Below are 57,671 nucleotides of genomic sequence, written 5' to 3'. Positions count from 1 at the left end.
AGCACGTTCAATAGCGTTTTGAAGTTCCCTTACGTTGCCCGGAAACCGGTAACGGTAAAGTTGCTCAAGCGCTGCCGGAGAGATACTACGGACGGTTTTATCACTGTTTTTCTGCAACTGCTGTAAAAAATAGTTCGCTAATCGCTCTATGTCCTCGCCACGCTCACGCAAAGGTGGCACTCGTAAACTAAAGGTCTCGAGACGATAAAATAAATCCTGCCGGAAGCGTCCGTCTTCAACGTGCTTTTCTAAGTCCTGGTGAGTAGCCGCCAGTATCCTGACATTAACCGTTTCTTCCTCGTCACTGCCAACAGCCCGGATAGTCCCTTCCTGCAATACACGTAAGAGCTTCGCCTGCAAAGCCATTGGCATCTCACCAATTTCATCCAGCAATAAAGTACCGCCGTCTGCCTGCTTCAGCAAACCCTGACGCTTTTTCTGTGCGCCGGTAAACGCGCCTGCGGCGTGTCCAAAGAATTCACTTTCCATTAAGTCGGCCGGAATTCCGGCGCAATTTACCGCCTGGAAACTATGCTCGGCGCGATCACTTAACTGATGCAATGCCTTAGCCACCAATTCTTTGCCGGTGCCACTTTCACCCGTAATTAAGACGCTGCCGTCAGCTGGCGCAATACGTTCTATCTGGTCATAAAGCTTGCGCATTGCCGGGCTCTGTCCAACCAGCCCTCCCGGCCCTTTTTGTTGCTGCTGGTAACGTTTTAGCTCCCGCTGCAGTGAGCGATGCTCAAGAATACGTTGGACACTCAGCAATAAGTGCTCGACATCCAGAGGTTTAGTTAAAAAGTCATCGGCCCCCTGTTTTAAGGCATCAACGGCCTGATCAACGGTACCGAAAGCGGTTATCAACAGCAGCGCTGGCGCAGTATCGTCATTTTTCAGGCTATCTAAGAGTGACAACCCGGACTGTCCCGGTAATCGGATATCGCTGATGACCAAATCGAGTGGCGCTGCTGCTTTTTTAAAATCCTCGACACAGCCCCAGGCGGTTACCTTGTAACCCTCGGCTTCCAGTTCTTCAACCAGTAACTCCTGCAGAGCCGGGTCGTCTTCAATAACGCCTATTATGGCTTTCGCTGCTGTCATTCGTTACCTCCATTGGTGACCACTTGCCGAATGCATTGCGCGGGCAAACTTAAGGTGACTCGACAGCCACCACCCGGGTTATTGGTCAAAGACAATTCTCCGTTATGATCATTCAATACGTGTTTGACTATCGTTAAACCGAGGCCAGTACCTTTACCCTGCGGTTTATTCGTTTCAAATGGCTGCAATGCCTTGTCCTTCATGACTTCGTGCAGCCCCTCACCGTCGTCGTCAATGGTAATAACCAAGCCGCTGTCAACCAATTCAGCTGCCACTAACACCTCTGATTTAGCGGCCTGCAACCCATTACGCAACACATTAACTAACGCCAGCTCCAGTCGCTTAATGTCTACTTTTAGAATCACATCGACCAGTTCTTTCACCGCAACTTTGGCCGAGCCTTTATCTTGTTCGAACTCGATACTGGTCATTGCCGTTGCCACTAAATCACGCAACGAAATGGCTTCACGCTGCTGTACCGGCGTTCGGGAAAAAGCGAGCAACTGATTCACCAGCCCGGTCAATCGCTGCACCTGACCTCTCACGGCTTTTAACTGGCGTTGGCTGTCGTCGTCCTTATGATTACGCAGTAACCGGCTGGCGCGTCCGTCAATAACGGTAAGCGGGGCTCCCAGCTCGTGTGCCACACCGCTGGCCACGCTACCAATAGCCGCCATTTTCTCCTGTTCTCGCAAGGCTTGTTGTAGCGAAGCCTCATGCTCACGTCGCTGCTCCAGCTCTCGCTCGGCTTCAGTAATACTATCCAACATGCGGTTAAAGCCCTGGGCGACCTCCTGCAGTTCGGACGGTCCGGCAGGTGTTACACGAGTGCTGCGGTTACCTTCTGCCACCTGCAGCATGGCATCCTTTAATGCCACCACATGTCGGCCCACTCCGCGATAGTGGCCGAAGACCAATACAGCAATCGTAATCAACCCAAATGCCGCCCAACTCAACCAGGCGTATTGGCTCAGCGTTTCAAAAGATTCGTCAAAGTCACTGGCTCGCCGGTTTATTTGCAGCAAACCAATAATGCGCCCCCCGCGATCAACAATAGGAAGAAACTGAGAGAAAACATCACGACCTTCAACGCGCCGATAGTCATCCTGCTTGATTCCGGTTTGAACGGTTTGTAACGCAAGCTGACTGTTACTGAGGTCAGTTTCGGTAATACCCGCTTCAGCCACTTGCTGACCATATACGTTATAGACCGACGCCCCATAAACCCGGCCAATGTTGAACACCGAATCCAGGTTTGCCTGAACGGTTCGCAAATCGTTATTAAGCAACGCATCGCTTATGGGTAAGCTGATAGCTCGTCCGAGTAACTCTAAGTCACTCTTTAAGCGCTCATTCGCTTCATCGGACGCCACTTGCAATCCAACACTTATCGCTACGCCGGAAATCAGCAGCATAGGAACAACAACATAAATAAGGAGCCGTCGTTGCAAGCTGGATAATGGCCAACTGTATCTTTTTGTCACACTACCTCCTTTGACTGTGTACTAAGGATACACATTTTTAGGCGGGTTTTCTGGCCTCAAACTTCCCGAAATCAAAAATCGATATAAATCAATAACTTGAAAAGTTGGCACAGTCTTCGCTTTAGTTAGAGTGTTATTAAAACAGATAAATTCATTTAGGAGATTATCATGCAAAAGACAATTATCGCATTAGCAACAGTATTCGCACTGGGCAGCACCGCAGCAATGGCTCAACAGCAACAAGCTCAGGATCCAATGGCACAGCAGCAACAGCAGCAGACTAAGGAAATTTCTGAAGGTATGCTGGTTAAGTTTGTGACCGCTATGGAAGACGTACAGAGTGTGACTGAAAAATACCGCGATCAGTTCCAGGAAGCAGAAAACCAGGAAGAAGCTCGTGAAATTCAACAGTCTGCTCAGGAAGAAATGATTGCAGCCGTTGAAGATGCTGGCCTGACTCCACAAGAGTACAACATGATCATTCAGCAAGCGCAGAATGATGAAGAACTTCGCGCTCGTTTAGAAGAAATGACGGGCGAAGAAAACTCTTAATTCGTAGTTAGTTTAAAACGAAAGCCCGCCGCTCTGTCTGAGTCGCGGGCTTTTTTTGTGTCAAGACTGTAAAATCCGTAATCAGTTGGCTCTGGTTACGGATTTTTTTGATCATCTCTCCTATGCTTTACGTAGGCTTAACTAGAAGAATATTCTTTAACGCAAGGAGAAAGCGAAGTGAAAGCATCCGATTTATTCGTAAAAGCACTTGAAAACGAGGGTGTGAAGTACATTTTCGGCATTCCCGGCGAAGAAAACCTAGACTTACTTGAGTCCCTGTCAAAATCTGATATCGAACTCATTTTAACCCGCCATGAACAGGGCGCGGGTTTCATGGCTGCCACTTATGGCCGCCTGACCGGAAAACCGGGCGTGTGTCTGTCGACCTTAGGTCCGGGCGCAACCAACTTGGTTACCCCCGTCGCCTATGCGCAACTTGGCGCAATGCCAATGGTTGTAATTACCGGACAAAAACCGATAAAGGAGCGTCATCAGGGTCAGTTTCAGATCATTGATGTGGTCGACATGATGACCCCCATTACCAAATACACACAGGCAATTATTAGCGCCAGCAGCATTCCGGCGCACATACGTGAGGCTTTCCGTCGGGCCGAAGATGAACGCCCTGGCGCCTCTCATCTGGAACTCTCTGATGACATCAGCCGCGAAGAGGTCAACAGCCTGCCGATAGAAGCCAGCCATTCGCGCCGTCCCATTACTGAACATAAATCGGTTCGCCATGTACTGGAGTTACTGCGCGAAGCAAAACACCCCGTTCTGCTGATAGGTGCTGCTGCCAACCGTAAAATTACGGCCAAAATGTTACGTGCCTTTGTCGATAAAACCGGCATTCCTTTTATTACTACGCAAATGGGTAAAGGCGTTATCAACGAAGATCATCCTCGCTGGCTGGGTAATGCAGCCGTTTCCGATGGTGACTATCCGCACCGGGCGATAGAAAAAGCCGATTTAATCCTTAATGTGGGCCACGACGTGGTAGAAAAGCCCCCATTTATGATGAAAACCGGCGACAACGACAAGCGTAAAGTCGTACACATTAACTTCCAGGGTGCAGAAATAGACTCGGTTTACTTCCCGCATGCCAGCATGATTGGTGATATCGGCAACAGTATCTGGCAATTAAAAGAGGGCACTGAACCGCAAGACCACTGGGACTTCGACTTTATGTTGAAGGTTCGAGACCATATGCGTGACCATACCGATGAAGGAGCCCATGACGGTAGCTTTCCGGTTTTACCACAACGGCTGGTAGAAGATGTCCGTGAAGTGATGCCAGATGACGGTGTTATCGCGCTGGATAACGGCATTTACAAAATTTGGTTTGCGCGTAATTATCCCGCACGTCAACCGAATACGGTATTACTCGATAATGCCTTAGCGTCAATGGGAGCCGGCTTACCTTCGGCAATGGCGGCTAAGCTCGTCAACCCGGAAAAGAAAGTCATGGCGATATGCGGTGACGGCGGCTTCATGATGAACTCTCAGGAGCTTGAAACCGCGGTTCGTATGGGGCTGGATATTGTTGTCGTTATCTTAAACGACAGTGGCTATGGCATGATCAAGTGGAAACAGCAGCACATGAAACTCAGCGACTATGGCTTAGATTTCAATAACCCGGATTTTGTGAAGTATGCAGAGTCTTATGGCGCTAATGGGTACCGTTTAGATAAAACAGAGAACCTGATACCGCTGCTAAAAGACTGCCTTAGCAAACCCGGTGTGCACCTTATTGATGTGCCCGTAGATTATTCACAAAACGACCGGCTGCTGAACGAAGAAATTCCCGAACGCAGCCGAGCCATTAAGGCCAATTAAGAACGAGTCGGATCGGTATCCGCGAAGTAAGGGTAGTCGTTTAACTTATCGACAAAGGCCTGGAGTCGCGGATACTTATCCAAATTAAAGCGCTCACGGAATAGCCCCCAACTTAAGAAACAACCCAGTCTTACTTCGCCGTCACTAAAAGGGTGCGGCCCTTCGTAGGCGCCCGCGTGCTCTTTCTCTTCCATCAGTTGAAGTATGTCTTCAACTCGTTGTTGCTGACGTTTAAGGTACTTCACGCTGTCTGGCGTTACCCCTTCTTTTTCCAGTAAGAACAAGTTAATCGCCGAATCCATTGCGGTGTTGACCAGACAATATTGATCAAAATCTTTGGCATCAGCGAAGAACCGTTCATCTGCCTTGTCACGAATGTATTTCAGAATGCTGGTGGAGTCATGTAGACGCAAATCATTGTGATGCAGAAAAGGAACTTTTTTAGCCGGACTTAATTTAGCGCTGGTTTCGAAGTCCGTTTCGGTAAATGAAAATTTTGTTTTCGTCTCCAGTAAAGCAATACGGCAATGTCTTACATAAGGTGAGGTATAGCTTCCGAACAATTCCATGATCTTCTCCGGTTAATGATCTCGACAAGCTTCGTCTGGGTACTCTAGCTCAATCGTTGTATGAGCCAACTCAAACACAGCCAACTGTTCCGATATTTGTTGTTTTAAAAGCGCTCTCTCTGCGCATTCCAGTTCTTTTGATACCACAATATGTGCCGTTAAGACATGACGTTCGCCATCCAACGACCAAAAATGTAAATGATGAGCATCGTTAACGAGTTTTAACGATGTCAGTTGCTCTCGTATTTGTCGATAAACTTCCGGATCCGGGGACGCCTGCACAAACAGCTTAATCGTCGAGCCCAGGTGGCGAATAACGTTGACTAAAATAAATAGAGTGAAGGCAATGGATAGCAAAGGATCCAGAATAGGCCAGTCAGCGAACATCAAAATGATAGACACAATTAACACCGCGACCCAACCCAGCACATCTTCAAGCAGATGCCAGTTGAGCACACGCTCGTTTAACGACTTGCCGTGAGAAAGTTTAAACGCCGCATAGCCATTTACAATAACGCCGAACACAGCCAGTAATGCCATACCTTCGGCCATGGGCATTACCGGGTCCCATAACCGTGGAATAGCTTCAAATAAAATCCAGATAGAGCCTGCGGTCAGTACAACCGCATTGATAAACGCGCCAACCAGAGATAAGCGTTGGTAACCGTAGGTAAAAGTGTGAGTCGCGTCTTTTCGGCTGAACTTATCCAGCAACCAGGCCATACCAATTGAGATGCTGTCACCCAAGTCATGAACCGCATCAGCTAAAATGGCCGTACTGTTGGTCAGCACCCCACCAATAAACTCAATAATGGTAAAACACAGGTTGAGAAAAAACGCCCAACCGATGCGCTCCGATGAGCTTTCGTGGTGATGATGGTGGTGCATAAATCTCCTTAATTACCAATTTCAGTAAGTTTTCATCTTAATACTAAGCGAGCCAGAATTCGACATCAGAGATTAATTGTTATATTATAACATTATGTTTAGGTCGTTCGTATCGACTACTCAGTTATAAGGAGAAAGAAATGAGTGATCGACTCGGTATATTTTTCTCTGGCCTGTGTTTTGTCCATTGTCTGGCAACGCCAATACTGCTTATTTTTCTGGGAACCAACTCGTTAGTAAGCACTCTGGAAACGCCTTTTTTTCACCAGCTACTATTGCTTCCAGTGTTAACCATGGCGATATTTCAGGGGTATTATGCCTGGAAAAACCCGCAGGCTAAGCTCAGTCGGGTATTACTACCGCTTGGTTGTTTAGCGGTCGTTATTGCCCAGTTTTTTCATGGCCCAATTGAAATTTTACTCACTGTTATTGGCTCGCTTACCTTAATTAGTGGTCACTTTTTTCATTTAAAGCACGAGCATTGCGCCGGTCAGAGCTAACCGGCGCTACTTGTAAGATAAAAGCCCATTCCGCCTAATAACCAGAGGACACTGATACCGCACAGTCCATTCATGACCTTGTCGCTCAACGAAGAAGAGCCGCCATGGTCATGATGATGGTGGTGTTCGTGTTCTTTTTGCTTCTGTCGCCAAAGTACAACCATAGCCACGCTCAGCAGTAAGAAAATAAGGTTTAAAACAAAACCATAATCCAGCTTAAAGTGCTGTTGTTCTGCCGGAGAGGACCACTGCGACGCATCCGGCAGTAGATCAAACGCCAGTAAACCATAATGCATGGCTAAAGAAGTCGCGACCAGACAGGTAAAGAGCATTAAGGCTATGTACAGAGCCATTTTCCAGCCATAATACCGCGCATTGATTTTGAGCACCGGTAGTACAATTAAGTCGGAAAAAATAAATGCCATAACACCGGCAAAGGCCACACCTTCACCAAACAAAACGGCAGCCAATGGAATGTTCCCCATAGAGCCAATAAAGGTGAAAAATGCTGCCACAGGGCCGACTACCGCTTGCTGCAGTAAAGACCAGAAACCCGGATCACCCTCTGTACCCACACCAATAAACAACCATTCAAAAAACGCACTGGGCACAAAGGCAGAAATGACGCCGGCAACAGTGAAACCAATAAGTACGTCCTTCCAGACCATCTGCCATTCCATTACGTATTTTTGGCCGACCTTTTGCCAGGTATCCTGACTGAAAAGATCCGATAATGTGCTCTCGTGTTGATTTTCCTCGTCCTCTTCGTCTTCTTTTCGCGCATTCTTAATCAGGTTTTGAGGGTTAGTTAACGTAATAAAGAGCCAGACGAATAGAATCAGCAACAACCCGCCAACGTATTCACCCACCACAAACTGCCAACCAAGGAAAATAGAAATAACAAAACCCAGTTCAATGACCAGGTTCGTGGAGGCCAGCATAAAGGCCATTGAAGCACTGAACGCCGCGCCCTTGTTAAACAAAGCCCGGGTGGTTGATAACGCAGCAAAACTGCAGGAACTGGAGATAAAACCGAAAAAGGTACCCAACGAAACAGACTTAAGGTCATTACCCCCCATCGCCTTGCGCATTCGTCGCTTGGTGATAAGCACTTGGATTAAGCTACTAATTAAATAACCTAATACAAACGCCCATAACGCCATCCAGAAAAAACCCAGGCTGGTGTAAGCCGATTCGCCCCATAGCGATAGAAAATTCTCCATGATAGCTCCTTACAAACTGTCAGTTTCACTATATACCAACAAGGAAGATCCGGCCATTGCCCTCCAGTTAACCATCCCATATAGTAGGGAAATTAATTAACATTTTACTAAAACTAAACTACGAAGAAATTTTATGTTAAAGAAGAGAAACGCGTTACTGCTTTTTACATTACCTTTTCTTGTCACCCTGATTTTTTACAATTTTGGGTTTAAATTTATCAATCAGATTATCGGAAATAAGGAAGTTGGAATTTTAGTTACCTTATTGATAACGATATATTTTCTGGTTGTCGCTTTGCTGTCTTTTAAGCTTGGAAAAGCAACTGTGGCGCTACTTACAATAGCGATATTGGCTTTGATGTTCTTACCTGTAAGGCAAAATATCTCAGTTGTAAGCACTTTGAAGGTAGATTCTGAAATTTTTTGGGTAGAGCGCCATAGAGGAGCTTTGATGGCTTATAGCGCTAACAATAAAGTTCTCATAAAACCAGAAAGACTTTACCTAACAGATGACACAATTTATGAAGCACACCTTGAAAACAAAGACGGAGAAGTTTACTTAGTCTACAAGAAAGATAAAGATGACCCTTATCTATCGAAAAAAATCTAAAAACTGATGATTACCCTATTGGCAAAGAGAAATGATTTGAATAAGAACGATAACGATATTCTACTCCCCTTAGCAGGCGTACTTTGGACGATTGTCATGTTAGGAGAGGGGGCTCTTGGCTCGCCGGAGCTCCTGAGTTTCGGCTTTGTCTATGTTTTTATTTATATCTCGAGCCGGTCTAGTACCTCTAAAGAAGTTCATTTTGTCAAAAGGTGGCTTTCATACATCAGCATTACAGGTACTGCTTTTTGGATGATATCAAGTGGAGGAATAACTGCTGGGTCGCCTCTGGCCGCCGTTTACTTTTACTCACTTCCGGTTACGGCCTTATTCTTCAGTATTGTTATTAATATGCTGTTGAATAGAGAAAAATGAGCTCTCTAATAATTATTTCAAGTATTGAGGATACAACAGTACCTAAAAGTAATGGCGCAGAAAAATAAAGATATCTTCAGTATTAAATTTAAGATACGACAAAATGTAGTCGTACATTAAAGTTTTTAAATTTTCTCATCTCTATTAATAGAGTTAGATTTGCGATTACAACACTTCTAACATTAAAGATCTTAATTTAAAAAGAGCAACTTTACTCTTATGACATTAAAGCTTTAAAAAAATTAAAGGGCTTACTGTTCGTGAGCCCGGCCAACCACCTGGTTCAAACGATGGCGCCCTTTCAACCGTTGGTAACACTTATAGGTATAATGGTTCTATTCTAGGGAGGGAGGAGAGGTCACACATTACAGTTGGAAAAATACTCTAGGATTCTTAACCTAATTTTGTGTTATGCTTAGGCTTTATGGGATTAGGTTTGAATTTCATTGTATACGGTAACGCTGTATACGGTCCTGTTTTGAAATGAAAGTATGTAAATGATTACTTTTTTCGGTCGCCGCAGGCGATGAACTTAACCGTTTTGATAGGGCCAGTCTTAACATACTGTTTTTTAAGGCATTAAAAGCATTGAATGTCAGAGGCAAAGTTGATATTTTGAGCAAAACTTGTCGGAGACTATGTAAGTAGTTAAGGTGATTACATGTTTTTTATCGATGAAGACTTCGTTTGATGTGAAAAGGAGATGCTAGGCATCTCCTTTTTATTTTATTAGCATTAAATTCTCTCAAACCGCAACTACGAGCATTTCTTGCTCTCTCTTTTTCAGCTCACAGTCTATCTCGCTTTTTAAACCATCGAGATCATCATCTTTCAAGAAATGCTCACGAGCCCCTGCAAATTGCGCCAACTCAACATAGCAATCAACGACCTTTCCAAGATCGTCCTTATTGCGAAACTGAGTATAAGTAAATGCTTTAGCGCAACCGTAGTTATGTATACGGTCTCTGAAGTTGTACCTGTTATTTATGTAAGCCAGTTCGAAACAGTCGGCAGCACCGCGTTTATCGCCCTCATTATACTTTATAACTCCTTTTACAGAACAACAATAGGATAGATTCTCCGTAAGCTCATCCAAAAATTCTGTCTTATCCTCACTTGAATCTTGCTTCTCCCATAAGCTTTTCATATCTTTGTAACCATGAATTAGAGAGCCCGATAGATTATTCAAGTGCCTTTTTTTCTGCTCTACATCAAGATTATTCTTTCCCTTACCCTCTATGTATTGCCGATAAGCGTCTTTCAAGTCTATTAATTTATGTAGCAGCCTTATCTCTTCCTTTAAAAGGTTTAGCCGGTTAACCTCGGAGATAACTCTGCTACTGATATCATGAGTTTCCTCTACCGTTTTACGAGCTTTATAAATAAAGTAGGCGATCACACCAATTATCAGACCAATAAAACCAAGAACAATTTGAACAAAGCTTACGAAAGACTCTAAAGACTCTCGGGAGCTAGAAGCAGATGAAGCAGCACTGTTCACCGCTTGGTCACTCGAGTGAGTCAAAACACGTAAGTTCTCTGAGTGGATATTCTTTACATGCCCAATTAGAGTTGCCATTCGGTTACTGAGCTCATCTAATTCATTATCGACTATCTCACGCGTTTCCTCTTCCGAAATATAGCCTCCGTTAGCTAGTAACTCACTCTTTATACTAGAAACTTCCTGACTAACTGTCTGAAGCTGACTCTCGACGGTGTCCAAAGACTTTTCTATCTGACTTTGGTTTGTCACCTTGCCTGTATCGGGTTCATTTACTGTATTACTAGCATGTTTTAAAGCTTTGTCGTACAAAACAGTTTCGGTTACTTCTGCTTCCGAAAAACATGAAAAGATTATAAACAACGATAAAAACGTAAGTTTTTTCTTATTCATATAGCTAACCATCTTAACTATAGTTTAATAATTAAATTTGTTAGACTTTCAGAAAAATTGACACCTAGTCTGAAAGAAAGTAACAGCGTTTGCTAATTAGTTTTACATCAATAGGATCGCCCCCCTTAATTCTTTACTTTTTCTTCCTATTTTCATGGGGGTCTAATCTAATTTTTCTGAGTTAGCATTTATTAAAACTAACGTGAATACTACCTAAAAACTTGTGGGTTTATGTTTGCTCTAGGGATATAGTCTCTTTCTTTCTCCATTTTCGAGCTGATATTAATTCATCAACGGCTTAACTTTCTGCTGACATATAGTCTATTACAAAGCGATACTCTACAATTTTTCCTACCAAATCATGCAGTTGGCAAACCTGCGTTTTTAAGGCAGAGTTTTCCAATTAATCATACAACTCCGGCTTCAACCAAATCATGCTTTCGTCTAAGCTAGCCTGCCCGCCTTGTTGAGGGCTAGTCCTCAACTTACGTAATACTTTATTTTCATGTACTACAAAGCCAGCTTGTTGAGCAAGCTCGCACAGAAGAGTCGTCACGGGAATCCGTATTGATTTATATGCACTATCTCCAACAACAATAACTATATTGCCATTTTCGGATATTTTTCCTCTCATCGTTGTGAGTAGTTGAAAAAGGTCATCAAAATACGCTAAAACCATCTCGGGAATATCTTTATTCCAAAGTTCATTTCTTATATTTTTTAGTCCTGTAATCACTTTATCCAAAGCCTTTGGTATATCAAAGTTTACTTCATAGCTACGATTTACTTGAACGTGCGACCTAAGCGTCTTTGCTCTTAGTTCTTTGCAGCTATCATTTGATTTAAAGTAGCCAAGCATCCAAAGCTCAACATTATAAACATCCGTATAATCAAAGCTATTAGGGTAAGGAGGTGAGAAAATAGATAGCTCGAAACCATCAATGTTTTTAGCGTGATCTAAACAGCTTCCTCTTAATATCTCATACTGCTCAAGTTTAGTAGAATGCTTTTGAACATCGGATATTGCTTGTTGTGCTTTCTCGTTAAACGCTTGCTCTACGTCAATCGCTGATTTCTGTCGCGAGTTCCAATTTTGGCGGTATTTTCGACCCTTCCCGCTTATGAAAATATTACTAATCGGGACCAAAATTGAGCCCAAAATTATTGTAAAGAACCGCCTATACTTTTCATCACAAATACGCTCTATAGCTTCTCTATATTGAAGTATTCGTTTAAATGAAGATTTATTATAGAGCCACTTACCAGAGCGACCTGGTTCACAAAACGTTTTAGGAAATGAATCAACTTTTAGTGAAGGTTCTATATCAGCTAAAGTTTCGTATTGAATCTTTGAAAGATATTTTTTTAGTTTTTCTACGTGGTAGCTGCATAACTTTGATTCAGTCAAATCAGCTAAAAACGGGTTAACCTCGACGACTGTCGAAGGGATACCTAAAAACTGAGAGGTTATGGCACTTGTTCCACAGCCTCCGAAAGGATCAAATACGTGGGAAGGTAATTCATCCAATTGATCAACAACATCGAGTACAAGTTTCGGAGAGTACGCTTCTTTAAAACGGAACCAACGTTGAAATGGCACATTTACACTGGGTTGGTTAGAAGAAATAGGCGCTTCTAAATCTAAGCTACCCAACCAGTCTAGAATATTTTTTCTATCTACAGCTGCTTCTACAGGCCCAGTCATTATCAGATCCTTTTAAATTTTCCTATAGTATAACCTATATAAGTAACTGCCGGAAGAGCTCCACAATTAAACTCTCCGAGACACGGAGTTGCATCTCGAAAAAATCGTTCAAACCACTAACTACACAGTGAGTTTTGGCTCCATATAAAACCTAACGGGCCTAGAAAAATCGTGCCTAACCTTATCGTACTCCACTTTATAACTAATATTCGTTCTCCTATAGAAGAAAAGATCATCTTTAGTCGGGTTACGACTACTTTTTAACCCTTTCCTACGAGCATCAAAAACCACTAAAACTCCGATTATTTCTTGCTTGGGGTTGTAGTCGTTAGTATCCTCCAAATAGTTATTTAATTGTCTCGCGCCTTCGTTTGCTCTAGCGTCTCTATAGTTAGTTGTAGATTTACCATCATCGTTTACAGAGTCGCCTAACCACTTAACTTCAATAATAGCTAATCTATTAGATCCCCGATAATCAATATTTAGGTCAACAGGGTGTGAGTCGTCGGTGTTTCGTTCCGGAGTTACATCTGCATATTTACCTAAAGTATTTCTTAGAAATTGGAGTAGCGAGTCCCTCATATATTCCTCAGGCTGTGCCCGAAGATAAAATCGTTTCTCGTCATACCAACACCGTTCCAAAATTTTACAGGTAGACCGCCTAGCGTTATGGTTATGATATTCGTTTAAAAGTTCTTCAAGTCGCTTAAAATCAAAGCGCGTAAAAAAAGAACCGTAACCGGGCGGCGGAGATAACAAAAGACGCTTACTTCCAAAGCAAATGTACTCTTTATTTTCTTTTGTCATTTCATAATAAAGTATTGCACTGGAGACTACGGATTCCGCATCACAATCATATAAAAAGTATTCACTAGAATTTTTTATGTCAGAAACTAATACTGCTTCTTTATCCCTATCGCACACCGGATACTCTCGTAATAGATCAGTATACGATTGAATGTGAACAAAAGAATCACCAAGACTAGTACAGTCGTCGACTAAACCAATCTTGACGCCTCCTTTTAAAGACTCATATGAAACATGGCTGAAGAATCCCTTTATAGACCTTACTAAACTAACCAGTTCGGAAGTCGTCACCTGCTCACTCTTAGGAATCCTAACAAAGAAGGCCTCGCGCAAGTATTCAATTATATCTTGGCTACTATCCTGCATGATGAAACTCATCTAACTTTTTATTGTTATATGTAATCCACGAGAGAGTTGCTATGAGTTTATCATCTTCATCTAATCCAACCCTCGCACAGATGTTTAGTAAACTTCTATATATTCTCTTTCGCGCAGAGCTCCCTAATACTGCTCTCGCACTGCTTTTAGTAGTAGAGTTTTCCAACTCAGGGTTGCCGTAGATTCCCCTTAATATAAATTCAATAGGGGAAAATAGTGTGGTATCGGATGAGTAACTCAAATACTGAGTTCTCATATGGTATTTAGCATTACCAGTTATGAGCCCCAAGAATCTTCTGCCATTATCTGTTAATGACAGGTTCCTGGAACGTTCATTTGTGCCTTCTATCAATCCCCGCCTACGGAGATAATTAACAGCATCAAGTATCGACGTTGACGTGACTTCTCCGTCAGCGAGGTAAAATTCATAGCCCCAGTTTGAGTATGGTGTCTTATCGACCACACCCACGAGGCAGCTTAAATATAGAAAGGCGCACAGCTCTTCAATTGTAAGTTCACTGGAAAAATTTTTTTCAGAGCACTGCAAAAGATAAAGAACATCAAAGACAGCTTCATCTATTACTTGGCTCATAGCTCAGCCGCTCCTGTTAAAAGATCTTCAATCTCTTGGTATGCCTTATCAAACTTAGACTCTGCTTTCTTTTGAACTGAAGACAAATCTGACCAACTTAACATCCTCTCTAACTGCATGTTTTCTTCTGTACACTTTGCAGCCAATTCTTTTAGGATCTCCGAACTATTTATATTGGCAGTGAAGAACAAGCTCTTACCACTACTGACAAAGTTATAAAACATTTCGCCTACCATTTCTTCATATGCTATATCTAATGACCCCTCCGGAGTATCGAGAAGCATTGTCACACTCTCATCCGGCTTGGTTGAAAACTTAAGTAAGCTCATCTTCAATGCTATATCTATAAAAAAACGCTGACTTTCTGAAAAGTGGTAACCCTGTCCGCGGGACACTCCATCAAGAGATATCGACAAAATTGACTTTTTAGCAGAAGGCGCATTTTTTTTATTAAAGTTAATATTTATTGGTATTCCCAAAAACTGTTCAGCTAACTCTTTGAAAAGAGGTAAAAATGAACTTTCTATTTCAAAATATTTGTCTTCCAATAAACTAAAACAGTTTTTATATTCTTTTTCGCATGCCTTTCTTCTTTCCACTAGTTTTTCTTTATTTTCATGCAGCGTTGCTATCTGGCTATTGTATTCCTCTAGGTTCTCCTTAACTTCCTCAGTACGAAAGTTTGGTCTACCGTTAGGAAAGTCAGATTTTATTTTTCCTTCTAAATCCTTTTTTCTCTCTCTTAGCTCCGTAAGTTCCTTCTCTGACTGGCTCAACCGTATTTCTGATTTTTTTACATTATCATTTTTCTTTTGTAGCTCTTCGTCTATTTTCTTTAGCTCTTCATCTAACCCCAGATCATTTGAAGTTCTTTCACTAAGCTCTGCATTACAAACAGGACAACCCTTTGACTCCAGCTTTTTCTTCAGTTCATCTAAAGATTCATCTGTATCACTACCACAATTAAAGCAGCTTCCTCGCTCTATTGACTTTTGTAGCTCTCGAGAGATATGAGAATGGGTAAAGCCCGATGCCAGTTGATCAAACTTTTCTCGATAATTGTTTTCTAGTTTAAGAGCCTTGTGATATTGCTGCGCTATAAGAGCCTTTTCTTCACTAACATTTGCTTCTAAAACTTCAATATCACTCTGTATCTCCTCTAAAGAGTCAAATAATTCCTCCGCAGACTCTATATCTACACCTTCCACAGAGTTTATTTGCCCCAGCGCCTTTTTCTTTAAATCTACAACTTGCTTTATCGCAAACTGTGTATTCCTCTCTTGAGAGGATAATTGTGCTACTCTATGCCTTAAGGTTTTTGCCTTATCCGAGAGCTTTGAATCCAATCCTATGCATGTAAAAAGCGCGTCTTCCAAAGCTTCTGAATCCCAAAACAGCAGATGATGATTTTCATCAAATGAGGATATGTACTGGATTGCAAAGGCAAACCTTTCAAAACTTCCCAAATTAGAGTGCTTTGAAACGAAATTCTCATAATCTTTTGTTTTTAAAGCGTTTTCTTTTCCGTCGCTTTCGTAAATTAATGAGTTAGACTTTAAGTCTCGAATGACTAACTCTTCGAGTTCAAAAGGCTTTTCAAATAACCTTCTTATTCTGTACTCAAAACCACCTAAAGTGAACAATAGCTCAATAGAGGAAGATGATGATGATTCGTTCTTTAATCTGCCCGGAAAATACTTAGCCGTATACCTCTTAGCATCGGCGAGGCGGTTTTCGCTTTTTACACTCGCAGAACTTTGTCGCCGTAAGTAGCCACAGAGCCCAAATATTATTGAAGAAAGAAGTGTGGACTTCCCTAGCCCATTAGCTCCGGCTAAGCAATAGGCATTTCGGTTTATTTTTAGCTTTACGTTGCCGTTCACCTTCTGATATATACCGAAACCTTCGAGGCCTATAGAACGAAGATGGGGTAACGATATTAATTCTCTTTCGCTACTTTTCAGTTGCCCGCCCATAAGAAATACCAATTTTTAATCTAGTTAGTACACTAGGCTATTACAATTAGTAGGTTTTAGTCTAGTAATCTTAGTAAGTCATTATATTTGGATAACAGGCCTAGCATTAGTAGCTGAAGTTTATAGGGGCTCAGGTAAAGGGCTAACCCAACACTTATTTTACCTGTTGAAGTTTGAGAAACTAACTTAACCTTCTCCTTACTATGATGCCCTTAGTCATTAATTTAAAAGTTGAATGGCACTCTCGCTTATACTACTAAATCGCTAATAGAAAGTTACTAGCCCAACGCTCTAAACTTTCCAGAGGAATATTTCCCCCGCCAGATCCACCATGTCTCGGATGATGAATGCTAGTTACGTTTCCATCGAGAACCTCCCTTTCAATTACCGCCGACGGCCAGCTTAATGTTTTCTCAGTGATCCCTTTTACTAACGTAGGCCGAACATCATTCCACTTTGATGGAGTAGTTCGAAATAATTTCGAAGATAGTTTGCTAACCCCATCAGAAGTATCAACCTCCAAGATATACGCATGTCGTCCCTCATAACCCACCTCAACGCAACAAATGACCCGAGGGTCACCATTCTTCAACAAATGCTTTTGACCTCGTCCTGACTGCGGCAGAGCCGTTATTTCTTTTGATAGCAACGTGACTCCATTTTTCTGAAGTAGCTCCAGCATGTGATGAAAAGCTTCGAAGCGGCTTTCACACATTCGGGTTAAATCTGTCTCGTCATTAGGTCCCGTAAAATCAGCGGCGGGAAGTTTCCCTCCTTCCGTAGGTTCGTCAGTGCTGACCTCTTCGCTGGCGACTTCATTGGGTTCAGGGTTAGAAGCCACTGTATCACTCTCGACTACCTCATTCACTTTGGCGGTTTGGGTATGCCCAAGGAAGTTAATGGTGTGAGTGTCATTTATTAAAATTACCGGTTCGTTATTATTAGATGCGGTTTCATCATCATTGATTTCATGTTCATCGGGGCGCTGTGTCCACGGAGAACCGTTTGGCGTGCCTCCAGTTTGTTTATTTTCATAGCGTTTAAAGGAGTCATGCTGGAAAAGAACTTTATCCGGCAAGCTTCCGTGAAAGGTTAAATCCGTAACTTCTTCCACAAAGAACTTATTGTTGGTTTCATCCTGCCGACCATGGAAAACAAACGACCAACCAAGCATTTGAGGCGGTTCAAATGAAAACGTCCACATTTCCCAACCATTATTCACTCTGGAGAACTGCTTATAGTGCCTAAAAATACTTTCAAATGATTTACGAGCGTTACGGTCTATCAAAAGCCAGGCCAACATCCGTCGAGTACCTGCATCATCAAATGCATTTTTTGGAAAGGCGGATAGCTTTAAAACATTAACAATCACCTTTCCCTCATTTAAACGCTCTATGACGTCAAACTCATGCGTTAACGTTTCAGAGGTAAGTGCCGCACGGCACAAATAGCCGGAATGTAAAAACAAAACCCGGGCGAGCTCTAGCTGCGGAATGACAAAACTTGGCTTCCCGGGCGTTTCAATCAGGAATCCTTGTTGACGCGCTTCTACTTTCGCTAGTGACGCATAGGCAAACTCCGGAAACTCGTTCAAATTGCACTCACTAATTATTGAATCCCGGGTGATTGAACATGAAGCTCTGTCACGTTTTGGCTTTTCACCTATGGCATTTAACATCCGCCCCCGGGCAAGCATGGGTAAGTTAGAGAAGGCGGCATGACGCTTATTCTGTATTGGACTCAACCAGGCATTAATACGCCAGTATTTTGCTGTCGTGCTTCGGAAGAGATCGCCTAGATGAAGCAGCTTCGAATTGTTCTCAATGCCTTTAAATCTGTCCGCCACGAAGAATTACCTCTCTTAAAAACTCATCGGATCCATCAGTAATCCGCTCGATACTCAACCCGGCCAATCGTAACAAACGCCAATGAGACAACTCTTCATGCTGAAATAGCAGTTGGTAAGCCGCGTAAGTCAGTCTTCTTATTTGATAATCCGTTATGGATTCCGAGTAGGTATCGAGGCAGTGATTCAGTATTGGAAGCTTGGTAAGATTTTTAGCGCATGAGCGGCCATGAGGGAGGTGATTAATCAACCAAAGCTTCGATAACCGGGGAGCGCTTAAATCAGAGTCCTTTTCAGTTATAAGCTCTAAGCATCTTCGCGTTAGTGTTAAGTCGCGATAATGCCAGTTTATTGACTTGTGCCCGTTACGTTTCCGTCTCCTGCCTGCATTAAAGTCTATTAACCATTTCCTATCATGCCGATAAAGCCATGCGTAAACGCCTCCTTCAGCACGCCTAGCCTCCTTTATTTCTAATCGTCGCAGTAGTGATTGCCACTTCGTTCGATAGATATCGGCTTGCCCTTTGGTCTTTTGCTTAACAAGACGGCGAATAGGTACGGCCCGCTTTTTCTTTACTTCATGGATCGTTTCCGCGACCGTCGCCTTCAATTTTAATGTTTGCCATACAATTAAGTGCTGCAAGGCACTGAATGACTTGCGGTGCTTACGGAAAATCGTTCTCAGCCAATTCGCGTCATTTTTGACGTCAAAGTCTAAATTAAGCTCTTGAAGAGCAGAGCTCGGAAAGCAGGACAGCAATGCTTCTGCTATCTGCTCATGGTCTGCATAACGCCCTCTGGTCATTGCGTTGTCAGCCGCTAATGCCTGATAAAAAGACGTCCATTGATCAAATGACGCCGACTCCATTGCCGGTAGCGATAAGACCTCGTTTGCTGATGAGCACAGCTTAAGCAAGCCCGGGTGAATCTTACCAGTTACTTCAGACTCATTTTTTATAGTGGTGGGACACAAAACGTAGGCGTGTCGATGCTCTTGCCAACTTTCCGGTAAGTTCTTCAGGCATGCGGAACATACGCAGGTATTGAGTCCAGGAATAAACCACCGTCTATCCCAGAAGGTTTCTCCGTAATCCCTTATTTGATTTTCCATACAAGAAGGGCAAAGACGAAAGTAACTTACCGCTTTTACTCTTGATGCAGCGACACCGAGCATCATATGAACCGCACCATTGCTGAACCCTGACATTAGTTTTATCGCACGCTGTCTAATAGACTCGGGTACGAACGGTGCATAAAAAGGGAATAGGGTATGTTGGTAAATCAGTTTTTCAGCAGAATATTGACCTGTTCTTGCCAGATGTTGACTGATCTTCTCAATATGGCTGGGTAAATCTAACGTTGATATCACCTTACGGTTGCCAAAGACTTCATCGAGCAACTGCTTAGGGCTGGAAATGGCTTCATTAACGCCTGTCCTCGCTATGACACTGTAAATCAGCTCATTAGGATAGGGGACAGGAACATTCGTCATTTCAGCCGACCTTATCCATCCATTTGTTCATCGGAAATATGAGGCCGGACGATTTAAGCGTTTCATAAGCTTCGTCTTTAGAACTGCTTTGAGAAGATAAAAACCTCAGGTCTTCTGTCGCTAGTGTATGCCACTCATCTTTTTTCAAGCGCTTAGTCTTTTGCTTTTTAGGCGCCGCTTTTACGTCATCATGCTTTGGAGAGGATAGCCACGACGATACAATGGGCAATAGTTCCTGAAGCGATGCGTCAGGATGCTCTTTGAAAGCGCGTTTAACCGTTTCAAGAAGCAGAGAGCTATCATCGTATCCAAACTGACTGAGCATCATATACAGCCGTTTTTCATCGTCCGACACCAACTCATCCATTTCATCCGAGGCAATCGACGCTTCATCAACCTGGGACTGCAATTCAAGTAGGCGTTTATCCGTATCCTTTAACCGTAGGTCTGAATACTCCGCTATTTTTTCTGCGTCGTTCGAGCGAAGTGCTGCCAGCATAGGATGCACCGGGCCCAATTCATCCTGATAGACTTGTCGCAATAAGCCCGAGGTTATGCGCTCTACTCCTGTCGCAATGGCTCTTAACTGAGCTAAGACAAATAACTTAACAACAATATCCAGTACGCCCTGGCTTAAATCGTACCAAGTGTTTCTGATGTCATCCGTTAACAGCTCATCGCGATGTTTGAGCCATTGAAGCTTCCAAAGTTTGTTAGTGAATGCATGCCATTCGCCCGGGCGACCATTGGACTGATATTGTTTCATTGGTTCCCAGAAAATCGCGCCGAATCCCGCACTACGCCTTGCTGAACGCAAGTCGACTTCAAATATCTCTTTTGCTTTGGGCGTGCCAACAAGCACAACCGGTAAACCAATGGTATTTACCAGAGTGACAAAGAAATTCAGCATTTTCTCAGAGCCACCTGACTTTGATCGGCTCAAATGCTGGATCTCATCAATAATAAGAACACCCAGGGCATGCGAATTGGAAATTTGCGCCATAATAGCCAGCATGTTCTCTACACTATGTCGCTTCATACCGTAGCGTTGTTCATAGTGCGTATTAAGAACCCGATCTAACGCTCTGAAAAAGTTCTGACAAATACCTTTAAGAGAGCCATCAAACGAACAGTCAACTTTGAGATAAACGACCTGCTCTAAGTTATAGTCAGGATGGTAAATGACTTGGGGATAACCAGAGAGTACCCGGCCGATGGTCGTCGTTTTGCCACTGCCGGAGCAACCAATAATCGACATACTTTGAGCGGTTGATTTCACCTCATCAAAGCGAAAGGCCGATAGGTCGCCCGTTAATAATCGCTCGTAACCGTTCTGAAGGTGCTTTTGTCTTGATCCATTTTTTGGATTGCGGCCAACATAACCACCACGGATCATAATGGACAGCTTCTCTTCCAGTTGTAGGTGTGTTGATAGCGGTTGAAAGAACTCATCTGTGAGACGGCTAATTGAGTGGACTCTGACGTGTCCCGAAGCAAGTAAGTCTTCCGGTCGACAATGAGCATCAATTTTCAAAGACTCAGCAATATTTTTTACCGACTTTATCGGTGGTAAAGCCTCAATCAGAGGGTTGCCACGGTAACTTTCCACACCGGTATCATGATAACCGGCGGTTATTGATTCAATACCACCAAATGTCATGAGTTCGGCTCCGAGTCATCACCAAACAGCTCTGACAGATAATCAGGGTAATCGTAAGTCTCGTCATTTGAGTGCTTAATAGGAACCACTTTTGCCGGTTCTTTTTTATTATCCCGTTCAGGGCGAACTGCCGTATCCCGACGTTCTTGCTCTCTGGCTTCCGCTTTATTTTTCTTTATGTTGCGAATACGCTCAGCATCACTGCTTTTTGATCCACTGCTACCCTTGGTTGCTTTTTTAACCTTATCTTCAATAAGCTGATCAAGTTCCCGGGCTTTAGGCGCGTATCCTTGTTCAGCTTTTGCATGAGCACCTTTAATGATTTGCTGCCTCTCCCAAACTTGCTTCCAGGTAAGATCTCGAAACTCACGGCTTCGAGTCGATAAATCACAAGTCCAGAACAGTTTCTTACCCACTTCCGGAAACAAGTAAATATGGTTAGCGCTTCCCGGGTCGTAAGCAGCCATAAGGCCTTTCGGCCTTTTAACGGATGAATCCCGATGCATCCATCCGGCTTCAATCAGCTCTCGGCCGGTATATGTCAGGCCCCAAAGTTTTACACCTTGCTCAGAAACGGTAACTTTCTTCCTGGGTAATAAAACAACCCGGGCAAGGTCCACGTCGACATTCCGAAGTTTTCCAACACGGTTCTGAATGCCCCAGTTCCATAGGTGAATAGGAACTGATGGAACTTCTTCCGGAATATCCACTGCGCGGTCATATTTCTTCATCGGTTTATGCAGATTGTGATTAATAATGGCGTTAAGCATTATTTCAGTGAAGTCGTTCATTGAGATTTTAGCTTCCGCACGATAATCACTCTCACCATGTTTTTTGATCCGATTGCCTTCAACAACACCCGGTAAATATGGCTTGAAGGTGCCCTGAATAGTCTTAAAAAAGCGCTCCACTATCCCTTTAGCATCACCACGGCGGGGCGGAGCACTCTCCAGTCGAACGCCTAACCCTTCAATCAAGTATTGAGCCTGATGGCTCATTAACTCACCTCTGTCGGCAAGAACAACATCCGGCAAACCAACTGACGGCCAATCCTCCGGTGAAAGATCTATGCCGTACTTCTTACACACTTCAGTTTTATCGCCAAAACTGGACGTTAAAGCCTTCATGGCAACCACGTAAGACGGGTTATCTACGCCTATGTAAAATCCCGTTACCATTCGACTAAATACATCAATCACCATGTATATCGTTGGTCGCCCAATGACCTTATCTGGCTCGTCATCATCAACCAGGTAGATGTCAGCAATTGTCGCATCAATCTCGTAACGGCTCCCCGGTCCTAACGCTTGCTCGGTTGCTGTGCCGTATAACGGCCTAACATCTTTGCGATAGTTGGTCACAGGTGTTTGCGCTATAAGCTTGTCGGTTTTTTCGTATTCACGAAGATAAAAATGCTGAAACTGTCGATAGGTTGGTATCTGCTCTTCACTGGCATCTGGGTTTGCGAACTTATAAGCTGAAGCAAACTTACGGTACGCGTAGCTGACAGACATATTCTTGTCGTTAAGTAGCACCGTTTCTATAGTACGTCGAAATAGTCGACGTATATCATCGTTTAACGGCACTGTAGTTCCCGGGTTGTGTATTCGACGTTGCCCGGGTGTTTTGTCTTTGAAACTTCGAGGCTTACCGGGCGCACCAGAATTCTTGAAGTCGGGCAGTAGTGCATTTTTAAGCTGACCTCGTTGCCAGTACCTTCTCAGATACTTGTAGAGCGTAGGAACACTGACTTTCGATTTGTCAGCGACATTTTTCAGCAGTGCAGCACGCTCTTTTTTAAAATACATTTTCTCATCTACGATGATGTCTTTAATCGCCTGATAAGCTTTTTCGCGACGTTTGTAGTCAGAACTACCTTCCTCCGGCGTAAGTATCTGTAGCTCAGCAAAAGGGTCTTCAACGCGCGTAAGCTGACCCGCAGCAACTAAGTCCTCGAGCACATCGATATACTCTGAGGTGGGTGTTCCTTTATTCTCATCAATGCACAACCAAATAAGCCGGGTGCTCTCCACGAACAAGATGCGGTACCGCTTGTTGTCATATTCAACAACATCATTAACTCGCCACATTCACCGCACCTCCCAAGCTCTCTAACTCGTGACACGTAAAATCCCTTCCGCTCAGTTTTCTGAATGGTTTTCTGACATCAAACGTAATAACACGGGATGCGCATAGCACTCTTAAATCATAAAGTGACTCACCCAACTCAAGGTCGTAAGCCCGGTCAATGGCCTTACACAACTCAATAATATTGAGCCCCGGGTTATCCGCGACTGCCGCTTTAAACATCGCAAGACTCGACGCAGTTAGAACCTTGTCGCCCGATTCCAGCTCTCCTTTAACAACATACAGCCAGTCAATATTTGCCTTGGCTACTGGATCAATTTCACGCTCAGTAACGAGATACCAGGGAAGCTCTTTTTGCTTCCAGTAACGCCGTTCAATTTCTAACTTCTCAACAATGCGAGCATCATCAAGGCTATCTGTGTACTTGGCTTGTAGCACAAATTTAGGCTCTGATTTGTCAGTAGAATCCACTAAAAAGTCTGACGACATGACCATATCGACGCCATTGTTGGCAGGATGAAGCAAGTCATTTTCCCGGGCGATATCTCGCGTGTCATCACGAATCAGAGGAAATTGTTCACGTATGTCAGTAACGGAAGGGTTGTTATCAAGCAGCAGGAAAACAGCAAATTCGAGATCGGAAAGTAAGTGGTGAATGCGTTTGGTGAGATGAGAATAGACCTGTCGGGATCGGCCTAAAGATGGAACTTCATCGACCCGCACCCAAGGGCTGTAATCCGTACCGGAGCCAGATCCGCGGCCGTCCTTTATTCTTTTCGTAATCTGCGTCTCGCTCAGCGAGTATTTTGATTTTGCCATGTCATCAACTCGATCTGCTTTGTTTCAGCATAACCGAGTTACTCGGTTTATCAAACTAAGTCGTTGATGTTGCTAAATCAGCTATCTTTCTCATTTCATGTAGCCATATATCTACTGCAAGAGCTCGTTTAGCAGGATTAAATTTCCAAGCTACTTCAGTAGGCCTGCTTATAGCGGCACCAGAATAGTGTCGATTTAAAAGCTTAACATCTAGAAAAGTCTCTTGGTTTTTATGGGCACAGGCATTTCTGATGATTTGAAGCTGTTTGATATTATGAAAGCTACCATAAGCTGTTGATAGCTGCTGCTCATTACTTGGTTGGACTCTAGAGATAATTCGAAGAAATACATCAAGATCTCCCCAAGTAGGTTCCTTTCTCATCAAGAAGTTCAAATGACCTTGGGGAGTTGTATTGTTACCAAAAGCACTTTGCTTAGCCTCATAGCAAAGCCTTTGCCAAGACTTCCCTGCCGCAATCCCTGTAATCAAATCACCATTACGCGCTTTAGTTCCCCAACAAGAGCTCAGGAACATGGTCCGGTTAAACTTACACCAGGACTGCCACATATCTGAAAGGAGAACTTCGGTTAGGTAGTTAAACTCCCATTTTGAAAGCTTTCTCTTCTTCAGATATATCTCATCGGCTCTCGATTTATAGGAGAAACACCGTGAGTTAAATTTTTTGTAAGCTTTAGCTAAATGCATTACTAGTGAGTTAGCACATCACAGAGCACTTTGAACCTAGCTCTTCTCTGGGGAGCTTTGGTAGTACTAGACATACAAGCTTTCACATATACTTTGTGCTCACCTTCTTCATCCTGATTTTCATGAGCACTCGCAAGCTCCTCAAGTTTCGGTAAGACTCGTTCCTTATCAATTTTGAATTCCAGATCGGGCCTAACATCAGTAAACTGCTCTACTCCAGGAAGCCCAAACTTGCAATGTGTATACGCACAGAACAATGAGTTCAATGCATAGGATTTCATCATGAAGGTGTCGTACAATGGCTCGAAATCGGTAGCAAGAACCTGAAAGAATGAGTCGATTACTTCGTAATAGTAGTCAGAATGTGGAAATTCTTTCTCGTACTCTTTATATAGTTTTTCTATTGAGGAAGCCGACTTTTGCACTATTCCTGACTCTAAAGCCAAGATTAGATCGGCAATAAATTCAGAGTCGTGCATTCTAGCTAACTGCTTGGAAGTAAAGACTTTTAGACCTTCAAGGGCTGGTGAGTACTTATCTGACATTTCTACCACGAACCATTTAAATGCTCCCTGATAAGTAGCATGTCTTTTCTCGGCGGCAGATAACGGAGCCGTGTAAGCATTTATTCGTCTAAACATTTCTAGAAGTTCAGAGCGTTTCGCTGACAGTATGGTTGAGACCTCAATCTGATACGAAATAAATCGTTGCTTCGCATCATCATCCAAATCTTCAAACTTCATGCCCCTATAGTCACGTGAAGCCGACGTTAAGCGGAATTTATTTGAATAGAAATCTATAATTGTGGTTAATCGCTGTTGACCATCTACCACCTCTTTTATTGGTCTGTTAACCATTTCATTAAATATTTGATATAAATATATTTTAGGGAATGGGTAACCTTCCAATATGGTATCAATAAAATACGATCTGGCAGAGTCAGGCCAAAGACCTGAGCCTCTTTGGTACTCTTTATTGATAAGAACTTCTTTTCGTTCGACTTGATCAACTAAATCAATAAGTGTCACTTGCCCTACATTTAAATGCATCTTGAATTCTCTATCCGGTTTATTCACAAGAATCTTATGTGAGAATATATTCTAAAATTTATTACGAGCATTAGTTTGGACAAGAAAGCATCAAAAAACAACTAACGGTAACCACTACAATTTAACAACTTTAATGTCTCATTTAAGATCTTTAATGTTACTTAAGAACTTTAATGTACGCCGACACAAAAAAGGGCCTTTCGGCCCTTCCTCATTCCACCGTCACCGATTTTGCCAGGTTCCTGGGCTGATCCACATCCGTACCTTTAATCAGGGCTACATAGTAGGACAGCAGCTGCAAAGGAACGGTATAGACAATAGGTGCTATGACTTCGTCGCAATGGCAGACGTTAAGCACATTTAACGACTCATCGCCTTTAAATCGAGCGTTTTTATCGGCAAAAACGTACATCAAGCCGCCACGAGCGCGTACCTCTTCAACGTTCGACTTCAGCTTTTCCAGCAAATCGTTGTTCGGTGCCACGACAATAACCGGCATTTCTTCATCAATAAGCGCCAGTGGGCCGTGCTTTAGCTCACCAGCCGCGTAGGCTTCGGCGTGAATGTATGAAATTTCCTTCAGTTTTAACGCACCTTCCATCGCAATAGGGTACTGATTACCCCGCCCCAGGAACAAACTGTGCTCTTTATTGGCAAAGTCCTGCGCTAGCTCTTCAATTTCATCCGCTAATGATACCGCTTCTTCCAGCTTAGCCGGCAATGCCTGTAACGCATGAACAACGGCTTGTTGTTGCTGCTCTGGCATGCCTCTATATTTGCCAATACCCAATGTCAGCATCAGCAAACCGGTAAGCTGAGTGGTAAACGCTTTGGTTGATGCCACACCAATTTCTGCACCTGCGCGGGTTAAAAAGGCCAGGTCTGATTCGCGTACCATAGACGAGGAGCCCACGTTACAAATGGTGAGGCTGCCTTTATAGCCCAGTTCTTTGGACAAGCGCAGTGCCGCTAAGGTATCCGCCGTTTCACCGCTTTGAGAAATAGTCACCAGCAAACTGTTCGGGTGAACATAGGACTTGCGGTAGCGAAATTCCGAGGCTATTTCGACATTGCACGAGACATTCGCCATCGATTCCAGCCAGTAGCGAGCCACCATGCCCGCATGGTAACTGGTACCGCAAGCTACTATTTGAACGTGCTCAATGTCTTTTAAGATACTTGCGGCATCTTCACCAAAGGCGTTATCCAACACGGTGGTTTCGGACAAGCGGCCTTCCAGTGTGTTACGAACGGCAATAGGCTGCTCGTAAATCTCTTTTAGCATGAAATGGCGATACTCGCCTTTACCACCCGCGTCGTAGCTTACGTCAGATTCAACAACTTCACGTTCGACAGCGTTACCTTCAGAATCGTAAATGTCGATTTCAGTGCGGTTAATGTCGGCTACATCGCCTTCTTCCAGATAGATAAACTGACGGGTTACCGGCAATAGAGCTAACTGGTCAGAAGCCACAAAGTTTTCGCCAATACCAACACCAATAACCAAAGGGCTACCTGAACGAGCAACCACTAAACGCTCTGGGTATTTAGTATCCATAACCACGGTGCCATAGGCGCCTTCCAGCTGACGTACCGCCGATTTAACTGCGTCCAGCAAATCATCATGCGTTTTGCGCTCGTGGTGAATTAAGTGAGCGATTACTTCGGTGTCAGTCTGCGAGTTAAAAACATAACCTTCGGCTTTTAGTTCTTCGCGCAGCCGTTCATGGTTTTCAATAATGCCGTTATGCACCACCGCAATTTCATCTTCAGAGCGGTGAGGGTGAGCGTTCGCTTCCGTCACGCCGCCGTGCGTAGCCCAGCGGGTATGCGCAATACCGATAGTGCCGTCTAAGGGGTTTTGCTCTATGGCGTCTTTCAGCTCCTGTACCTTACCGGTACGGCGTACGCTTTTAAGGTGATTATCAGCGTCGATAACAGCCACTCCAGCCGAATCGTAACCCCGGTACTCCAGTCGTTTTAAACCTTCCAGTAAAATACCTGTTACTCGACGTTCTGACGTCGCGCCTACAATACCGCACATAAGTTAACTTCCTTTTTTCGACTGTGGACGTTGCCATCCGCTGATATTACGCTGCTTGCCACGGGCTACAGCCAGTTCCTCGTCAGCTACCGCGCGGGTAATAACCGAGCCGGCACCAACGGTTGCGTTCTTGCCAATGGCGACAGGCGCAACCAGAGAACTGTTTGAACCAATAAAAGCGCCGTCACCAATTTCGGTGAGCGCTTTATTCACACCATCGTAATTGCAGGTAATGGTACCTGCACCAATATTTGCGTATTCACCCACCTGGGTGTCGCCAAGATAAGTTAAATGGCTGGCTTTCGAACCTTTACCCAAACGGCTTTTTTTCATCTCGACAAAGTTTCCGACCTGCGCTTCATCGGCAAGTTCCGCACCCGGACGCAAGCGTGCAAAAGGCCCTACTTTGCAGCCTTTCGCTACTTTTGCGTCTTCAATATGGGAGTTCGCGCGGATAACCGTGTCATCACCGATAACGGAGTTTCTTATGACACAGTTTGGCTCTATAACCACCCGGTCACCCAGAACCACACTGCCTTCAAACACCGCATTAATATCTATAATGACATCGCTGCCGGCGCTTAATTTTCCGCGGCAGTCGAAGCGGGCAGGATCAATTAAGGTAACACCCTGGGTCATGAGTTCTTCCGCCTGACGCTGCTGCAGTGCACGTTCTAAAGAAGCTAACTGCTGGCGGTTATTCGCACCTTCCACTTCCTGCGCGTTGTCGGGCTGTGCAGTGGCAATATTTACGCCTTCCTGGGCGGCCATTGCCACAATATCGGTCAGGTAATATTCTTTTTGCGCATTGTCATTGCTCAGTTGCTCAAGCCAGCTTTTTAACTTATCGCTGTCGGCAATCATAATACCGGTGTTCACTTCGTTAATAGCTAACTGCTGCGCATTTGCGTCTTTTTGCTCGACAATACCGGTTACGCTGCGACATTCATTACGCACAATACGCCCATAACCCATCGGTTCTGCTAGCGTCATAGTCAGCAAACCAAGCGAGGTGTTTGCGCTGGCGGTTACCAGTTTAATTAAGGTGGATTCTGTCAGCAGCGGTACGTCACCATACAAAATAATGACTTTTTCACTGCTTTTTAGGTGTGGAATAACCTGCTGAACCGCATGACCGGTACCCAATTGTTCACGTTGTTCTACCCAGGTTAAGTCATCGCCTGCTATCGCCTGCTGAAGCTGATCGCCGCCATGACCGTAAATCAAATTAATCGCGTCTGGCTTTAACGACCGTGCTGTATCAATAACATGCTCTACCATCGGTTTATTGGCTACTTTGTGCAGCACCTTAGGTAGGTCCGATCGCATTCGGGTTCCTTTTCCTGCGGCCAGAATAACAACGCGTAACTTCATATCAATAGGTCCTTAATTCAGTATCGCTAGCATAAGCCTTATTACATTAGTCTATTGTAACGACAAAAAAGGCCTTGTTGCACTAACAACAAGGCCTTTTACGTAGTTTAACGCAGAAGTTTTAGCGCTTAAGCTTACGAATAATATCGATTTGAGCTAACGCACGCGATAACTCAGCAATAGCTTCTGCGTAGGTCACATCGGAACCTGAATCGGCAATGGCTTCTTCAGCACGTTTCTTCGCTGCTTCAGCTTCTTGCAAATCAAGGTCATCACCACGAACAGCGATGTCCGCAAGCACGATGACGTGACCAGGCTGTACTTCTAACACACCACCGGCAACATACAGAAGCTCTTCGTCACCCGCTTCACTGACATAACGAACCATACCTGGCTTGATTTTTGTCAGTAGGGGCGCGTGACCTGGGTAAATACCCAGCTCACCTTCGCTACCAGTGACCTGAACCGTTTGCACAACACCAGAAAACAGTTTGTCTTCAGCGCTGACAACGTCCAGATTTAATGTTTGTGCTGCCATTCAAACCTCCCGGTCGGTTACAGGTTTTTGGCTTTCTCTACCGCTTCTTCGATGGTACCAACCATGTAGAAGGCCTGCTCTGGCAAATCATCGTACTCGCCATCCAAAATGCCTTTAAAGCCAGCAATAGTATCTTTTAGCGATACATATTTACCTGGAGCACCAGTGAATACTTCGGCTACGAAGAAAGGCTGAGACAAGAAGCGCTGAATTTTACGAGCACGAGATACTGACAACTTGTCTTCTTCAGACAGCTCGTCCATACCCAGAATCGCAATGATGTCTTTCAGCTCTTTATAACGCTGCAGTACTTCCTGAACACCCATTGCCGTGTCGTAGTGTTCATCACCGATAACCTGAGGATCCAACTGACGTGACGTTGAGTCCAATGGATCAACCGCTGGGTAGATACCTAATGACGCGATGTCACGGTTCAGTACAACAGTCGCATCCAAGTGAGCAAAGGTTGTTGCCGGAGATGGGTCAGTCAAGTCATCCGCTGGTACATAAACGGCCTGTACAGACGTGATTGAACCTGTCTTAGTAGAGGTGATACGTTCCTGCAGAACACCCATTTCTTCGGCTAGGGTAGGCTGATAACCAACCGCTGAAGGCATACGGCCTAACAGTGCTGATACCTCAGTACCGGCCAAAGTATAACGGTAGATGTTATCAACGAAGAAAAGTACATCGCGACCTTCGTCACGGAATTTCTCAGCGATAGTCAAACCGGTTAAAGCAACACGTAAACGGTTACCCGGTGGCTCGTTCATCTGACCATAAACCAGTGATACTTTATCCAGAACGTTTGAATCGTTCATCTCGTGATAGAAATCGTTACCTTCACGAGTACGCTCACCAACACCGGCGAATACTGAGTAGCCGCTGTGCTCAATGGCGATGTTACGGATAAGCTCCATCATGTTAACGGTTTTACCAACACCAGCACCACCGAACAGACCGACTTTACCGCCTTTAGCAAACGGACAAATCAAATCAATAACTTTGATACCCGTTTCTAATAATTCATCGGTGTTTGACTGATCTTCATAACTTGGTGCAGCGCGGTGAATCGACATACGCTCGTCTTCACCGATAGGGCCCGCTTCATCAATTGGGTTACCCAATACATCCATAATACGGCCCAGTGTTTTCTTACCCACTGGTACCATGATTGATTCACCGGTATTTTTAGCGGTGATACCACGACGCAAACCGTCAGTTGTACCCATTGCGATGGCGCGAACGATTCCGCCGCCCAGCTGCTGCTGAACTTCCAGAACCAAACCTTCTAAACCACCTTCGGTCACTTTCAGTGCGTCGTATACTTTTGGTACAGCGTCTTGTGGAAATTCTAAATCCACAACGGCGCCGATAATTTGTACGACCTTACCTTGACTCATGACGTTTCCTCTAACTCTTCAATTCTGTTAACCGTTGCCGCGTTATACCGCTTCGGCGCCGGACACGATTTCCGATATTTCTTGCGTAATTGCTGCCTGACGTGCCTTGTTATACCGCAATTGCAGCTGGTCGATAATATCTTCGGCGTTGTCAGTTGCAGCTTTCATCGCAATCATCCGAGCGGCTTGCTCACTAGCAAAGTTATCCACTACGCCTTGATACACCTGCATTTCTACAAAGCGACGAATTAGCGTATCGAGGATACTTTCCGGATTCGGCTCATACAGATAGTCCCAGCTACCTGTTTGTACCTCTTCTTCCGATCCTGCTTGCGGCAATGGCAACAATTGATGAATGGTCGGCTCTTGGGTCATCGTATTCACAAACTTGTTGAATACAACGTACAAGCGATCGATTTTGCCTTCTTCAAAGGCATCCAGCATAACCTGGATAGAACCTGTGATTTCTTTCAGTTCTGGCTTATCGCCCATACCTGAAAACTGCGCCTTTAACTTACCAAAGCGCTTGAAATAACTGGTTGCTTTGCTGCCAATTGCGGCAAAATCCGCTTCAACATCCTGTTCTTTCCATTCGTTGGCATGCTTAACGACTTTTTTGAACTCATTACCGTTCAAGCCGCCACACAAACCACGGTCGGTAGACACAATGATGTAACCCACACGCTTAACCTGACGTTCTTCCATAAAGGGATGACGATATTCAAGGTTACCGCGCGCCACATGACCAATCACCTTGCGAATGGTGTCCGCATAGGGGCGACTTGCCTCCATACGTTCCTGCGCCTTTTTCATTTTCGACGCAGCAACCATTTCCATAGCACTGGTGATCTTCTGAGTATTACCGATACTCGAGATCTGAGTTTTTATCTCTTTACCACTGGCCATGACGATTCTCCTGTTAACTCAACGACAAATGGCCGCTACTGCGGCCAGGTGCGATTACCATGATTGCGTTTGCTTGAATTTCTCAAGCGCCGCTTTCAGTTGCGCATCGATGTCGTCGTTATAGTTGCCAGTTTTATCAATCTCAGCCATTAGCTCGGCGTATTCGCTCGCCATGAAAGATTGCAGTGATTCTTCAAAATCCATGATTTTGTCGATAGCTACGTCTTTCAAAAAGCCTTTTTCAACGGCATAAATTGATACAGCCATTTGAGACACGCTCATAGGCTTGTACTGTTTCTGTTTCATCAGTTCGGTAACACGCTGACCGTGTTCCAACTGTGAACGAGTTGATTCATCAAGGTCAGAAGCGAACTGAGCAAACGCCGCCAATTCACGATACTGAGCCAGGGCCAGACGGATACCGCCACCCAGCTTCTTGATGATTTTCGTTTGTGCTGAACCACCAACACGTGAAACCGAAACACCCGCGTTAACCGCAGGACGAATACCTGAGTTAAACAAGTCAGTTTCAAGGAAAATCTGACCATCGGTGATTGAGATAACGTTGGTCGGTACGAATGCCGAAACGTCACCTGCCTGAGTTTCAATGATAGGTAAAGCCGTTAAGGAACCGGTTTGGCCTTTCACTTTACCGTCAGTGTACTTTTCTACGTAGTCAGCGTTAACACGCGCTGCACGCTCTAGCAGACGAGAGTGGAGGTAGAAAACATCACCAGGGAATGCTTCACGACCTGGCGGACGGCGCAACAACAGTGAAATTTGACGGTACGCAACAGCCTGTTTAGACAGGTCATCGTATACAATCAGAGAGTCTTCACCGCGGTCACGGAAGTATTCACCCATAGTACAGCCAGAGTATGCAGCAAGGTATTGCAACGCTGCCGATTCAGAAGCAGAAGCCGCAACCACAATGGTGTTTTCCATTGCGCCGTGCTCTTCTAACTTACGAACAACCGCTGAAATGGTTGAGTTTTTCTGACCGATTGCCACGTAAACACATTTAATACCAGAGTTTTTCTGGTTAATGATAGCGTCTACCGCTAAAGCCGTTTTACCTGTCTGGCGGTCACCGATGATAAGCTCACGCTGGCCACGACCAACCGGAATCATCGAGTCAATTGATTTGTAGCCCGTTTGTACTGGCTGATCAACTGACTGACGTTCGATTACGCCCGGTGCGATTTTCTCGACTGGCTCATAGCCATCAGCTTCGATAGGACCTTTACCGTCGATAGGCTGGCCTAGTGTGTTAACCACACGACCTAACAGCTTTTCACCGACCGGAACTTCCAAAATACGACCGGTAGATTTAACTTTGGTGCCTTCCTGCAAGTCTGCATAAGGACCCATAACAACCGCACCAACCGAATCACGTTCAAGGTTTAGTGCGATAGCGTAACGATTACCAGGTAGCTCAACCATTTCACCTTGCAGACAGTCTGCAAGTCCGTGAATGCGAATGATACCGTCTTGAACAGACATGATGGTACCTTCGTTGCGAGCTTCACTGGTGACTTCGAACTTCTCAATTCGCTGTTTGATTAGTTCTGCGATTTCATTTGAATTCAATTGCATGCTCAAGTCCCCAATTAGGATTGCAGTGCGTAAGCAAGTCTATCGAGCTTGCCGCGCAGGGTGCCGTCAATAACGGTATCACCAGCTTCTATAACAAGTCCGCCAATAATGGACTTGTCGACACTGCAGTTCAGCTTAATTTTGCGTTGCAGGCGTTTCTCTAGTGCTTTACTCAATGCCGTTTGTTGTGCTTTCAGCAATTTAACCGCCGATTTCACATCAACAGTGACTTCTTTGTCATGTTCAGCACGAAACGTCTGATAGAGCTCACTAACTGCCGGTAGTACTGGCAAACGTTCATTTTCAGCCAGTACTTTAACGAAGTTCTTAGCGTTGTCGTCGAGCTCGTCGCCACAAACACCCAAGAAAACCTCTGTCGTTTTTCCAACAGTCGAGGAGCTACTCAAAAATGAGGAAATAGCCTCGTCTTGCGCCACCGCAGCAGCGAAGCTAAGCATTTCTGCCCACTTATCAAGCGCTCCCTGTTCTAAAGCAAAATCAAAAGCTGCTTTTGCGTAAGGGCGAGCGACCGTAGTCAGTTCTGACATAAGCTCAAACCCCTTTATTAAAGTTCAGCGACCAGTTTTTCAACAATGTCACTATGAGCGTCTTTATCAATTTCACGCTCAATGATTTTCTGAGCCCCAGACACCGCTAATACGGCAACTTGCTTACGCAGCTCTTCGCGAACGCGATTGCGCTCAGCAGTCACTTCTTCATGTCCAGACGCAACGATTTTTTCACGTTCTTCGTGGCCTCGTTGAGTTTCTTCCTCAACAATTTTAGCGCCACGTTTTTTCGACTGTTCAATAATTTCAGCGGCTTGCTGTTTCGCTTCTTTGAGCTGCTCGGCAATTTCTTGCTGGGCTTTCTCTAAATCTTTTTGAGCACGTTCACCGGCATTAAGGCCGTCAGCAATTTTCTTCTGACGTTCCTCAATAGCGTTGATGATCGGTGGCCATACAAATTTCATGCAGAACCACACGAACACGATAAACGCGATCGTTTGTCCAATTAGAGTAGCGTTGATATTCACAACGGACCTCCTTCAGTTGGTGACCGTCGAATAACGATTAGCCTGCTACCTGGGTTAAGAATGGGTTCGCAAACGTGAACAGCAATGCAACAGCAACACCGATCATCGCGATAGCATCGATAAGACCTGCAACGATGAACATTTTAACTTGCAGCTGTGGTGCCAGTTCTGGTTGACGAGCAGCAGCTTCCAGGAATTTACCACCCAGAATACCAAAGCCCAGGGCTGTACCCAGTGCAGCCAGACCGATCATGATTGATACAGCGATAGCAGTAAAAGCAACTACAGTTTCCATTGATTTCTCCAGTTTTTCAGTAGATTAAAGTTAAAAGTAAAGCTAAAAACTTTTGTTTCGAACACTAGTGTTCAGATGACGCCATGCTTAAGTAAACAATGGTCAGCATCATGAAAATAAACGCTTGCAATGTAATAACCAGAATATGGAACACCGCCCAGGCAAAGTGCGCTGGTAGCTGCCAGAATCCTATCATTGCAATCAGAATAAAGATCAATTCACCCGCATACAGGTTACCGAACAAACGCAGTGCCAGTGACGCTGGTTTTGCCAATAACGTGATACTTTCCAGTACAAAGTTCACCGGTATTAACGCCCAATGGTTAAACGGGGTGAAGGTCATCTCTTTGGCAAAGCCTTTCACGCCTTTGTACTTAATTGAGTAGATAATGATCAGCGCAAACACGCTTAAACTCAATGCAAAGGTTGTGTTCAAGTCTGTGGTTGGTACCACTTTCATGTACACATCGTGCGGATCGTCAACAAAGCCTAACCAATAACCGCCATACATGGCTGCTGTTGGTAACCAATCGACCGGAATTAGATCCATCACGTTCATCAGGAATATCCAGACGAAGATGGTTAAGGCCAAAGGCGCAATCAATTTATCTTTACCGTGAAAGGATTCTTTGACGCTGTTGTCGACAAACTCGACAATCATTTCGACAAAGCATTGCCATTTACCAGGTACCCCAGCAGAGGATTTTTTCGCTACTCTGCGGAAACTCCACAGAAACAGCACACCCAGTAACACGGACCAGAAGATAGTATCGACGTTCACCGCCCAGAACCCTTCACCAACCGTCCAGTTTTGGAGGTGATGCTGGATATACTGAGTCGGAGTTTGTTCTCCACTTATCATGTTGTTTCCCAGTTAGGTTGATTTTAAAAATAAAACCGGTGCTATCCACTGCATGGTGACGGCTATAACGAAACCAACCAACAACCACACAGGATATAAATTTGTTACCAGCAACGCGACGGTTAGCAGCAACGCTGTTAGCAGCAACTTAACGCCTTCGCCCAAAAAGAAACTCTGTACGACTTTCTGATTAGCGCGTGCACCTGCATGTTTAAAAGCAATAAGTGCAAATAATGCGTTGGGTATTACGGCGGTTGATCCACCACAAAGAATACCTAAAGCCGACTGCGTATTTGATAGTACTAGCGTGACAAGTGCGGCAATCAAGACAACAATAAACTGTGTGCCTACTATTCTTCCTGCCAGCTTTTTACCTACCGCATTAAGTGTCTGTGTCACGACGAAAACCTTTTAACTGGCGGCTATTTTTCTGTGGCACTCACTTAGCCACAACGAAACTCGCGCTAGTATAAAGATCTGCCATGTAATTGCAAACAAATTTGCCTGTAGGCAACGGTTTCTATGCCATTTAACAAAAGTTCTACAACAATCAACACATTGGATATTATTATTTAATGTGGGTCAGAATCCCGTCCAATTCGTCCAGGTTGGTATAGCTGATGACCAGTTTACCTTTTCCTTTGCGACCGTGATTAATAGAAACTTTTGCACCCAAAGTCTCAGACAATTTGGTTTCCAGATGTTCAATGTTAGCGTCTGGTTCGGGTTTTTCAGTTTGTTTGGGAGGATCAATGGTACGTCTGACCAGTTTTTCTGCGTCACGTACAGTCATATCTTTGGCCACAATTTGCTGTGCAACATCGGCTTGTTGCTCGCCTTCTAATGCCAGCAACAACTTGGCGTGACCCAGCTCGATATCACCGCGTTCAAGCAACACTTTCACGCCATCTTGTAAGTTATTCAGGCGCAGTAAGTTGGTTACTGTGGTACGAGATTTACCCACGGCCTGCGCCACATCCTGGTGGGTCATTTGAAATTCATCTAACAATCGTTGCAGAGCGGTCGCTTCTTCCATTGCATTGAGATCTTCACGCTGAATGTTTTCAATCAACGCAATGGCAACTGCCGCTTCGTCAGGCACGTCTTTAATTAAACAAGGAACCAGTTCAAGTTTCGCAAGCTGAGCCGCTCGCCACCGACGCTCCCCGGCAATAATCTCATACTCATCTTTACCGACAGGGCGCACCACAATAGGCTGAATAATACCCTGAGCTTTTACTGAAGCAGCTAAATCTTCTAACGCTTCGGGTGACATGTCTTTACGAGGTTGATAACGGCCTGGCTTTAATTGCTCAACCGGCAGTTTCTGTAATTCACCTTTAACTTCTTCCGTCACTTGTTCCGATTGACGATCAGAGTTTTGCTGGTTACTGGTCAGTAAGGCATCCAGACCACGACCTAAACCTCGTTTTTTTGCCGACATGATTCGCTAAATTCCCTTGTTATGATTCTTCTGCTACTTCATTACGATTTTCGGAACGTCGGATAAGTTCACCCGCTAAGGATAAATACGCCTTTGAACCGGTTGATGATTTGTCGTAATACATAGCCGGCGCACCAAATGAGGGTGCTTCGGCTAAACGGACATTACGTGGAATGACCGTCCGGTAGACTTTATCACCAAAGTGATTTTTTAATTGCTCTGAAACATCGTTTGCCAGACGGTTACGCGGATCGTACATAGTCCGCAAAATACCTTCTATCTCAAGCCCCGGGTTAACCACATCGGCAAGCTGACGAATGGTTTCCATTAACGCAGTAAGGCCTTCCAACGCGTAGTATTCACATTGCATTGGCACCAGAATAGAGTCAGCTGCGGCCATACCATTAACCGTCAGCATATTCAGCGACGGCGGACAATCAATAAAGATATAATCGTAAGTATCCTGAACGGCCTTCAACGCATTACGCAAACGTAATTCGCGCGCAAATACTTCCATTAACTTAATTTCAGCGGCGGTTGCATCAGCGTTTGCTGCAATTAGATGGTATTTGCCGTTGGTATCCGTTACAGCAACGTCCTTAACTGGCTTTTCTTCAATAAGTAATTCATAGATGCTGTTTTCAACGTCGTATTTATCAACGCCACTGCCCATGGTTGCGTTGCCTTGAGGATCCAAATCGATCAACAACACTTTGCGGCGGGTAGCAGCCATCGATGCAGCTAAATTAACTGCTGTGGTTGTCTTTCCCACTCCACCTTTTTGATTCGCAATAGCAATGGTTGTAGCCACGGGTTTTATAACCTCTTGTTGTTGTCGGATAATCGACTGTCGGTTGTTTTATGACCGTTTGCTTATAATGACGATATGTCGGCTCGCGTCAATGCCGGGAACCTTAATTTGCTCAATACTTTCAATTTTATACTGCTGGGGCAACTGTTCCAGTTCGTCTTGTGGATAAAGCCCTTTAAGCGCGTAAAACCTACCGTTCTCACCTGGTAAATGTTCACACCAGGAAAGCATATCATTAAGCGAGGCAAAGGCTCTACTGATTACACCATCAAACTTTTGTTGGTCCTGATAATCTTCAACCCGCGCCTGTACCGGCGTCACATTGGTTAACTTTAATTCGTGACAAACCTGGCGAATAAAACGAATGCGTTTACCTAAACTGTCTAACAAAACGAATTCTTTATCCGGCTCAGCTATTGCTAGAGGCAAACCCGGTAACCCCGGGCCTGTGCCCACATCGATAAAGCGCTGCCCGTGTAGATAGTCACGAATAGCCAGGCTGTCCATAATATGCCGGGTCAGCATATCCTTCGGGTTTCTCACGCTGGTCAGGTTATAGGCTTTATTCCATTTATCCAATAAGCCAACCAACGCGAGTTGCTGTTCAATTTGCGACTCTGACAGGTTTATCTGTGCTTGCTGCAATAGTTCCTTTAACTGCTCTTTCACATCAATTCCTTAAGCACTTTTACGCAATAAACCTTGTTTTTTCAGATGAACCAGAAGCATTGAAATGGCCGCAGGTGTGATACCAGAAATACGTGCCGCTTTACCCACCGTTTCTGGCTGGTGATCATTTAACTTTGCTATAACCTCGTTCGATAAACCTTTAATTTTAGCGTAATCGAAAGGTGAGGGGAGCAAGGTATTTTCATGACGCTGCTGCTTTGCAATCTCATCGTGTTGGCGCGAAATGTAACCGGCGTATTTAATTTGAATTTCCACCTGTTCAGCCGCGGCGGGATCTTCTATGCCAGGCGCAAAAAAGTCTGTGGTGGCTAAATCTTTGTAATGAATTTCCGGACGACGCAACAACTCTTCACCGCTAACTTCTTTGGTTACAGGACTTTTCACCAACGCATTAATTTGTTCTACAGAGGCATGATCTTTATGCACCCAGGTGGTTTTTAAGCGTTGTTTTTCCTGCTCGACAGATTCCATTTTTTTGTTAAACGCAGCCCAACGTTCATCGTCCACTAAACCAAGATTACGACCAATTTCGGTTAAGCGAATATCGGCGTTATCTTCACGCAGCAGCAGCCGGTATTCGGCACGTGAAGTGAACATGCGGTAAGGTTCCTGAGTACCCAGTGTTGATAAATCATCGATCAACACACCCATGTAAGCTTGATCGCGTCGTGGCGACCAGGATTCTTTATCCTGTGCTTGCAGTCCAGCATTTAAACCTGCAATAAGACCTTGTGCACCGGCTTCTTCATACCCGGTTGTACCGTTGATTTGCCCAGCGAAGAACAAACCGTTAATGACTTTCGTTTCTAAGGACTGCTTCAGATCTCTGGGATCAAAATAATCGTATTCGATCGCATAACCCGGGCGAGTAATATGAGCGTTCTCGAAACCTTTAATTGACTGAACCAGGTGCTGTTGAACATCGAACGGCAGACTGGTTGAAATACCATTAGGGTAAACTTCAAACGTATCCAAACCTTCTGGTTCAACAAAGATTTGATGCGAACCTTTTTCAGCAAAGCGCACAATTTTGTCTTCAATTGAAGGACAGTAACGCGGTCCAACACCTTCAATCACACCAGAATACATGGGCGAACGATCAAGTCCTGAACGAATAATATCGTGGGTATTTTCGTTGGTATGTGTGATGTAACACGGAATTTGCTCTGGGTGATCAGCACGTGAACCCATGTACGAAAATACCGGAGTCGGGCTATCGCCAGGCTGTTCCTGCATGACTGAAAAATCAACGCTTTGGCTTGCAATACGCGGAGGTGTACCGGTTTTTAAGCGTTCAACTCGCAACGGTAAAGAACGTAATCGTTTGGCTAATGCGTTAGCAGGAGGATCGCCAGCGCGTCCGCCCTGGTAATTGTCCATACCAATGTGAATTTGGCCACCCAGAAAAGTTCCTACAGTCAAAACAACGGTTTTAGCGGTGAACTTAAGACCCATCTGCGTAACAACACCGGTTACTCGATCATTTTCAACGATCAGATCATCACAGCCTTGTTGAAATATCGATAGATTAGGTTGTGTTTCCAGCGCATAGCGGATCGCTTGTTTATACAATTGACGATCGGCCTGAGCTCTGGTTGCACGCACTGCAGGGCCTTTAGATGAATTCAGTGTTCTGAATTGAATTCCGGCTTTGTCTGCAGCTTTGGCCATGAAGCCACCAAGTGCGTCAATTTCTTTAACTAAATGACCTTTACCTATTCCCCCAATGGCTGGGTTACAGGACATTTGCCCTAAAGTATCAATATTATGCGTAAGCAATAGGGTTTTAACACCTAAACGAGCGGCGGCTAACGCAGCTTCTGTTCCGGCGTGTCCTCCACCGACAACAATAACGTCAAAGTGTTGTTGGCTCTGTTGTGACATGCAAAGTGACCTTTGTTTGAAGAATAGGAAGTTAGCCGATTATTTTAACGCGATTTTACTTAAATCTAAATGGTTAAATTTCGTTCAGTGCTGTTAAAGATCTTAAAGAAGATCAGTAAAGGATCTTATTTAGATCTTTTATTACTATTACTACTAGTGAACGATTTTCTGTGAATAGATCGCTGAATCCCTTTTTCTGTCTATCTTACAAGAAGATCACTCATTGTAGATAAGTGGTCTTAAACTGGGATCATAGATCGTGGATAAGTAGGGTAGTTATGCACAGACCGTTTTATCCCCAGTGTTATACCCACTCCATTGACAGTGCTTAAGTGATCTTATTCCATCTTTAGTCACAGGCTAAAATAACTGTGTATAAGGCTGTGCGTATGATCACAAGGCCTTTACTGCATCAGTGATCGCAGGTAACCAGGTTAGTGCTTTTTCTTCTGGATCGTCTTCTAGCATGTCAATTTCTAATCGATCGGTCATTTTTATAGCGCCTAATTCTTGTAAACGCTCGTCACAGTGGCGACCGGCTTCGCAAAATGTGTCGTAGCAGGACTCTCCTATTGCAACTACTGCGTAATTAAGCCTTGCTAAATCAGGAGCTTGAGGGGCATTTATTTCATCGTAGAAGTCGAGCATTGAGTCTGCATAGTCACCTGCTCCATGGCTGGCCAGGAAGACTAACCAGGGTTGCTCGATGGGTAACTTTTCAAATTCAGGTTCGTAATGAAGTTCTGTTTCAATACCCAGTTGGTTAAGTTTTTCACTAACGGTATCGGCTAAAAACTCGGTATTACCTGAGGTTGTGCCTACTAAAAGGTGTAAAACGGTCATAAATTTTTTAACTCATTTGCTACTATTAAAAAACACGAATCATACAGGAGAACCCAAATGGTAAAAGCTCTGGTTAATGTATTAGTCGCTTTTAGTGTAGCAATAGTTTCATTCAATGTTTCAGCTGGCATCGAGTCACCGAAACAGGTGTCGGATAAGTTATGGGTTATGGGCACACCGTCTAATGAGCAACTGACTGAATTTTCGAATAAAGGCGGTGAAATAGTGATTAATTTGCTGTCCCAAAAAGAAATGAAAGACAGTGAAGAAGCGGCTGTAGTAACTCGCAACGGTATGGCTTATTACCATGTTCCGGTTAATGGCGCCGATGGTGTAACGCTCGAGAATGCTCGTATGGTTGATCGTATTTTATTGCGGAATAGCGATAAAACCGCACTGGTGCATTGTGCTTCAAGCAATCGTGTAGGTGCACTGATGGCTTTGCGTGCCGGTTGGTTAAACGGGATGTCAGTTGAAAACGCGTTAGAGGTTGGACGCAAGCATGGAATGACTTCATTGGAAGATAAAGTGAAGTCGATGCTTACTGACTAGTAAACGAAAGGCCAGCTCATAGGAACTGGCCTCTTTCTTTATTTTAAATGCTCTTTTAAGAGTTTGGGTTGACGCTCTGGCGTGAATATTTCTATCCAGTAGCCGTCCGGGTCTTTAATAAAGGCAATGCCTTTCATCTTTCCGTCATTAGGACGTTTTTGAAATTCTACACCCATTTTCTCGAAACGCTCACAGGCGGCATCAATATCCGGAACAGCAAAGCCAATATGACCAAAGCCTTTTGGCTCTTCATTGCCACTGTGGTAGGACACTGAATCGTCGTTTTCGTCGCCCCAGTTATGCGTCAGCTCCAACATAGCTGGACGACCAAAGGTTTGTTCAATGCGTTTGTCGTGGTCGTTTGACCAGTCTTTACGTTGCTCCGGTGACATGGCTGCCATGAAATAAAGCGTGAATTCCATTTCAGGAAAGTCCAGACGTTTCACCAGAGTCATTCCCAACACCTCACTGTAGAATGTTAAGGTGCGTTCCGGATCTTTTATGCGGAACATGGTTTGGTTAAAAACAAAGTCATGCGTTGCCGGGTCATGTTGTTCCGATAACCCCTTGGCTTCATCAAAATGTCTGCTCATAATTGGTCCTTAGTCGGTTCCGTAAGTAACTGCTGTTACACTGTGTATTGGGTTTATTATGAGAGAGTTCAAGCGTGGCCTGGTCGGTTTATCTAGTGAAGTGTGCGGATAATACGTTTTATACCGGTGTGACAACAGATGTTGAGCGCCGTGTTAATGAGCATAATGTGGACGATAAAAAAGGGGCGAAGTACACACGTGCGCGCCGTCCGGTTGAGCTTATCTGGAGTGAAACGCATCCTAATCGGTCCAAAGCCTGTCAGCGGGAATATGAAATAAAGCGTTGGTCCCGTGACAAAAAGTCCGAATTAACCGGTTGAATTTAATCGTTTTTGTCCGCTTAAAAGGTGTTCAATAATAGCGTCTTTTTCTTTTAATCCGAGCTTATCACTGATTTGAGTAAGCTTAATGACTCGATGGTAGAAACGGGCTTTACGTCGTTTGTATTGGCTTTCAGTGAGTTTTTCTTTGTTGAGCTGGTCAATTTCTTCTGTCAGTGTTTGCAGTAAAGTCTGGTAACGCGCTTTTAAGTTTGTTGGATAAATTAGACGATAGGCAACTAATGCAAGCAATGGAGCCGCGACGACGGCCAAAGCGATCGTAATAGAATGGCCAACATGGAATGAGTAAGCTACTGAGGGTTGCATTAATAACAAGAACACCAGATTAAAATCCATACTGCCATTGGCTGTTTTCTGGTGTGACATAGGGAAACCAGCTAACAAAATAACGGGCATTAATGCCACTAACATCCATAAAATGTCATCCTGATATTGCCAGATAGCTGCCTGTATCAATATCGCAGACAAAGCACCTGCGCATTGTCCTAAAAACACATACTTCATGGTTAGAGCAGGATTATCGGCGGTTGAAAATAAGGTCAGCATAACTGACGCGCCTAACATTAAATAAGCCAACTGAAACCATTCGGTGTACCACCAGGCTGAGCCAATTAAGCTCATAATAACCAGGGTTCTAATTGCAGATTGACGAGCACCCCTCCAGTCACGGTGTAAAATGGTTTTCGTCAGCAGTGTTGAGCTGGCTGTTTTGCCGGAATCACGAAAAGATAAACGGTCGTTGGTGGCTTCAACAAATTCACTAAACCGTCTTTTTAATGCATCGTTTTTAATGAGATTTAACGCTTGCTTTAGTGGCTCAATAATTTCAAAGCGCTTAGCGGAAGCATTTATTTTATTTGAGGATTCAAGTAAGTGACTACTCACTTCTTTGTTTTTCTCTGGTTCCTGAATGTTAAGTTCGGTTAAAAAGCCAAGCTGGCTGTTAATGACTAAACGTAAGGTTTTGGCGGACTCATGAGCGCTGACAGAACCCGTTCCATGATCGAGTAATTGAGCTTCTAGTGCTGCTAATTTCGACAACTTATCGGAAAGGTTTAAATCGTTGTTATCCGGATCGGCGAAGTAACGGCTAATATCGTGCAAGTTAGCTGCAGTTTGTCGGCGAAGTTGGTTAATTAAGCTTTGCTCTGCGTGTTTATAAGTAAAAGCCCAGCCAATAATGAGTGAGGTCATAATACCGACAAAAACCGTCAATAAACGGTCGATGCCTAGCGGCATTAATGCATCAGGGCTTTGTGTTAGTAACACCACCATAGAAGCCGAATACCCTGCCAATATGGTGCCGTAAGAAATGAGGCCGTGCAGTAAATTACCGGTGTAAACACAGAGAACCACCCATAGAGTTAACCCCGCCACCAGCCATATAATCTCGCCGCCAGAAGTAACCACCAGCACCATTCCAAACAGAGTTCCCAGAAGGGTGCCTAAAGCTCGATAGGCAGCTTTTTCTACAAGAAGACCACGGGTTGGTTGCGAAACAGCCCAAACGGTCATAGCGGCCCATTGAGGATGTTCTAATCCGAGTGCCCAGGCAAAGATAAGAGATAAGCAGGCAGCAATACCAGTTCGAAACCCAAACCGTAAACGGACATAGTCGAACCCCCATTGCGCTAACTTGTCTTTCACTGTTGCTCCTTAGCTTTTAGTGACTAAGAAATCGCGTTATTTACCGATACAGAACGAACCGAAAATTTGACCCAGAAGATCATCAGAAGTGAATTCACCGGTTATTTCATTGAGGTGCTGTTGGGTTAATCGTAGTTCTTCAGCCAGTATTTCACCTGCCATGTTGGCTTCGAGTTGCTCTTGACCCTGCAGTAAATGGGTTTTCGCTTTAGCCAGCGCTTCTAAATGGCGACGTCTTGCCATAAAGCTTCCCTCGGAGGTGGCGCTGTAGCCCACACAGTGCTTCAAGTGTTCACGAAGTAACTCAATACCATGACCGGTTTTGGCTGATAAATGAATAACCGGAATGCCGTTGTGTTCATCGATGCCGGTAGGCTCTTCGGATAAATCGACTTTATTGCGGATAACGGTGTAGGGCATGTCTTCCGGTAACTGAGCGAAAAATTCTGGCCATATGTCGTCAGGATGAATCGCTGAGGTTTCCTGACTGTCGACCATAAAGAGTACTCGGTCTGCCTGGCGAATTTCATCCCAGGCGCGCTCAATACCGATTTTTTCGACGTGATCGGGACTGTCACGTAAGCCGGCAGTATCAATAATGTGCAAAGGCATACCATCAATCTGAATATGTTCGCGCAGAACATCGCGGGTGGTTCCGGCTATTTCGGTGACAATGGCCGATTCTCGCCCGGCCAGTGCGTTGAGTAAGCTGGATTTACCCGCATTAGGACGACCGGCGATAACGATGCGCATGCCTTCACGCATCAAAGTTCCTTGCCGTGCTTCCTGTTCTATATGGAACAACTGATCGATTATTTCGGCTAGATCGCCGGAGACTTTGCCATCGGAGAGAAAGTCGATTTCTTCATCAGGAAAATCAATGGCTGCTTCAACATACATCCGCAGATGAATAACGGCGTCGACGAGCTGGTCAATTTTGTGAGAAAACTCGCCTTTTAAGCTTTGTAATGCTGCTTTAGCCGCTTGTTCAGAGTTGGTATCAATAAGATCTGCAATCGCCTCCGCCTGCGTGAGGTCGAGTTTATCATTTAAAAAGGCGCGCTCACTGAATTCCCCCGGACGCGCAGGGCGAATGCCGGGAATTTCCAAAATGGCCTTTATGATCATATCGATAAGAACCGGACCGCCATGGCCTTGCAGTTCTAAAACATCCTCGCCGGTAAAGGAGTTAGGGCCCGGAAAGTAAAGTGCGATGCCTTCATCCAGCAGTTGTTCCTGGAGATCATAAAAAGGGAGGTATTCAGCTTTACGAGGTTTGGGGCAATGGCCTAACAGCTTTTCTGCAACCGCTTTTGAGGCTTTTCCGCTAACGCGAACAATACCAACACCACCACGACCGGGTGGGGTCGCTTGAGCCACAATGGTGTCATTAAAATCCGTATCCGTCTGCATCTGTTTTCAGTGCTCCCAATAGAACAAAAGCCCAGCCGTAGCCGGGCTTTTATGCTGGATTACTTCTTGTTTCGAACGTTAATCCCTTTTTTCTCTAAGCCCCGGTAAATGATCAACATTTGCGCAATGGTAATCAAGTTACTGACCAACCAGTACAGTACCAGACCTGACGGGAACCACAGGAAGAACACCGTAAAGATAACTGGCATATACTGGAACAGCTTCTGCTGCATCGGGTCGGCCGTTGGTGTCGGTTGCAGTTTCTGCATCAAGAACATACTGGCACCCATTAATATAGGCAGGATGTAGTATGGGTCTTTGGTTGACAGATCCTGAATCCAGAATACAAACGCTGAATGGCGCAGTTCAACACTTTCCAGCAGAACCCAGTACAGAGCCAGGAATATAGGAAGCTGTAAAAGCATTGGCAGACAGCCGCCCAGAGGATTCACTTTTTCCTCTTTGTAGAGCTTCATCATGGCACCGGACATTTTCTGTCGGTCGGAACCATAGCGCTCACGCAGAGCCGTCATTTTAGGCTGCAGCATACGCATCTTAGCCATAGAAACGTATTGTGCTTTCGTTAACGGGAATAACAGCGCTTTGACAATAACTGTCGTCAGAATAATGGCCAGACCCCAGTTAATAACGATGCTTTGTAAAAACTGCAGAAGTTTAAAGATTGGCTGAGCCAACCACCAGAGGAAGCCGTAATCGACGGTTAAGTCCAGATTCTCAACAATTTTAGCCATAGCATCCTGGTCTTTTGGACCCAGGTAAAGCTGAGATTCAATGGTCTCTGAGCTACCAGGCTGAATTGACGTCATTGGATAAATGGCACCGATGATGGCCTGACTACCATTTGCAACGCGTGAGAATAAACGGTTTTGCTGTTGCTGAGTTGGAACCCATGCTGAAACGAAATAATGCTCTAGCATACCGACCCAGCCGGTTTGTGAGTTAACGTTTAAGCGTTTGTCCAACATGTCATCAAAATCGTATTTCTCAAATTTGTCGTCGTCGTGGGAGTACGCTGCACCAAAGTACGTCGGCATGATCATGCTGCCACTTTCGCCGGTTGCCATTGAGCGTTTTAGTTGCCCATAGAACTGCGTATTAAGTGTATTATTGGTGTTGTTGTCAATTTCAAAGCGAACATCGACGTTGTACTTGCCTGGCGTGAAAGTAAATACTTTACGGTAAGTAGCGCCGTTCTGAGTTGTGAACGTTAACGGAACTTCAATGACTTCCGTTTCAGATTCATAACGTTCCTTTTCGTAATTATAAGATGGGCGGCCATTACCGCTCGCATCGATACCATCAGGGCCAATAAGTCCTGATTGGGCAATATAGACGTTATTAGAGCTGTTTTGAAGAAGCTGGAAGCGTTCTTCAGATCCCTGAGTTTTTGCAAACTCGAGTAACTGGGCCGAAACGATGTCGCCGCCGCGGGTATCAATTTCAACGTCTAGTACGTCGGTGCGCACACGAATGGTCGTTTCAGACTGCTGGGTTACAACAGGCTGATCACTTTCGGGGACATCTGCCGCAACTGCCGAACCACCTGAGGGCACATCGCTGTTTTCAGCGTTATTGCTCGATTGTGTTGAGGTAACGTTTTCGGGTGCTTTTGTTCCGGGTGCGGTTTCCACCATCCAATTCTGGTATAGGAAGAAAGACACCACTAAAAAGGCAATAAATAATATCGTGCGTGGCGAATTCATAGTGATTTCGTCTCTGTTGGCTGATTTAGTAAAGATTCGGATTCGCTTTTATTTTCTGGCTTGGCGTCTTGCTTTGCTGGTGGAACGGGGTCATAGCCGCCTTGGTGAGCGGGATGACATTTTCCAATTCGTACGGCAGCAAGGCCAATACCACGGATTGTACCGTGTTTTTGTATAGCCTCACAGGCATAATGTGAGCAAGACGGATAAAATCGACAGCGCGGGCCTAAGAGTGGGCTAATAAACCACTGATAAACTTTTATGAACGCGATTGGTATTGTTCGCAACGCTTTGCTAATTTTCGCCATAAATAATTCAACGTATCCCGTAATGCGGCGTTATCCTGCTCGACAATACCCTGCTTGGCAATAATTACAATGTCAAAAGCGGGAATTTTGTGTTGTCTTAAACGGAAAGTTTCACGTATTTGTCGTTTGATGCGGTTGCGGTCAACGGCGCGCTTAGCTCGCTTTTTGCTGACGGTAACACCAATACGTGGATGCCCTAATTCATTGGGAGTTGCCAACATAGTGACATGAGCAGTAACGGCTTTTACAGGAGGGTTTGAGAATACAGTCTGGAAATGAGAGGGAGTTAACAGGCGTAACTCCCTTCCGTATGAGATACTTTTATGCACTCAGTACTTTACGACCACGTGCACGGCGACGAGCCAGTACTTTGCGGCCATTTTTTGTTGCCATGCGAGCACGGAAACCGTGTGAACGCTTGCGCTTTAATACGCTTGGTTGAAATGTTCTTTTCATAACTCATATTCCATCGGTCAGTTTGCTATTTCCCACGCCGGCCGAAAAAGTTGAAACCAAACGTGAACGGAATTTTTTAGAGCGCGGATCTTACCGATCTTTTCGCATTGAGTCAATGACCATAGCTGGTTTTAGGTAATAAATCCTAAAATAATCTCATCCACAATCAGGCGACGCTATAATATTAATAATGTGGATAAAATAACAGTTATTCACTTTTTTCTTCTTTTTCCCTTTTTGCGGTACGGTGAGTTTTTAAGCAATTTATGCGCCAGTTTTGGTCTGTTCGGCTATTTTTTAACTCCTTTATTCATGCCGTTTTCAAGCAGTTTATGCTAGCGAATATGAACTGAGTGAAGTACAATCTTTGGTTATGATAATAAAGAAACGATCCAGGAGAAGAGTGTGAATAATTCGCTTTGGCAACAATGTGCAGAGCGACTGCAATCGGAGTTACCGTTACAGCAGTTCAACACGTGGATCAGGCCGCTACAAGCTAAACTCAATGGCGAAACACTGACCTTATTCGCACCGAATATTTATTCGGTCGACTGGGTGCGTGACAAGTACTTGAAAACCATCAATACGTATTTGGAAGCTTTGTGTGACGATAAAGTCCCAAACGTCGTTTTAAAGGTCGGTGAAGCCGCTCCGACACAAAGGGATAATGGATCTTCACAACGCACTGCTGCTACTCGCAGAAAGACGCCAAATTTCGCCTCAAGCAACTCCGATACCGAAGTTCCTTTCGAGAGCAATATTCATCCAGAGTACACTTTTGATAACTTTGTCGAGGGTAAATCGAACCAGCTTGCCCGGGCAGCGGCTATCCAGGTTGCTGAGAATCCAGGCGGCGTTTATAACCCGCTTTTTGTCTATGGCGGTACAGGCTTAGGTAAAACCCACTTATTGCATGCGGTAGGTAATGGCATCATGGCACATAAGAAGGACGCCAAGGTGTTTTACATTCGGGCCGAGCGTTTTGTTCAGGACATGGTTAACTCTATTCGTAACAGCTCGACTAATGAATTCAAACGTTACTATCGTTCGGTTGATGCCTTGCTGATTGATGACATCCACTTTTTTGCCAATAAAAAGGGCTCGCAGGAAGAATTTTTCCATACCTTTAATGCTTTGTTAGAGGGTAATCAGCAAATTATTATGACCAGCGATCTTTATCCTAAAGAAATAGACGGAGTGGAAGATCGATTGAAATCCCGTTTTGGCTGGGGTTTGACTATTGCCATCGAGCCGCCGGAGTTAGAGACTCGAGTTGCTATCTTAATGAGAAAGGCCGACGAGCGTGGTTTGAACATGCCGCATGAAGTTGCCTTTTTTATCGCAAAGCGATTACGGTCAAACGTTCGCGAGTTGGAAGGTGCGTTAAACCGAGTTGTCGCCAATGTGCAACTAACGGGGCGACCTATTACTATCGATTTTGTTCGGGAAGCCCTGCGTGACTTAATAGCGGCTCAAGAAAAATTGGTCACTATTGATAATATTCAGAAGACCGTAGCTGAATACTATAATATTAAATTAGCTGATATTTTATCGAAACGTCGAAGCCGTTCGGTTGCACGTCCGCGTCAGCTGGCAATGGCGTTAGCGAAGGAGCTAACCAATCACAGTTTACCGGAAATTGGTGATGCATTCGGTGGTCGGGATCACACAACGGTTTTGCATGCTTGTCGTAAAATTCAAGAATTAAAAGATGCGCAGCACGACATAAAAGAAGACTATAGAAATCTTATTCGAACATTGTCGTCATAAAGTGTCGTTATAAACAGGGGACTCAGTCATGAAATTTTCAATTAACCGCGATGCTTTTCTCAAGCCACTGCAGGTTGTTAGCGGCGCTGTTGAGCGGCGGCATACGTTACCTATTTTATCGAATCTGCTGCTGCAGGTTGATAACGGTCAGCTTAAACTGACAGGAACGGATCTCGAAGTTGAGCTCGTTTCAGCGGTTCCGCTCGAGTCGGCGGACATGGATGCTGCGGTTACCGTTCCCGCGAAAAAGCTGTTGGATATCGTGCGAAGTTTACCCGAAGGTTCAACTATCGAGTTCACCTCTCAGGAAGATACGGCAACCGTTAAATCCGGTCGCAGTAAATTTAAACTCAGTACGTTATCCTCGGACGACTTTCCAAATATCGACGACTGGAAAAGCGATATTCATCTTGTAACTGAACAAGCCATATTGAAAGATTTAATGGAAAAAACGCATTTTTCTATGGCGAATCAGGATGTCCGTTATTACCTGAATGGTATGTTGTTCGAAACGGATAATGGCATGCTGCGTTCCGTTGCAACCGATGGTCATCGTTTGGCGATGAGTACCTGTGCAATTGACCAACCGGGGTTAGCACAACGTCAGGTTATTGTTCCGCGTAAAGGGGTGGTCGAACTGCTTCGCTTATTGGGTGATGACGATCAGGAAGTGTCTATTTCTATTGGTAATAACCATATTCGAGTGGAAACACCTGAGCTTGTTTTTACCAGTAAACTTGTTGATGGGCGTTTCCCTGATTATCGTCGGGTCTTACCAAGCGGTGGTGATAAAGTTGTTGTGGCTCATCGAGATGCCTTGAGACAGTCTTTCGGACGTGCCTCTATTTTATCGAATGAGAAGTTTCGCGGCGTAAGATTGAATTTAAGCAGTGGCGAACTTTGCATCACGGCAACGAACCCTGAGCAGGAACAAGCTGAAGAAGTTATTGAAGTCGAGTACCAGGGAGATGATCTGGAAATTGGTTTTAATGTGAGCTATTTGCTTGATGTGCTCAATAACATAGATGATGAGCAAGTTTCTTTTACGTTATCTGATTCTAATAGCAGCGCGCTCATTGAGCCACAACATGACGAGTCTTGCTGCTACGTCATCATGCCAATGCGCTTGTAACACTAAGCATTAATGTTCATCGAGACGTTGAACCTTAGCCACTTCCGAAATTTTTCGGAGGTGGCTTTGTCTCCCAGCCCCAAAATTAATGTCATAACCGGAGACAATGGCTCCGGTAAAACTAGTCTGCTTGAAGCTATTTATCTGTTAGGTTTTGGTCGGTCTTTCCGACCCGGTGGCTTTCGTCAGTTGATCAAGGAAGGCAATCAAGGCTTTACAGTTTTTTGTCGTTCACAAGATTATGCGATAGGTGTGAGACGAAGTAGTGATGGTGAGCAGTCACTTCGGTTAAACGGTGCTAATGTCCAACGTATGTCAGATGTCGCACGTTTAGTTCCGGTACAACTCCTTACACCTGAATCAGTCGATATTCTTTTAGAAGGTCCTGGCCAGAGGCGGCAATTCATAGATTGGGGAGTGTTCCACGTGGAACACTCTTTCTATTCTGACTGGGTTGCTTACACGCAGCTTCTTAAGCAGAGAAACAGTTTACTAAAACAGCGCTCACTACCAGTTCGAGAAGATCGATATTGGAAGGAGCAGTTGGCTTATTACGGTGAGCGAATTAGTAAAAGTCGCGAAAAATATCTAGAAGAACTGAATGATTATATACAAGAACTAGCGAAATCTTTTCTCTCCGATGTTACAATGGAGGTTCGATTAAAATCAGGCTGGGATACTAGCCAAACTTTATTTGACGCCTTAGAAAGCCATACAGAGAAAGATAAGAAATACGGTTTTACCTCAGTTGGGGCACATAAGGCTGATATTAAAGTGATAGCGGATGGCGTAGAAGTAAAACATCGCTTATCTCGCGGCCAATTAAAAACCGCGATAACCGCTTTGAAGTTAGCGCAGGGAAAGCATTACCAAAAAATAAAAAGGCAACCCTGCATCTATTTGGTCGATGATTTAACGTCAGAGCTTGATTCGAGAAACCAAGAGTTGCTCTGTCGAGAGCTGGAAAATCTAGACGCACAAGTGTTTATCACCGCAATTACTGGAAAGCAGTTGTCGGATAAATTTCAAAAATCACCTCAAATGTTCCACGTGGAACATGGGGTAATAAACGAATGATATCGAGATAATACTATGGAAGAAAATAATTACGGTTCATCGAGTATCAAGGTTCTGAAAGGGTTGGATGCGGTTCGTAAACGCCCAGGTATGTACATTGGTGACACGGATGATGGAACGGGTCTGCACCACATGGTTTTTGAAGTTGTCGATAACTCTATTGACGAAGCCTTAGCGGGCCATTGTTCAGAAATTATGGTTACCATTCATTCTGACGGATCAGTCAGCGTGAAAGATGATGGTCGCGGAATTCCCGTTGATATACACGAAGAAGAGGGCGTTTCAGCTGCACAGGTTATTATGACTGTATTGCACGCTGGAGGTAAATTTGACGACAACTCTTATAAAGTGTCTGGTGGTTTGCATGGCGTTGGTATCTCCGTTGTAAATGCGTTGTCAGAGAAGTTACAACTCACTATCCGTAGACAAGGTCAGGTGTACGAACAGACTTATCATATGGGTGAGCCCGATAGTGACGTGAAACCTGTGGGTGAAACAGATACAACCGGTACCGAACTGCGCTTTTGGCCTAGCCACGAAACCTTCACTAACACCGAGTTTCACTACGATATTCTAGCGAAGCGCCTGAGGGAGCTTTCATTCCTTAACTCTGGTGTTGGTATACGCTTGCGCGACGAGCGCGATGACCGCGAAGATTTGTTTAAATATGAAGGCGGTATTGCTGCTTTCGTAAATTACTTAAACCAGAACAAAACACCGATTCACCAAAAAGCCTTCTATTTCTCTATTCAAAGAGAAGACGGTATTGGAGTTGAGGTGAGTATGCAGTGGAATGACTCGTTCCAGGAAAACATTTACTGCTTTACAAATAATATTCCACAGCGTGATGGTGGTACCCACTTAGCCGGGTTCCGCGCAGCTTTGACCCGTACCTTAAACACGTACATGGAAAAAGAAGGCTTTACGAAGAAAACCAAAACCTCTGCGACGGGCGATGATGCTCGTGAAGGTTTAACTGCAATTATATCCGTTAAAGTTCCGGACCCTAAGTTCTCTTCTCAAACTAAAGATAAATTGGTTTCTTCTGAAGTGAAGTCTGCTGTTGAGCAGACGATGAATGAACAGTTAGCGGATTATCTATTAGAAAATCCGGGAGAGTCGAAGCTCATTATCAATAAAATTATTGATGCGGCAAGAGCTCGCGAAGCTGCTCGTAAAGCACGTGAAATGACACGTCGCAAAGGTGCTTTGGATATTGCGGGCCTACCAGGTAAATTAGCTGACTGTCAGGAAAAAGACCCGGCGCTATCTGAACTTTATATTGTGGAGGGTGACTCTGCAGGGGGCTCGGCCAAACAAGGTCGTAACCGTAAAAACCAAGCTATACTGCCGCTTAAAGGTAAAATTCTTAACGTAGAAAAAGCACGCTTTGACAAAATGTTGTCCTCGGTAGAGGTTGGAACGTTAATTACGGCTATGGGCTGTGGTATTGGGCGTGACGAATACAATCCAGATAAAACACGTTATCACCGTATTATTATAATGACGGATGCGGACGTTGACGGATCTCACATTCGAACACTGCTTCTGACCTTTTTCTATCGCCAAATGCCGGAAATTATTGAGCGCGGATACATTTACATTGCTCAGCCTCCTTTGTATAAGGTCAAAAAAGGCAAGCAAGAAGTTTATATCAAAGATGATCCTGCGCTGATTCGTTACCTTACCAGTTTGGCTTTGGATAATGCGTCTTTGCACGTTAACGATACGGCTCCGGGAATTGCTGGTGATAAGCTTGAAGCATTGGTTAATGGCTATCAAATGGCCCAGGAAAACATCAAACGTTTAAGCCGCCGTATGCCGGAGCGATTCTTGCAACGTTTGTTTTATGCGCCTCGCCTAACAGACGATCGCTTAAAAGATAAAGGTTACATGGAAACATGGGTTAAAACATTAAACGATGATTTAACCGCCCGTGAAATCAATTCAGCAACTTATACGGTTTCTTTGCATGAAGACTCCGAGCGCAAAATGTGGTTGCCAACAACAACGATTCGTCAGCACGGTGTTGATACTGATTATCCACTTAACTATGAATTCCTGATGTCGAAAGATTACGAACAAATAGTGACGCTTGGTGAGGAAATAGATTCATTGGTTGAGGAAGGTGGTTATGTTCTCCGTGGCGAGAAAAAACAACCTGTGAGTCATTTCGTTGATGCCGTTGACTGGTTAATCAGTGAATCTAAGCGTGGACTTTATGTACAGCGTTACAAAGGTCTGGGTGAAATGAACCCTGGTCAGTTATGGGAAACCACAATGGATCCGGATAGTCGCCGTATGTTGCAAGTGACAATTGAAGATGCAATTGGTGCTGATCAGTTGTTTACGACGTTAATGGGTGATGAAGTTGAACCACGTAGAGCCTTTATTGAATCTAACGCGTTGAAGGTTGCTAACCTGGACGTCTAGCGAAAACAGCAGTTGAAAAAGGAAACAAAAAAGCCGGCTCATGAAAATGAAGCCGGCTTTTTATTTATTAAAAATCAACGTGTTACTGAAGAAGAGAGATGTCTGCAATTTCCAGGAACAACTGACGCAGTCTAAACAGCAAGTTAAGCCGATTAATACGAACCTTATCGTCTTCAGCATTCACCATCACATGTTCAAAAAATGCGTCGACAGGCTCTTTAAGCTGAGATAAATGGGTAAGGGCGTCGCTGTAGTTACCGTCAGAGATAAGTGGCTCAACGGCGCCCTCAGTTTGTTTAACTCGCTGATAAAGTGCCGTTTCGGCTTCTTCCTGTAAAAGCGCGTCATCCACCGTCCCTGAGATATCTTCGTTCGATTTTGCCAGTATATTACCCACTCGCTTATTGGCTGCGGCAAGGCTGGCCGAAGAGTCCATCGATTTGAATGCTTGAACCGCTTTCACTCGCTGATCGAAATCGGTTGGCTTCGACGGCGACCGAGCCAGTACGGATTGAATCACATCAACCGAAATACCTTGGTCCTGATACCAGGGACGAAAACGGCCTAACAGAAAGTCGAAAACGTCGGCAGTGACTGTTTTGTTTGATAATTTACTGCCGAAGCCTTCTGCCGAAGCCGCCAGAAGCTCATTTAAATCTAGTGGGAGCTCGCGTTCAACCAGGGTTCTTAGTAAACCCAGCGCAGCCCGACGCAGAGCAAAGGGATCGCGGTCACCTTTAGGAACCTGACCAATACCAAAAATACCAACCAGCGTATCCAGTTTATCGGCTAAAGCGACGGCACAAGCTTCTTGCGTATCCGGCAAATCATCTCCGGAAAAGCGCGGCCAATAGTGCTGCTCTATTGCTTCCGCAACAGTGGAGCTTTCGCCATCGTTCAGCGCATAGTGCTTACCCATAACTCCCTGAGTTTCAGGGAATTCTGAAACCATATCGGAAACCAGATCCGCTTTGCATAATAAGCCGGCTCTTTCTGCTACCTTTACATCCGCACTTAGCTGATGAGAAATTTTACCTGCTAATATTGAAATACGACGCGCTTTGTCACCGATGCTACCCAGATCTTTCTGGAACAGTACAGAATCCAGTGCAGAAACACGCGACTCTAGCGTCTTTTTCTTATCGGACTCGAAGAAGAACTGCGCATCCGCCAGGCGAGGGCGAACGACCTTCTCATTACCTTCAATAATTTGTTGCGGATCGCGGCTTTCAATGTTGGTGATGAAAATGAACTGAGAGAGTAAGTTACCTTTGCCATCTTCAACAGGGAAGTAACGCTGATCATCCTTCATGGTAACAATTAGCGGCTCTTTAGGTACGGCTAAGAAACCTTGATCAAAACTTGCGGTTAATGCTACCGGCCATTCGACCAGCGCTGCAACTTCTTCAACCAACTCGTTATCCTGAATAACTTCGCCGCCAAGTTGGGAAGCCAGGCGTGATACTTCCGATTGAATGGTCTCAATACGCTCTTCGAAGTTAGCGATAACTTTCGCGTCGCGCAGTTTAGCAACGTAGTTATCAACATGATCCAGTTCAAAACCTTTGGGAGAATGGAAGCGGTGTCCCTGAATAAAACGAGCGCTCTTAGTTTCCAGTATCTCTGCCTCAATTAATTCACTACCCAGCATGACGGTTAGTGTATGAACTGGACGAATGAACTGAGCGGTACTATTGCCCCAGCGCATAGGTTTTGGGATAGGTAAGGCTTTAATTGCAGCTTCCAGCATGCCTTGTACCAGTTGGTCCAGACCTTGGCCTTTAACGGTGGCCTTATGCAGCAACCACTCGCCTTTATCCGTTTTTAGACGATCGGCTTCATCGACGGTGATACCGTTAGAGCGAGCCCAGCCTTTGGCTGCTTTCGTTGGCTTGCCGGAATCATCAAAAGCCACATTAACTGCCGGTCCGCGTTTCTCAACAACCTTATCTTGCTGCTCTGTTTCAACCTGTTTGACTAACACCGCTAACCGACGTGGGGTGGCATAAGCTTCAATACTATCAAAACTCAACTCAGCGCTTGTTAATCCAGACTCAATACCCGTTTTTAAGCTGTCACGAAGAGATTTTAACGCCTTTGGAGGCAGTTCTTCGGTACCCAACTCAATCAATAAGTTTTCTTTATGCACGGCTCTGCTCTCCTTAGTTCGCTGTTGGCTTGTTTGCATCGTCGGCTAAAGGGAAGCCAAGAGCTTCGCGCGCCTGATAGTAAACTTCGGCAACAGCTTTCGCCATGGTTCTGACACGAAGTATGTAACGTTGTCTTTCGGTCACAGAGATAGCGTGTCGGGCATCCAGTAAATTAAAGGCATGAGATGCTCGCATC

53 protein-coding genes (2 of these 53 only partly in view) are annotated in these 57,671 nt (G+C 44.6%); 11 read left to right on the top strand and 42 right to left on the bottom strand.

Going from position 1 to position 57,671, the window contains the following annotated elements:
• A protein-coding gene (locus CWI78_RS07220) for a sigma-54-dependent transcriptional regulator (protein WP_126781659.1) crosses the window boundary here: on the bottom strand, window positions 1–1,104 show its 5' portion. The gene continues 237 nt to the left of window position 1, outside the view; the window shows 1,104 of its 1,341 coding nt (coding positions 1–1,104); its start codon is at window positions 1,102–1,104; its stop codon lies beyond the left edge, outside the window.
• Window positions 1,101–2,588 carry a sensor histidine kinase gene (locus tag CWI78_RS07215; protein WP_244213091.1) on the bottom strand — a complete coding sequence of 496 codons (1,488 nt, stop codon included), beginning with the start codon at window positions 2,586–2,588 and terminating at the stop codon, window positions 1,101–1,103. Before CWI78_RS07215 ends, CWI78_RS07220 begins: the two co-directional genes overlap by 4 nt.
• 168 nt (window positions 2,589–2,756) lie before the next feature.
• On the opposite strand from CWI78_RS07215, the gene CWI78_RS07210 reads away from it, so the two are divergent.
• The gene (locus CWI78_RS07210; protein WP_126781657.1) at window positions 2,757–3,140 is read left to right on the top strand and encodes a DUF4168 domain-containing protein; all 384 of its coding nucleotides are present in this window, start codon (window positions 2,757–2,759) and stop codon (window positions 3,138–3,140) included.
• A gap of 177 nt (window positions 3,141–3,317) precedes the next feature.
• Complete coding sequence (locus CWI78_RS07205; protein WP_126781655.1) at window positions 3,318–4,976, top strand: acetolactate synthase large subunit; 1,659 nt, start codon at window positions 3,318–3,320, stop codon at window positions 4,974–4,976.
• Here the strand turns inward: CWI78_RS07205 and CWI78_RS07200 are convergent.
• Window positions 4,973–5,545: a glutathione S-transferase family protein gene (locus tag CWI78_RS07200; protein ID WP_126781653.1), complete on the bottom strand. Its 573-nt coding sequence runs from the start codon at window positions 5,543–5,545 to the stop codon at window positions 4,973–4,975. The two genes, CWI78_RS07205 and CWI78_RS07200, sit on opposite strands and share 4 nt — an antisense overlap.
• A 12-nt stretch (window positions 5,546–5,557) precedes the next feature.
• Window positions 5,558–6,433 (bottom strand): cation diffusion facilitator family transporter, encoded by an 876-nt coding sequence (locus CWI78_RS07195; protein WP_126781651.1) that lies wholly within the window; start codon window positions 6,431–6,433, stop codon window positions 5,558–5,560.
• Between the two features lie 140 nt (window positions 6,434–6,573).
• Here CWI78_RS07195 and CWI78_RS07190 point away from each other — a divergent pair, with 140 nt between their 5' ends.
• Window positions 6,574–6,933, top strand: coding sequence for a MerC domain-containing protein (locus tag CWI78_RS07190; protein ID WP_126781649.1), 360 nt, complete (start codon window positions 6,574–6,576; stop codon window positions 6,931–6,933).
• Here the strand turns inward: CWI78_RS07190 and CWI78_RS07185 are convergent.
• Window positions 6,930–8,156 carry a permease gene (locus tag CWI78_RS07185; RefSeq protein ID WP_126781647.1) on the bottom strand — a complete coding sequence of 409 codons (1,227 nt, stop codon included), beginning with the start codon at window positions 8,154–8,156 and terminating at the stop codon, window positions 6,930–6,932. The genes CWI78_RS07190 and CWI78_RS07185 overlap by 4 nt on opposite strands.
• 133 nt (window positions 8,157–8,289) lie before the next feature.
• Between CWI78_RS07185 and CWI78_RS07180 the strand changes: the two genes are divergently transcribed.
• Window positions 8,290–8,766 carry a hypothetical protein gene (locus CWI78_RS07180; protein ID WP_126781645.1) on the top strand — a complete coding sequence of 159 codons (477 nt, stop codon included), beginning with the start codon at window positions 8,290–8,292 and terminating at the stop codon, window positions 8,764–8,766.
• Between the two features lie 36 nt (window positions 8,767–8,802).
• The gene (locus CWI78_RS07175) at window positions 8,803–9,141 is read left to right on the top strand and encodes a hypothetical protein (protein ID WP_126781643.1); all 339 of its coding nucleotides are present in this window, start codon (window positions 8,803–8,805) and stop codon (window positions 9,139–9,141) included.
• A gap of 745 nt (window positions 9,142–9,886) precedes the next feature.
• Here the strand turns inward: CWI78_RS07175 and CWI78_RS07170 are convergent.
• The 28 genes from CWI78_RS07170 to CWI78_RS07035 form a co-directional block, all read right to left on the bottom strand.
• Entirely contained in the window at window positions 9,887–11,035 is a 1,149-nt protein-coding gene (locus CWI78_RS07170) for a hypothetical protein (protein ID WP_126781641.1), read from the bottom strand.
• A 403-nt stretch (window positions 11,036–11,438) separates the two neighbouring features.
• On the bottom strand, window positions 11,439–12,740 hold the full coding sequence (locus CWI78_RS07165) for a hypothetical protein (RefSeq protein WP_126781639.1): 1,302 nt from the start codon (window positions 12,738–12,740) through the stop codon (window positions 11,439–11,441).
• Between the two features lie 120 nt (window positions 12,741–12,860).
• Window positions 12,861–13,913: a hypothetical protein gene (locus CWI78_RS07160; protein ID WP_126781638.1), complete on the bottom strand. Its 1,053-nt coding sequence runs from the start codon at window positions 13,911–13,913 to the stop codon at window positions 12,861–12,863.
• Complete coding sequence (locus tag CWI78_RS07155; RefSeq protein ID WP_126781636.1) at window positions 13,903–14,517, bottom strand: hypothetical protein; 615 nt, start codon at window positions 14,515–14,517, stop codon at window positions 13,903–13,905. The genes CWI78_RS07160 and CWI78_RS07155 overlap by 11 nt, the downstream gene beginning before the upstream one ends.
• The gene (locus tag CWI78_RS07150; RefSeq protein ID WP_126781635.1) at window positions 14,514–16,493 is read right to left on the bottom strand and encodes an SMC family protein; all 1,980 of its coding nucleotides are present in this window, start codon (window positions 16,491–16,493) and stop codon (window positions 14,514–14,516) included. The genes CWI78_RS07155 and CWI78_RS07150 overlap by 4 nt, the downstream gene beginning before the upstream one ends.
• A gap of 256 nt (window positions 16,494–16,749) precedes the next feature.
• Window positions 16,750–18,339 carry a Tn7-like element transposition protein TnsE gene (locus CWI78_RS07145; RefSeq protein WP_157982702.1) on the bottom strand — a complete coding sequence of 530 codons (1,590 nt, stop codon included), beginning with the start codon at window positions 18,337–18,339 and terminating at the stop codon, window positions 16,750–16,752.
• Window positions 18,323–19,831, bottom strand: a complete 1,509-nt coding sequence (locus tag CWI78_RS07140) for a TnsD family Tn7-like transposition protein (protein ID WP_126781631.1) — start codon at window positions 19,829–19,831, stop codon at window positions 18,323–18,325. Before CWI78_RS07140 ends, CWI78_RS07145 begins: the two co-directional genes overlap by 17 nt.
• Window position 19,832: 1 nt before the next feature.
• Window positions 19,833–21,491, bottom strand: a complete 1,659-nt coding sequence (locus CWI78_RS07135; protein WP_126781629.1) for an AAA family ATPase — start codon at window positions 21,489–21,491, stop codon at window positions 19,833–19,835.
• Window positions 21,488–23,581 (bottom strand): Mu transposase C-terminal domain-containing protein, encoded by a 2,094-nt coding sequence (locus CWI78_RS07130; protein ID WP_126781628.1) that lies wholly within the window; start codon window positions 23,579–23,581, stop codon window positions 21,488–21,490. Before CWI78_RS07130 ends, CWI78_RS07135 begins: the two co-directional genes overlap by 4 nt.
• Window positions 23,568–24,398, bottom strand: a complete 831-nt coding sequence (locus tag CWI78_RS07125) for a TnsA endonuclease N-terminal domain-containing protein (RefSeq protein WP_126781626.1) — start codon at window positions 24,396–24,398, stop codon at window positions 23,568–23,570. Before CWI78_RS07125 ends, CWI78_RS07130 begins: the two co-directional genes overlap by 14 nt.
• Before the next feature lie 55 nt (window positions 24,399–24,453).
• A complete protein-coding gene (locus CWI78_RS07120; RefSeq protein ID WP_126781624.1) occupies window positions 24,454–25,104 on the bottom strand; it encodes a hypothetical protein in 651 nt (216 codons plus the stop codon).
• A 2-nt stretch (window positions 25,105–25,106) separates the two neighbouring features.
• Window positions 25,107–26,180, bottom strand: coding sequence for a DUF262 domain-containing protein (locus CWI78_RS07115; RefSeq protein WP_244213090.1), 1,074 nt, complete (start codon window positions 26,178–26,180; stop codon window positions 25,107–25,109).
• A 184-nt stretch (window positions 26,181–26,364) separates the two neighbouring features.
• Window positions 26,365–28,197 carry a glutamine--fructose-6-phosphate transaminase (isomerizing) gene (glmS, locus tag CWI78_RS07110; protein WP_126781622.1) on the bottom strand — a complete coding sequence of 611 codons (1,833 nt, stop codon included), beginning with the start codon at window positions 28,195–28,197 and terminating at the stop codon, window positions 26,365–26,367.
• Window positions 28,198–28,200: 3 nt separating this feature from the next.
• Window positions 28,201–29,571, bottom strand: a complete 1,371-nt coding sequence (glmU, locus tag CWI78_RS07105) for a bifunctional UDP-N-acetylglucosamine diphosphorylase/glucosamine-1-phosphate N-acetyltransferase GlmU (protein WP_126781620.1) — start codon at window positions 29,569–29,571, stop codon at window positions 28,201–28,203.
• A gap of 121 nt (window positions 29,572–29,692) precedes the next feature.
• Complete coding sequence (locus CWI78_RS07100) at window positions 29,693–30,109, bottom strand: F0F1 ATP synthase subunit epsilon (RefSeq protein ID WP_126781618.1); 417 nt, start codon at window positions 30,107–30,109, stop codon at window positions 29,693–29,695.
• Window positions 30,110–30,126: 17 nt separating this feature from the next.
• Complete coding sequence (gene atpD / locus CWI78_RS07095) at window positions 30,127–31,512, bottom strand: F0F1 ATP synthase subunit beta (protein ID WP_126781616.1); 1,386 nt, start codon at window positions 31,510–31,512, stop codon at window positions 30,127–30,129.
• A gap of 42 nt (window positions 31,513–31,554) precedes the next feature.
• Complete coding sequence (atpG, locus tag CWI78_RS07090; protein ID WP_126781614.1) at window positions 31,555–32,418, bottom strand: F0F1 ATP synthase subunit gamma; 864 nt, start codon at window positions 32,416–32,418, stop codon at window positions 31,555–31,557.
• A 54-nt stretch (window positions 32,419–32,472) separates the two neighbouring features.
• Window positions 32,473–34,014, bottom strand: a complete 1,542-nt coding sequence (gene atpA / locus CWI78_RS07085) for a F0F1 ATP synthase subunit alpha (RefSeq protein ID WP_126781612.1) — start codon at window positions 34,012–34,014, stop codon at window positions 32,473–32,475.
• Window positions 34,015–34,028: 14 nt separating this feature from the next.
• The gene (atpH, locus tag CWI78_RS07080; protein WP_126781610.1) at window positions 34,029–34,562 is read right to left on the bottom strand and encodes a F0F1 ATP synthase subunit delta; all 534 of its coding nucleotides are present in this window, start codon (window positions 34,560–34,562) and stop codon (window positions 34,029–34,031) included.
• 17 nt (window positions 34,563–34,579) lie between these two features.
• Window positions 34,580–35,050 carry a F0F1 ATP synthase subunit B gene (atpF, locus tag CWI78_RS07075; RefSeq protein WP_126781608.1) on the bottom strand — a complete coding sequence of 157 codons (471 nt, stop codon included), beginning with the start codon at window positions 35,048–35,050 and terminating at the stop codon, window positions 34,580–34,582.
• A gap of 37 nt (window positions 35,051–35,087) precedes the next feature.
• Window positions 35,088–35,345: a F0F1 ATP synthase subunit C gene (gene atpE / locus CWI78_RS07070; protein ID WP_011235847.1), complete on the bottom strand. Its 258-nt coding sequence runs from the start codon at window positions 35,343–35,345 to the stop codon at window positions 35,088–35,090.
• Window positions 35,346–35,409: 64 nt separating this feature from the next.
• Window positions 35,410–36,207 carry a F0F1 ATP synthase subunit A gene (gene atpB / locus CWI78_RS07065; RefSeq protein WP_126781606.1) on the bottom strand — a complete coding sequence of 266 codons (798 nt, stop codon included), beginning with the start codon at window positions 36,205–36,207 and terminating at the stop codon, window positions 35,410–35,412.
• Window positions 36,208–36,219: 12 nt separating this feature from the next.
• The gene (locus tag CWI78_RS07060) at window positions 36,220–36,606 is read right to left on the bottom strand and encodes an ATP synthase subunit I (RefSeq protein WP_126781604.1); all 387 of its coding nucleotides are present in this window, start codon (window positions 36,604–36,606) and stop codon (window positions 36,220–36,222) included.
• A 169-nt stretch (window positions 36,607–36,775) separates the two neighbouring features.
• Window positions 36,776–37,651, bottom strand: a complete 876-nt coding sequence (locus tag CWI78_RS07055; protein WP_054488970.1) for a ParB/RepB/Spo0J family partition protein — start codon at window positions 37,649–37,651, stop codon at window positions 36,776–36,778.
• A 19-nt stretch (window positions 37,652–37,670) separates the two neighbouring features.
• On the bottom strand, window positions 37,671–38,462 hold the full coding sequence (locus CWI78_RS07050; protein WP_054488968.1) for a ParA family protein: 792 nt from the start codon (window positions 38,460–38,462) through the stop codon (window positions 37,671–37,673).
• A gap of 48 nt (window positions 38,463–38,510) precedes the next feature.
• Complete coding sequence (gene rsmG / locus CWI78_RS07045; RefSeq protein ID WP_126781602.1) at window positions 38,511–39,131, bottom strand: 16S rRNA (guanine(527)-N(7))-methyltransferase RsmG; 621 nt, start codon at window positions 39,129–39,131, stop codon at window positions 38,511–38,513.
• 9 nt (window positions 39,132–39,140) lie between these two features.
• Entirely contained in the window at window positions 39,141–41,036 is a 1,896-nt protein-coding gene (gene mnmG, locus CWI78_RS07040; protein ID WP_126781600.1) for a tRNA uridine-5-carboxymethylaminomethyl(34) synthesis enzyme MnmG, read from the bottom strand.
• A 393-nt stretch (window positions 41,037–41,429) separates the two neighbouring features.
• Window positions 41,430–41,879 (bottom strand): flavodoxin domain-containing protein, encoded by a 450-nt coding sequence (locus CWI78_RS07035; protein ID WP_126781598.1) that lies wholly within the window; start codon window positions 41,877–41,879, stop codon window positions 41,430–41,432.
• A 57-nt stretch (window positions 41,880–41,936) separates the two neighbouring features.
• Here CWI78_RS07035 and CWI78_RS07030 point away from each other — a divergent pair, with 57 nt between their 5' ends.
• A complete protein-coding gene (locus CWI78_RS07030; protein WP_126781596.1) occupies window positions 41,937–42,431 on the top strand; it encodes a protein tyrosine phosphatase family protein in 495 nt (164 codons plus the stop codon).
• Window positions 42,432–42,469: 38 nt separating this feature from the next.
• Here the strand turns inward: CWI78_RS07030 and gloA are convergent, their stop codons facing one another.
• Window positions 42,470–43,024: a lactoylglutathione lyase gene (gene gloA, locus CWI78_RS07025; protein ID WP_126781595.1), complete on the bottom strand. Its 555-nt coding sequence runs from the start codon at window positions 43,022–43,024 to the stop codon at window positions 42,470–42,472.
• A 74-nt stretch (window positions 43,025–43,098) separates the two neighbouring features.
• Here gloA and CWI78_RS07020 point away from each other — a divergent pair, with 74 nt between their 5' ends.
• A complete protein-coding gene (locus CWI78_RS07020) occupies window positions 43,099–43,344 on the top strand; it encodes a GIY-YIG nuclease family protein (RefSeq protein WP_126781593.1) in 246 nt (81 codons plus the stop codon).
• Here the strand turns inward: CWI78_RS07020 and CWI78_RS07015 are convergent.
• The 6 genes from CWI78_RS07015 to rpmH are packed head-to-tail and all read right to left on the bottom strand — an operon-like array spanning window position 43,333 to window position 48,913.
• Entirely contained in the window at window positions 43,333–45,012 is a 1,680-nt protein-coding gene (locus tag CWI78_RS07015) for an FUSC family protein (RefSeq protein WP_126781591.1), read from the bottom strand. The two genes, CWI78_RS07020 and CWI78_RS07015, sit on opposite strands and share 12 nt — an antisense overlap.
• A gap of 36 nt (window positions 45,013–45,048) precedes the next feature.
• The gene (gene mnmE / locus CWI78_RS07010) at window positions 45,049–46,425 is read right to left on the bottom strand and encodes a tRNA uridine-5-carboxymethylaminomethyl(34) synthesis GTPase MnmE (RefSeq protein ID WP_126781589.1); all 1,377 of its coding nucleotides are present in this window, start codon (window positions 46,423–46,425) and stop codon (window positions 45,049–45,051) included.
• 59 nt (window positions 46,426–46,484) lie between these two features.
• Window positions 46,485–48,149, bottom strand: coding sequence for a membrane protein insertase YidC (gene yidC, locus CWI78_RS07005; RefSeq protein WP_126781587.1), 1,665 nt, complete (start codon window positions 48,147–48,149; stop codon window positions 46,485–46,487).
• Complete coding sequence (gene yidD / locus CWI78_RS07000; protein WP_126781585.1) at window positions 48,146–48,457, bottom strand: membrane protein insertion efficiency factor YidD; 312 nt, start codon at window positions 48,455–48,457, stop codon at window positions 48,146–48,148. The genes yidC and yidD overlap by 4 nt, the downstream gene beginning before the upstream one ends.
• Complete coding sequence (gene rnpA / locus CWI78_RS06995; RefSeq protein WP_011235862.1) at window positions 48,409–48,786, bottom strand: ribonuclease P protein component; 378 nt, start codon at window positions 48,784–48,786, stop codon at window positions 48,409–48,411. The genes yidD and rnpA overlap by 49 nt, the downstream gene beginning before the upstream one ends.
• Entirely contained in the window at window positions 48,779–48,913 is a 135-nt protein-coding gene (rpmH, locus tag CWI78_RS06990; RefSeq protein ID WP_011235863.1) for a 50S ribosomal protein L34, read from the bottom strand. Before rpmH ends, rnpA begins: the two co-directional genes overlap by 8 nt.
• A 405-nt stretch (window positions 48,914–49,318) precedes the next feature.
• On the opposite strand from rpmH, the gene dnaA reads away from it, so the two are divergent.
• The 4 genes from dnaA to gyrB are packed head-to-tail and all read left to right on the top strand — an operon-like array spanning window position 49,319 to window position 55,325.
• Entirely contained in the window at window positions 49,319–50,683 is a 1,365-nt protein-coding gene (gene dnaA, locus CWI78_RS06985; RefSeq protein WP_244213089.1) for a chromosomal replication initiator protein DnaA, read from the top strand.
• 28 nt (window positions 50,684–50,711) lie between these two features.
• Window positions 50,712–51,815 (top strand): DNA polymerase III subunit beta, encoded by a 1,104-nt coding sequence (dnaN, locus tag CWI78_RS06980; protein WP_126781581.1) that lies wholly within the window; start codon window positions 50,712–50,714, stop codon window positions 51,813–51,815.
• A gap of 12 nt (window positions 51,816–51,827) precedes the next feature.
• Window positions 51,828–52,892, top strand: a complete 1,065-nt coding sequence (gene recF, locus CWI78_RS06975) for a DNA replication/repair protein RecF (protein WP_126781580.1) — start codon at window positions 51,828–51,830, stop codon at window positions 52,890–52,892.
• Window positions 52,893–52,907: 15 nt separating this feature from the next.
• On the top strand, window positions 52,908–55,325 hold the full coding sequence (gene gyrB, locus CWI78_RS06970) for a DNA topoisomerase (ATP-hydrolyzing) subunit B (RefSeq protein ID WP_126781579.1): 2,418 nt from the start codon (window positions 52,908–52,910) through the stop codon (window positions 55,323–55,325).
• Between the two features lie 82 nt (window positions 55,326–55,407).
• On the opposite strand, the gene glyS is transcribed toward gyrB, so the two are convergent.
• Entirely contained in the window at window positions 55,408–57,474 is a 2,067-nt protein-coding gene (glyS, locus tag CWI78_RS06965) for a glycine--tRNA ligase subunit beta (RefSeq protein WP_126781577.1), read from the bottom strand.
• Window positions 57,475–57,487: 13 nt separating this feature from the next.
• Window positions 57,488–57,671: the end of a glycine--tRNA ligase subunit alpha gene (glyQ, locus tag CWI78_RS06960; RefSeq protein ID WP_126781576.1), read on the bottom strand. 737 nt of this gene lie beyond the right edge of the window; only the last 184 of its 921 coding nucleotides appear in the window; its start codon lies beyond the right edge, outside the window; it ends in the stop codon at window positions 57,488–57,490.

Source organism: Idiomarina ramblicola, assembly GCF_003987255.1.
Lineage (GTDB): Bacteria > Pseudomonadota > Gammaproteobacteria > Enterobacterales > Alteromonadaceae > Idiomarina > Idiomarina ramblicola.
The sequence above is the reverse complement of the archived record's forward strand: the minus strand, read 5'-3'. Positions and strand labels throughout refer to the sequence as shown.

Excerpts from the sequence above, each read along its gene's own strand:
- CWI78_RS07210 (WP_126781657.1), top strand. The coding sequence starts at position 2,757 with ATGCAAAAGACAATTATCGCATTAGCAACAGTATTCGCACTGGGCAGC.
- CWI78_RS07200 (WP_126781653.1), bottom strand. The coding sequence starts at position 5,545 with ATGGAATTGTTCGGAAGCTATACCTCACCTTATGTAAGACATTGCCGT.
- CWI78_RS07195 (WP_126781651.1), bottom strand. The coding sequence starts at position 6,433 with ATGCACCACCATCATCACCACGAAAGCTCATCGGAGCGCATCGGTTGG.
- CWI78_RS07190 (WP_126781649.1), top strand. The coding sequence starts at position 6,574 with ATGAGTGATCGACTCGGTATATTTTTCTCTGGCCTGTGTTTTGTCCAT.
- CWI78_RS07185 (WP_126781647.1), bottom strand. The coding sequence starts at position 8,156 with ATGGAGAATTTTCTATCGCTATGGGGCGAATCGGCTTACACCAGCCTG.
- CWI78_RS07180 (WP_126781645.1), top strand. The coding sequence starts at position 8,290 with ATGTTAAAGAAGAGAAACGCGTTACTGCTTTTTACATTACCTTTTCTT.
- CWI78_RS07170 (WP_126781641.1), bottom strand. The coding sequence starts at position 11,035 with ATGAATAAGAAAAAACTTACGTTTTTATCGTTGTTTATAATCTTTTCA.
- CWI78_RS07165 (WP_126781639.1), bottom strand. The coding sequence starts at position 12,740 with ATGACTGGGCCTGTAGAAGCAGCTGTAGATAGAAAAAATATTCTAGAC.
- CWI78_RS07160 (WP_126781638.1), bottom strand. The coding sequence starts at position 13,913 with ATGCAGGATAGTAGCCAAGATATAATTGAATACTTGCGCGAGGCCTTC.
- CWI78_RS07155 (WP_126781636.1), bottom strand. The coding sequence starts at position 14,517 with ATGAGCCAAGTAATAGATGAAGCTGTCTTTGATGTTCTTTATCTTTTG.
- CWI78_RS07150 (WP_126781635.1), bottom strand. The coding sequence starts at position 16,493 with ATGGGCGGGCAACTGAAAAGTAGCGAAAGAGAATTAATATCGTTACCC.
- CWI78_RS07140 (WP_126781631.1), bottom strand. The coding sequence starts at position 19,831 with ATGACGAATGTTCCTGTCCCCTATCCTAATGAGCTGATTTACAGTGTC.
- CWI78_RS07135 (WP_126781629.1), bottom strand. The coding sequence starts at position 21,491 with ATGACATTTGGTGGTATTGAATCAATAACCGCCGGTTATCATGATACC.
- CWI78_RS07130 (WP_126781628.1), bottom strand. The coding sequence starts at position 23,581 with ATGTGGCGAGTTAATGATGTTGTTGAATATGACAACAAGCGGTACCGC.
- CWI78_RS07125 (WP_126781626.1), bottom strand. The coding sequence starts at position 24,398 with ATGGCAAAATCAAAATACTCGCTGAGCGAGACGCAGATTACGAAAAGA.
- CWI78_RS07120 (WP_126781624.1), bottom strand. The coding sequence starts at position 25,104 with ATGCATTTAGCTAAAGCTTACAAAAAATTTAACTCACGGTGTTTCTCC.
- glmS (WP_126781622.1), bottom strand. The coding sequence starts at position 28,197 with ATGTGCGGTATTGTAGGCGCGACGTCAGAACGTCGAGTAACAGGTATT.
- glmU (WP_126781620.1), bottom strand. The coding sequence starts at position 29,571 with ATGAAGTTACGCGTTGTTATTCTGGCCGCAGGAAAAGGAACCCGAATG.
- CWI78_RS07100 (WP_126781618.1), bottom strand. The coding sequence starts at position 30,109 with ATGGCAGCACAAACATTAAATCTGGACGTTGTCAGCGCTGAAGACAAA.
- atpD (WP_126781616.1), bottom strand. The coding sequence starts at position 31,512 with ATGAGTCAAGGTAAGGTCGTACAAATTATCGGCGCCGTTGTGGATTTA.
- atpG (WP_126781614.1), bottom strand. The coding sequence starts at position 32,418 with ATGGCCAGTGGTAAAGAGATAAAAACTCAGATCTCGAGTATCGGTAAT.
- atpA (WP_126781612.1), bottom strand. The coding sequence starts at position 34,014 with ATGCAATTGAATTCAAATGAAATCGCAGAACTAATCAAACAGCGAATT.
- atpH (WP_126781610.1), bottom strand. The coding sequence starts at position 34,562 with ATGTCAGAACTGACTACGGTCGCTCGCCCTTACGCAAAAGCAGCTTTT.
- atpE (WP_011235847.1), bottom strand. The coding sequence starts at position 35,345 with ATGGAAACTGTAGTTGCTTTTACTGCTATCGCTGTATCAATCATGATC.
- atpB (WP_126781606.1), bottom strand. The coding sequence starts at position 36,207 with ATGATAAGTGGAGAACAAACTCCGACTCAGTATATCCAGCATCACCTC.
- CWI78_RS07055 (WP_054488970.1), bottom strand. The coding sequence starts at position 37,651 with ATGTCGGCAAAAAAACGAGGTTTAGGTCGTGGTCTGGATGCCTTACTG.
- mnmG (WP_126781600.1), bottom strand. The coding sequence starts at position 41,036 with ATGTCACAACAGAGCCAACAACACTTTGACGTTATTGTTGTCGGTGGA.
- CWI78_RS07035 (WP_126781598.1), bottom strand. The coding sequence starts at position 41,879 with ATGACCGTTTTACACCTTTTAGTAGGCACAACCTCAGGTAATACCGAG.
- CWI78_RS07030 (WP_126781596.1), top strand. The coding sequence starts at position 41,937 with ATGGTAAAAGCTCTGGTTAATGTATTAGTCGCTTTTAGTGTAGCAATA.
- gloA (WP_126781595.1), bottom strand. The coding sequence starts at position 43,024 with ATGAGCAGACATTTTGATGAAGCCAAGGGGTTATCGGAACAACATGAC.
- mnmE (WP_126781589.1), bottom strand. The coding sequence starts at position 46,425 with ATGCAGACGGATACGGATTTTAATGACACCATTGTGGCTCAAGCGACC.
- yidC (WP_126781587.1), bottom strand. The coding sequence starts at position 48,149 with ATGAATTCGCCACGCACGATATTATTTATTGCCTTTTTAGTGGTGTCT.
- yidD (WP_126781585.1), bottom strand. The coding sequence starts at position 48,457 with ATGGCGAAAATTAGCAAAGCGTTGCGAACAATACCAATCGCGTTCATA.
- rpmH (WP_011235863.1), bottom strand. The coding sequence starts at position 48,913 with ATGAAAAGAACATTTCAACCAAGCGTATTAAAGCGCAAGCGTTCACAC.
- dnaN (WP_126781581.1), top strand. The coding sequence starts at position 50,712 with ATGAAATTTTCAATTAACCGCGATGCTTTTCTCAAGCCACTGCAGGTT.
- recF (WP_126781580.1), top strand. The coding sequence starts at position 51,828 with ATGTTCATCGAGACGTTGAACCTTAGCCACTTCCGAAATTTTTCGGAG.
- gyrB (WP_126781579.1), top strand. The coding sequence starts at position 52,908 with ATGGAAGAAAATAATTACGGTTCATCGAGTATCAAGGTTCTGAAAGGG.